This is a genomic window from Microcystis panniformis FACHB-1757 (assembly GCF_001264245.1).
GTDB lineage: Bacteria > Cyanobacteriota > Cyanobacteriia > Cyanobacteriales > Microcystaceae > Microcystis > Microcystis panniformis.
Genome location: NZ_CP011339.1, coordinates 1,728,585 through 1,786,057 on the forward strand (window position 1 = coordinate 1,728,585; position 57,473 = coordinate 1,786,057).

Sequence of the window (57,473 nt, forward strand, 5' to 3'; positions counted from 1 at the left end):
GTAAGTTCAAATGCCTTGTGGCTATGAACTAAAGGTCTTGCCGTTTAGACCTTGGATGTCCTTATTCTTTGAGCGGAAGTAAACCACTCATTTAACAAGTCCTTCCAAAACTTCAGTTGTCTATAACTCTGGAGAACGGTACTATATCAGGGAGAATTATCTAATATCAAGTGTTTTAGGAGAACCCGATCATGTCCATTGTCTTTCAATTCTTTCTCATTGCCCTAGTTTTATTTTCCTTGCTGATGGTGATTGGGGTTCCCGTTGCCTATGCTTCCCCCCAAAACTGGGATCAATCGAAACCCCTCCTCTATGTGGGTTCGGCAATTTGGGCGATTTTAGTCGTTGCCGTCGCTATTTTAAACTTTTTAGTTATTTAGTCTTGATCAGGAGAACGGGAGTCAGGAGGAGATAGGGTGATAGGGTTTTGGGGTGATAGGGTGATGAGACAGCTTCCCCCACTCCCCACTTCCCCACTTCCCCACTTCCCCACTCCCCACTCCCCACTCCCCACTCCCCACTCCCCACTCCCCACTCCCTATCCCCTTTTGCCTATGACTGTTTTTGAGGGAAATTTTACCGAGGATATATCGTCCTTGCGCTTTGCGATCGTGATTGGTCGTTTTAATGATCTCGTCACTGATAAACTGTTATCAGGCTGTCAAGACTGTCTCAAGCGTCACGGGGTTGATGTCAATCCCGATGGCACACAAGTGGATTATATCTGGGTACCCGGTAGCTTTGAAGTGCCAATGGTAGCCCGTCAAGTCGCCCTTTCCCACCGTTACGATGCCGTCATTTGTCTAGGGGCAATTATTCGCGGCCAAACGCCCCATTTTGACTACGTTGCCGCCGAGGCTGCTAAAGGCATCGCCGCGGCCTCTTTTCAGACCGGTGTTCCCGTTGTCTTCGGTATTCTCACCACTGATACTCTACAACAGGCCCTCGAACGGGCCGGTATTAAAAGTAATTTGGGCTGGAATTATGGCCTATCTGCCCTAGAAATGGCTAGTCTCATGCGTCAATTGCGCCCCCGGGATGAAGATAAACCCCTAGAATTATTGCAAAATAATCCCCAACAGGCACTGATGGAAGGCTAAGAAAATTCCCCCAGCATTTAGGATTTTAGTTGTCCCCACTCCCGGAGTTCCAATGATGAGCGAAGCTGAACAGAACAAATATATTAACCAACTCAGACGGCAATTAGTCAACGCTGTCGAGAGAATCAAGACTCTGGAATTAGATTTAGAACCAGAGGGGCGGATTACGGCAGCTTTTGACGCTATGGAACGGCATATAGATGAAAAATTCGCCGCAGTGGATGAAAAATTCGCCGCCATTGACAAGCGCTTTGATCGTTTGGAACATCAGTTCAACCGACTACAGGCTAAGATAGAAGTGGTTCTCGAAGCTATTACCGGTTTGGGGGATTTGCCAGAATTTGACATCCTCGCCGCCCTAAAAGTGCGGCGATTCCTAAACCTCACGATTTAAGTTTCTGCTTCCACCACCGTCGCATACCACAGTTAAAAAACCATGTACTGTCTTACACAGAGTCCACAGACTTTCGCCCCATTTCAGAAGCCCGATTCCCTGTGTCCCACGGTACGTTGACCGCCTATAGCTTCTTGTACTTGTTGCGCGCGACTTTTTACCCGGCCAAGCTTTTCTGGTCGGAACCCCCTAAGCCGAGTTTTCAAGGTGCTGCGCCGTCCACTTGGTTTTCGAGACTGGCCTTTTAATTCTAACGTAAAGCCAACCTAGAACGGCGGGGTTTCAGACCCAAAATTTCCGATGAATCATTGTAAAAAAATGCTCCAAACTACTTGACAAATGCTCTGAGATTTGGCATACTTGGGGAAGTGTAAAAAAACGGCTTGCGGGCATAGCTCAGTGGTAGAGCGTCACCTTGCCAAGGTGAATGTCGCGCGTTCGAATCGCGTTGCCCGCTTGAACGAATCCGCGTCAGTCCCCACCCTCAACAACGCGGGGTGGGGAAGGAAAGTGCGGCAATTTGAGGACTCGATGTCCGAAAAATTGCCCACTAACTTTTAGGTGTATCCTGATTTTTGATATACTCCTTAAGCTTTTCAATTGGCGCTCCACCGGATGGGCTCTTCTGGTTTCTGTGTGGAAACGAGGTCTATACTGATGGTTTATTTAACCAAATAGTCCTAAAAGTCTTTCCCAGTAAACATTTCACGATTTCATAAGCAAAAATTATCACACAAAGTCGAGAAGAGCCCCGGATGACGCAACATAACAAGAATTAGACCAAAAAGACACTTCACTCTTGTAGAATTTATTGACCGGCTCGGGCAAATCTTTTTTCATTGTTCTTGCAATGGAACTCTTTAAGCATCCTGCTACAGCAGAAATGGAATTTTGGGGATGGAAATCTAACAAAATGTGTACATGATCGCTCTCCCCAGAAAACTCAATTAGTTCACATTCAAGCTTTCGACAAACTTGCCATATCATTTCCCCTAACCGTTCCATCATTTGAGCGGTTATAACTTTTCTACGATAATGAGTGAGAAAAACAAAGTGTAACCGCACGCTAAAAACACTATGAGAACCTTTTCTGGGTTTCATATTGACAACCTATATCTGTAGGCTATACTAAAAGTATAACTTTCCTAGGTCGATCAGTTATGGCTATCAAGAGAATTACTTTTCGTCTTGATCCAAACCAAACACAAAATAACAAGCTTCATTACAGTCAAAAGCTACACTGCTCTCTTTATAATGCTTGTGTTTATCATCGCAAAACCGAGTCGAAAAAGTTTGGTAAAAACCTTAACTATTTTGACCAACAAAATTGCTTACCAGAGTTGAAGAAATGTTGGCCAGAATATAAAGAACTTGGTAGCCATGCACTGCAAGCCACTGTTAAACGAGTAGATTTTGCTTTTCAGAGATTCTTTAAACTTAAATCAGGTTATCCTAAGTTTAAGGCATCTAGAAATTATCGAGGTTGGACTTATCCTGATGGTGCTGGTTGGTCAATTGATTCTTCTGGTCATCATGGTTTTTTGGTAATGATTCGGTAGTAGGTAATGATTCGGTAGTAGTGCCGTAGCCCTCTTGCTTACCTGGTATGAATTGTGTAAAATATTTATTAATAAAAATAATTGGAACCCGCTCAGTCTTTAAACCTCTAGCTTGCTCATGACTTTTCTGATAAATATCTTTTTCTGGCTCCTGTCTGGCTTACTCAAATATCAGTCTAGCACCGAACAAAGTACCCCCCCTAGTTCACCTCTATTCCCCTGTCAAGCGTTGTGGTTCTCACCATAGGATCAAGAATGGTTCTATTCATAATGGAAAACCCAAACGTCAAGGTAAAGAATGTGGTCAACCGTTTGTGATCAATCCCACTAATAAAACCGTCTCTGACGAAACCAAACAATTAATTGATCAACTCTTGCTCGAACGAATTTCCTGACGAGGAATTGCTAGAGTAACAGGGGTAAGTTGGTCATGTTTACAAAATTATGTCAACAATAAACTGGCGGCTGTCCCCGGTCAAATCAAGGGTTCGGACAAACCAAAAGGTAAATTGGTTATAGAATGTGATGAGATGTGGTCTTTGGTTTTTTCTAAGACGATAAAGGTTTATATTTGGCAGTTAATTGATAGAAATACAAGGGAAATTATTGGTGGCTATGCGCGGAGATAGGAGTCGTCAATCAGCCAAAAAACTTTGGGGCTAGTTTACCCGGTGTTTACCGACAATGCGCGGTTGCTTACACAGACTTTTGGGAGTCCTATAAGACAGTAATTCCTCGTAAACGTCATCGACCGGTCGGAAAAGAAACTGGTCAAACCAATCCTATTGAAAGATTAAATAATACCTTTCGACAAAGGATTTCTCGGTTGGTGAGAGAGAGTCTATCTTTCTCTAAAAAAATGGAGAATCACGTTGGGGAACCCTTTGGTATTTTATCCATGACTACAATGCACAGCAAAGCAAAGGATTAAGCCGCCATCACTACTACCGAATCACCACCCTTTTTCTGGGGTGAAAAGATACCGTGCAGTTTCCGATATTTATAGGAATCGTGTAGCTAATTTTGATGATCAATTAATCTTAACGGCTTGTGGATTATGGAATTTTTATTTAGCGGCAGCATAAGCATTAATTAAAAGGAGAGGCAAGCTGAACTTCTCACAAAACAATTCATTCGGCTTTTTCTTATTTTGCAACAAGTTTATTATGGCGCAAGAGGAGTGATTACTACGTTTCGGGAAATCTAACCATCTACTACAACGCGGAACAACTAAAAAAACGTGATTTCTGTGGTTCCGATTTTTTTGTGGTTTTAGATACCGAAAAACGTCCCCGCAAAAGTTGGGTAGTCTGGGGAGAACAGGGGAAATATCCGGATGTAATTGTCGAGATTCTCTCCGATTCTACGGCCAATATTGACCGCAATAACAAGAAAATTCTCTATCAGAATACCTTTCGCACTCCTAATTATTTTGGGTTTGATCCTAATACTTTAGAATTACAAGGATTTAGACTAATTGAGGGACAATATCAAGCCATTTCTCCCAATGAACAGGGTTATCTCTGGAGTGAACAGTTAGGATTATATTTAGGGATATTTGACCGTAAACTGCGTTATTTTACCGCCGATGGTGAATTAGTCCCCACTCCTCAAGAAGCGGAATTACAGCAACGACAGGCAAAAGAACAGGCTCTTTTAGAAAAAGAAAGGGAACGACAAGCTAAGGAAAAATTAGCCCAAAAATTGCGAGAATTAGGCATCGATCCCGATGCAATTTAGGGGAAATCTGATCAGTAGGGTTTGAAGACAAAATAACAAACCCTGCTATAAGATTAAAAAGCAAAATTATTTTCTAGCAGTTATGGTGACAGCAGCGCCCCTAGTGGGTGTAATTATGGGCAGTGATTCCGACTTACCCACCATGAAAGAAGCGATCGCAGTTTTAGAGGTTTTTCAGATTAGCCACGAAGTCACCATTGTCTCGGCCCATCGTACCCCCGAAAAAATGTTTGAATACGGCAAAAACGCTCATTTAAGGGGAATAAAAGTGATTATCGCTGGAGCCGGCGGGGCTGCCCATTTACCCGGGATGGTGGCATCTTTAACCCCCTTACCCGTGATTGGAGTTCCCGTAGTCACGCGCACTTTACAAGGGTTAGACTCTCTCTATTCAATTGTACAGATGCCCGCAGGCATTCCCGTGGCCACGGTGGCGATCGGTAATGCCAAAAATGCCGGACTTTTAGCGGTTCAAATTCTCGCCATCGGTAATGCTGATCTTTTAGAGCAAGTTATCGCCTATCGTCAATCCCTCAGCGATTCCGTCCTCGAAAAACAAAGCAATCTTCAACGACTAGGCTATCAAGACTATCTAGGGCAGAGTTCACCTAAGTAGGGTAGATTGAGAAAAGATTAAGTAACAAATTATGAAGTAATTATGCGTTGGATCACCGCTTGTGTATTGAGTCTATTGCTCTTTTTTGCCCTACCCATAGCGGCTTATGCCGATAGCCCGACTATTAGCGAAGAACAGATTAGAGAAGGGGAAGTTATCGCCGAAAAAGCCCTAGAAGCCACAGAAAAAGGGGATTACGCCCAGGCCGAAAGCTATTGGACCCAATTAGTCACCAAATTCCCCACTAATCCCGCCGTTTGGAGTAATCGCGGCAATGCCAGAGTCAGTCTCAATAAATTAGAGGATGCGATCGCTGATTTTAACCAAGCGATCGCCATTGCCCCCGATGCCCCCGATCCCTACCTCAATCGCGGCACCGCTTTAGAGGGAGAAGGCAAATATCAAGAAGCGATCGCCGATTATAATAAAGTTTTAGAACTGGATCCCAATGATGCCTTTGCCTATAACAATCGCGGCAACGCCGAAGGCGGTTTAGGGGACTGGGAAGCCGCCGTCAAAGACTATCGCCAAGCCACTCAACTAGCCCCGAATTTTGCCTGGGCGCAAGCTAATCTGGCTCTGGCCCTGTACGAATTGGGCAGATATCCAGAAGCAGTCCAAAAAATGCGGAATATTGCCCGCAAATACCCCATGTTTCCCGATGTCAGAGCGGCCTTAAGCGCCGTTTTATGGACACAAGGACAACAGGGAGAGGCGGAAAGCAATTGGGTAGCCGCCGTCGGCATGGATACCCGCTATCAAGACCTCGATTGGGTAAAAAGCGTGCGCCGTTGGCCGCCGAATATGGTTCTAGCCTTAGATAAGTTTCTTAACTTAAAGTAAAGAAGGACTAAATATTAACTTTTCTGGCAGTAGCGGGACTGAGGAGCAAATTATCTGGAAATCCGCGACTAAGATACAGTTGAGATGTGCTGGATTGTACTGCATTTAAACTGCGTCGGGGGAGTTTTAGTACAAATGCTCAAACTTCCTCGACCCAGTTCTGGCTCTCCCAACTACGGTGGGGGTAAATTATCATTTCTGGACGACCAGCCACTGTTCCCCGTTCCCCAAAAAGAAAACTTTGTACCTTACCATTAAGATAACTGCTGTATCTGCAATTGCCTTTTTTACCTATAATGTCGGCTTGAAGGAACCCTCGGTTTCACCTCGGAGATGAAAAGTTCCGCCAGCATAGAACAGCGAAGCACGACTAAGAATAACTCTAATCTATAGTTGCCAATTTAACTTTAGTATGCTAGAGTAGTTTGCGTGGTAGGTCGATAACGCAAAATGTTTGTTTTAGAGTACAAGCTTAGAGGAAAACCATCTCAATATCAAGCCATTGATGAGGCTATTCGGACAGTACAGTTTGTTCGGAATAAATGTCTTAGATATTGGGAAGACAATAAAGGTGTAGGACAAAAGGATGTATATAAATATGTCACTCAATTAAGAAGTCAATACCCTTTTGTTCAAGACCTTAACTCTACAGCTTGTCAACAGGCTTGCGAACGGACTTGGACTGCTATTCTTAGGTTCTATAATAACTGTAAGAACAAAATTGCTGGTAAGAAAGGATATCCTAAATACTCTAAACGTACTCATTCTGTTGAGTTTAAAAAGTCAGGTTGGAAACTTAATCGAAATTCCAAGAGAATAACTTTCACTGATGGAAAAAACATTGGGGAGTTAAAACTAATTGGTAGTCGAGACTTGTTGGATTTTCAAGAATGGCAAATTCAACGGATAAGAATAGTTAAAAGGGCTGATGGATATTATTGCCAGTTAATGCTAAAACTCGATGCTAGAGATATAACCCCACAATTAGAATCGACGGGTCATTGCCTAGGATTAGATCTGGGGTTAAAATATCTTTATGCTGACAGCAACGGGAATACAGTAGAGCCTCCTAAGTATTATCGAAAAGCCGAGAAGCGTCTTAATAAACTGAATAGAAGAAAGTCGAAAAAGTTTAAGAGAGGACAAAAGCAGTCTAATAACTACAAAAAAGCTAGTCAAAAGTACGCTAAGGGACATTTAAAAGTAAGTAGGCAACGAGAAGAGTTTACTAAAAAATTGGCACTCCGTTTAATTCAGTCAAACGACTTGATAGCCTACGAGGATTTAAAAGTCAAAAACCTTGTGCGTAATCGAAAACTAGCTAAGAGTATCAATGATGCTGGTTGGTCACAATTGAGAAAATGGATAGAGTATTTTGGCATTAAATACGGCCGATTAACTATTGCAGTTAATCCAGCCTATACTAGCCAAGAATGCTTTAATTGTGGTCGGTTAATCCAAAAGTCTCTATCAGTTAGAACTCATGTTTGTTTGTGTGGGTATATAGAAGATAGGGACAAGATGGCGGCCTTGAATATACTCAAAAAAGCTACGATAGGGCATATCGGAAGCTGGTCGTCAGACCTAAACGCTTGGGGAGATTTAAGCTCTATTTTGGTTGGTAGAAATACCTGCTAAGACAACTTGAGTCAGTGAACCAAGAATCCCTCGCATAAGCGCGACGGGAGTGTCAATCGTACTCACATTAACCATGACCGAGCCAACCCAATTAAACTATCACGATACCTATTCTTGTCCCGTCTGTCGCCATGGTAAAATTGCCGCTTTACCACTCATGGAAGCATATGCTTGTAACTTTTGTCAACACATTTTTACTGCTAATTTAGAACAACAAGTTTTAAAAATGGCCGATAGTCAATTACCCTTAACTTGGTATTGGAATGGTAAGTATTGGCAGGGTTTACCGAGAGAAGGAGTGGAGATGGCAGGTTTTTACTTAATTATCGGTTTAGGATTTGTGATTTTTCCCACAGCAATTGTGGCTACGGGAGCCTATCTTTTTCCTCCAATCGAGGGGAGTCCTTTGTCATGGGTGCCTCTATTTTGGTCGATTTTAACCTTTATTTGCCATGCTATTTGTTTACTCTGGTTAATTATCGAATATTATCAGTTTCCCGTTAATATGTATCTACGCGCCTTGGCTCGTCGTTGGCAAAATTCTTTCGTTACTAGGTTATTATCCTAGGGGTTATTTAACTGCTCCAAAGTCTGACTACAAAAATTTGCTCCCTCTAAATTTTCCTTTTTAAGAGGTACTTAGATTCAATCTGTAATTTGCCTTGATAGAATTAGTATAAAAGAGTGATTAAAGACAGCAAAAACTTAATCAGACCAGAGAAAATTATTGCTGACCTCAACGATAAATTTTACTCGACATTGACTAACCTTAAAAAGGTTGAAAATAATTGACAGATTTTTTATTGTTAGGCGTGATTAAATAATCGTACAAATATGCTTTCTCAAAAGAATCTAGAGTTGAATTAGTCAGGGGTTTAAAGGAGAATTTCTTAGTCCCGACAACAATTGGAGTAGTTGTGCGTACAAGTTTACCATCTTTTTCCTGTAACAAAATAATTTGCGAAGTTTTAACTTGACGAGCCGATTCCCAAGGATAATAATAGTACAGCAATCCATTCTCGTTATTTAAAGCCATTTCTCCATTGGCGGCGATTTTTTGCTGCCAATCAGGATTGAGCTTATATAGTTTAGGAACGTTTTTCCATTGCCAAGGAAATTGATAAAGTTGACCGACTACACTGGGCATAGACCAAGCAAAAGGAGTCAACTGATTTCCCCAAGGTAAACTAGGAGCGTCGACTAAAATAACTTGTCCATCGCTCAGATCCGGGGCTAATTGTATAACATCAGCCCAAAAAGCTTGCTGATATTTCCAACTTAGTTTATTTTGCTGTTGCACGATAATCCCAAATCCAACCAACAAAGAAAAATAAGTCGCTAAGAGGAGAGCCGCAAGATTTTTTTGCCGATAACTATTGGCTAAATAAACAATCAAATAGCCAAGAATTCCCCCAAGAATAGAAGCTCCAACCACGGCAGCCGCATGAACACGGGAATCACGTCCACTAATGAGGGTAGCAGGAACGGTAAAAGTGAAGGGATAGGCCAAGAATAATAAACTTATCCCCAGAAGGCTCAACTGTTTAATTATCGGCCAATTTTCCCCACTATCTAGTCCCGAAAAACGAGAATTTTGTAAGAATAGCCATAGCAACATAAGTAATGAAAGAGGCACAAAAATTAACAATTCTCCCCCGAGATTGTGCAAAGTTTGCCAAGGACGATAGAAAAATGTTCCTAAACAGACAAATGGTCCAGTAATTATTTGACGAATCGGAGTAGATATAGCGGTTGCTATATCTAAGTCTCCAACTCGGCTATCACCAGTCAACTTTCTGAGAATTAAAACAACTAGGAAAATCGTACCTAAGATGAATAGATGTTTAATTAATTCTTTAAATATCTCCGACTGAGGCTTTTTGGTTAGAAAAGGTGCGGTGATAAACAGCAAAAAACAGGTCTCATAACTAAGAAAAGAAGCAGTAATCAATAGGTAAGACCAAATTTTTTTATCGTTCAGATAACTTAAAAAAGCGAGTAAAAGAAAGGTTATGGCGGGCAAAATGTGAATATGAGTGAGAAAAGCCCTAGTGTTGTCGGCAGGAAATAAAGTAAATGCAAGGGTACCCGTCAAAACAAAAATAGGTTGATTCCAGAGACGTTGGAGAAATAGATAAAAGAGGATATTATTGGTTAATGCCAATAGATAGGCACTTATATAAATAAGCGGCAATCCTCCCAATTTTCCAGCAAAGTATGCAGAGAAGAAGAGGATGTTAAAGCCGACAACTCTACCTTGAAAAAATGCCAAATTCATGTTCTTAACAAAGTCAACAAATCTGGAAAAGTCCATGGTCAGTATGTTACCGATGAAAGCGTAATCATCTTCGTATAAACCCAAGTGATTAAAATACCAAAAGTGGGCGATCCAAGTAATCAATGCAATGGTTAAAAATGTCGTAATTTTGAAGGATTTATTATTCAGTAACATCATTGATTTTCCTATAGCTTGTGTAGTCATAAATCAAGATTTTATGTGAAATTTACAGCTTCAACAGGCTGATCAATTGAATTACCTAGTTAAGCTTGCTTGCTCTTGTTGGACGGATTATGGATTCTTTCTGATAATATATCAGTGTTTAAACTCTGTCAAGGCGAGATTATACTAAATCCTGTTTAAAAGGTATAAGGGAGATAGGAGACGGGAGATTCAGTTATCAGTAAACAGTAAACAGTAATCAGTGGTTAGTGGGAATTATGAATTATGAATTATGAATTGGGAATTGGGGAGTGGGGAGAAAAAATATAGCGGTTTTCAGTCTAATAAGATATAGTAAATCCCTTGATAGATAGGCGTTTTAGCGTTTCAATCGGGACTCACTTCTGTGAAAACCGCTATATGATATAACAATGCCTGCTCACTGATAACTGATAACTGATAACTGTTGCTTAAATTATCCCCAAAGGACAAAATTGACCCGATAATTCTAGTTTATTGTTTTGCAGCAGATATAAACCGTATTCAATTCCTTCTACTACTGCTTGATAGGAAGCTTCCAAAATATTACTAGACACTCCCACGGTTGTCCATCTTTGTTGACCGTTACTGGACTCGATTAAAACCCTAGTTTTCGCTGCCGTCCCCGAACCACTATCGAGGATTCTCACTTTATAATCGGTCAGGTGAAAGTTAGCAATTTCGGGATAGAATTTGACTAAAGCTTTTCTTAAAGCCCGATCTAAAGCAGCCACTGGTCCGTTACCCTCGGCCACTTCTAATAAATCTTCCTCTTTTACCTGTACTTTAATTGTCGCAATCGCATTACCACTATCCCGGAGCATATCACAATAAACTTGGAATCCTTTTAATTCAAAAAGGTGGCTTCTCTGTCCCAAAGCTTCCCGCATTAATAACTCAAAACTAGCTTCGGCTGCTTCAAATTGATAACCCTCACTTTCCAAGATTTTTAAACGTTCCAGAATTTGCCGACAGGTGGGATCATCTTTATTTAAATCGATGCCAAAACTGCGCGCTTTCGCTAAGACATTACTTAATCCCGATTGGTCAGAAATGACGATGCGGCGCTGATTCCCGATCGCTTCTGGATTAATATGTTCATAGGTCAGGGGATTTTTCGCCACCGCAGAAACGTGAATACCACCCTTATGGGCAAAAGCGGAACGTCCGACGAAGGGAGCGTGATCATCCGGGGCTAAATTGACCATTTCGCTGATTTTTCGGCTAGTTCCCGTCAATCGGCCTAATTGATTTTCTTCTAGGCAGGAAAAGCCCATTTTTAACTGAAGATTGGGAATTAAAGTACATAAATTGGCATTGCCGCAGCGTTCCCCATAACCGTTAATTGTGCCTTGAATCATGCGTGCGCCCTCGTTAACTGCCGCTAAGGAGTTAGCCACGGCGGTTCCTGCGTCATTATGAGCATGAATGCCTAATTGAGGCGCATTTTCCTCATCGGGATCGATGCCCAATTGCTGCCGCACTTTCTCCACAATGGGGGCGATTTCTTGGGGTAAAGTGCCACCGTTGGTATCACAGAAAACTAACCATTCGGCCCCAGCAGCCCTGGCGGTTTTGAGGGTTAAAAGGGCGTATTCGGGGTTATTTTTGTAACCATCAAACCAATGTTCGGCATCATAAATGACTCGTTTTCCCTGACAGCGTAGATACTCGATCGTATCTCCTATCATGGCTAAATTCTCCTCCAGACTGGTTTTTAAGCCCTCTGTGACGTGCAGATCCCAAGATTTGCCGAAAATTGTCACCCAACGGGTTCTAGCGGCGAGAATGGCGGTTAACATCCGATCTTCCCGGGCCTCGATCTGGGGGCGACGAGTGGAACAAAAAGCGACTAATTCCGCTTGTTTTAGGGGTTCTTCGTGCAGTTTCCAGAAAAATTGACCGTCTCTTGGGTTTGCGCCTGGCCAACCGCCTTCGATAAAAGGAATACCCATCCGATCTAATTCCCTGGCGATTTTAATTTTATCTTCGAGGGAGAGGGAAATACCTTCTCGCTGGGCCCCGTCCCGGAGAGTAGTGTCATAGACCCAAATGCGCTTACCATTGTTCATATAAATAGTCAATAGGTGTTAATATTAATTAATAACTGTAGCGACTTAAAATCACGCCCCTAATGCCTAGAATAACAGTTTACGGTCAAACAATCACCTGCGATCGAGGTGAAAATCTCCGTTCAGTTATCAGTTATCAGTTATCAGTTATCAGTTTTGAGTTTTGAGTGAACAGTATTAAGTGTTAAAGTGTTAGAGTATTAAGTGGCAAGTTCGGAGCCTTCTTTTCACTGTTTACTGTTTACTGATTAAGGTTATCAAATGAACGAGACAACAACTTTTCGGATATCACCAATAATTCGGGTAACTTTATTAAGTTTATATGTGGCGTTAACCATCCCTTTACCCTTTTTAGCAAAAGTCACTAATTCCCCTGTTAATCCCAATTTTCTCTGGGTAGGAATTAGCTTAGGATTAATCGCTTTATACGGAGCTTTAAGTGAAAGAGTCATTTTATCAGAAACAGGGATACAAGTTACCTATCCCCAATGGTTTCCTGCTTTTCTTCGCTCTGGTTGGTGGTTAAATTGGACAGATATAAAAGAACTTAAATGTCGCAGTACAGGACAGGGTGGTTTAGTTTATTATTTCCTTGATCGCTCCTCGGAAAAAGCCTATTTATTGCCGATGCGAGTAGTGGGATTTAATCGCATGGTCAAAATAATCGCAGAAAAAACTAACTTGGATATGACTGATATTCGCCCCCTTTCTCAGCCTTGGATGTATGGAATTCTTTTTATTCTCACCCTATTTTTATTATTAGTCGATGCTTGGACTATTGCTACGGCGAGAACTATTATTCCCTAATAAATTCGGCTCAAAACGTAATCTACTAGCTCGATTAACACATCTTTTGAGGGAGAAGAAGCTAAACAGTCAAGGTGTTTTAAGGCACTTTGACCATACTGATTGGCTAACTCTTTTGAGCGAGGAATACCTTGGCTAGAGTGAATAAAATCAAGAGCTTTTTCGATGTCTCCTTCCTGACTAAATTCCCGTTCGATCAACACTTCTATATAGGGATTTTCCTCCATGGCAAAGAGAGCGGGAGCAGTGATATTACCACTGATCAAATCGGAGCCAGAGGGTTTTCCTAATACTTCCGTGGGGGAGGTAAAATCGAGAATATCATCGACGATTTGAAAAGCTAATCCTAAATTGCGACCATAATTATATAAATGATGATTAACTTCAGCCGATTGCTCGCTTAATACTCCAGCTGCTTTGGCACTATTGGCAATTAAAGAAGCCGTTTTGTAGTAACTTTTTTCTAGATAAGCTTCCAGGGAGATACTGGTATCAAAGCGATTAATTCCCTGTTGAATTTCCCCTTCAGCAAAATCACGAATCACTTCCGAGAGCAATTTTACCACTTCTAAATTATCTAAATTAGCTAGATACCAAGAAGATTGAGCGAAAAGAAAATCCCCCGCTAAAACCGCCACGCGATTGTCAAATAAACTGTTAACGGTGGGAACACCCCGGCGCAATTCTGCCTCATCTACCACATCATCATGGACAAGACTGGCAGTGTGGATCATCTCCGTGATTTCCGCTAATCGACGATGACGGGGAGTGATATCCCGGTCTAACATAGTAGCGCGAGATACCAGCAACACGATCGCCGGTCGAACGCGTTTACCGCCGGCCTCGAACAAATGTTCTGCTGCCGCCGCTAAAATGGGATGACGAGCGCCGACGAGGTTTTTTAAGTTATCGGTCAAAAGACGGAGATCATCGTCAACGGGTGCGAATAAAGAAGTTGTTGGGATCATTGGTTAGCCAATTGGCGAGATAGTTACGAAAGTTTACATATCCTTACATTTATTTTAAGCTAACCGTCCAGACTAGGGAAGGGGAAGCATCAGTGATCAGTGATCAGTAATCAGTGAGGGGTTGGGGTTTTAGGGTTTTAGGGGTTGGGGTTTTAGGGTTTTAGGGTTTTAGGGTTTTAGTTGAAATTTCCCCACTTCCCCACCTCCCCACACCCCACACCCCACTTCCCCACTTCCTCACCTCCCCATTTCCCCATTTCCCCACACCCCACACCCCACTTCCCTAATCTTTTTCCCGACAAAACTCTTGTCATTGTCAAGACTCTAGGGTAACTTGTATATAAAAATTAATAAAGCGAGAAGTATTAGAGCGATGTTGAGACTAATTAGCGACTTTGACGGGCCGATAATGGACGTATCGGAGCGATATTACCAAGTTTATCAAGACTGTTTACAGAAAACCGCCTATAAAGGTCAAATTATCGGGGAATTATCGAAAGCGGAATTCTGGCAGTTAAAACGGGATCAGGTTTCTGAGAAGCGTATCGGGGAAATGTCAGGATTAGATGAAGATCAAGCGCGTAAATTTGCCCATCTTCGTCGTCAAACTGTCCATACTTTACCCTATCTTGTCCACGATCGCCCGGTGGTTGGTTCTTTGGAAACTCTCCAGAAAATCCAAGAGTTAAAGATCGATTTAGTCGTGATGACGATGCGGCGGGTATCCGAGCTAGATCATGCCTTTAATCGCCACGATATCGGTCGTTTTTTCGCCGCTAATCGTCGTTATTGTCTAAATAATAATTACACCAAAACCAACGACGTGCGCGACAAAACCCTGCTTATGGCTAAGGCCGCTAAGGAACTGCCGGCGGCTGCCGATACTTGGATGGTGGGGGATACGGAAGCGGATATTGCCGCCGCTAAAAGCCAAAATATTAAGGTTATTGGCGTATTATCGGGGATTCGCAGCCGTTCCCGTTTAGAGAGCTACGAGCCTGATTATATCGTCAATAACCTTGGGGAAGCAGTGGACGTGATCTTAGGCTCCCTACGAGCGATTGGTTAACGGAAAAAACTACTAATCACCCAAAAGATCAGAAAAGTGACGAGCGCATAAATTTGGCGATCGCCGAATATATGCAAATCAGCCTTGGCCGCTAAACTGGCTAATCCCGCTCCCAGAGCGACTCCTAGCAATAAACCAGCGAGAGTGAATAGTAAGGCGCGGCCAAAACGTTTTTCCTTGCGGTTGAAAAAATAGATATTAACGAAAACGCCAAAAGCTAAGAGCAGCGGTAAAAGGGAGCCACTGGGATCGGGAACTAACAGCGTTATTGCTCCTAAACAAGCGTAAATCACTGCTGGTACACCGATATCCCGTGCAGAAGGTGTATCGATTGAGCTTCGCCACCAGTTAGGAGATTTGCTGCTAGTAACTGGTTTACTTTCCACCGGAATCGTCAGACGTTCAGGAAAACGAATGCGATCGGGAACTTTAATTCTACCCTCCTGTCGCATCCGCAGTCGATCCATGAGGACGGAATCGTAGGCCGACTCGATCAATTCGACAATTTTGCTATCATTTTGATACTGTTGCACCAGTCTTTGTTTGGCCTCTTGAATTTCTTCAAAAGAGGATTCTTCAGTAACCCCAAGTTGTTCGTAGGGATTCTGTTCACTCATGAACATACCTCCTTAATTATGCTCCCGATAGTCATGATCTTAACCCGATGTTCTGTAGTTTAACTTGAGATGCAAGCTTATTTAAATTAATTAAGTTTAGCGAAAATCTGAGCAGAATCGATCGCTTCGTAGGGATAACCACTGGCATCTAAAAGGCTTTTTTCGGCGATTTCTCCTTCCTTAACGATAATTAAGCGGTTTTTACCCCCGTAGGCCTTAATTGTGACAATTTCTAAAGCAAATAATCCTGGGGAGAAACGGGGATTTAAGGCCCCATCGTACTCGAATTTACTCTGCATTAACTGCAAAGCATAGACGCTACTGCTATCAAAGGGTGCTGCCTCCCGCAGGGTTTTGGCCCGCAGCACTGGGATTAAATCGCCAAAAGGAATAGAAATCGTTTGCCAAGTGCGATCAAGTGTATCAAAAGAATAACAGTAACCGATACCATCCCAACGTCCTTCACAGCGCAGAATTAATTTATAGCGTTTTCCGTCCCCTTGTACCTGTAATTCTATTCCCTCGTAGTTAGATAAATTTAGGGGAGGATTCAGGTTTCTGGTACGAACTGAGGCAAAACCGCCGTTATTTTCAGTTCTAACGATACCGGAAAAGAGCGCTCGTCCTCCGGTTAGGGTTATCTGACTCTCACTCACTCCTCCCATTACCACATCATCCACCGCACCCCAGATTTCTTTTATATCACTGCTGGGATTGCTAAAGTCAAAGAGGGTTTTTTCGGCGGTTATCCCAGCATTTTTCAATAAATCGAGTAAATTAGCTAAACTATGGCGGTTATTCTCCCCTTGACAGTAGATAATTCTCTCAATCCCTGTGAATAATTGCGGGGTTTGCAGAGCAAATAAATCGACATTTTCAGCCAATAATTGACGTGCAGACTCGATATTATCGACTAAAGCGCGGATTTGATAGTTTTGCTGCTGTAGTTGGGTGATTACTTTTCTACCGATCGCATTTTCCCCACCAATGACTAAAATGGTCTTCATCCCTTGCTCATTTGTTAGCTGATTTTTTTTATCTTCCCCGAAACCGAGCAGCTTTTGCAGACAACTCCACAGGGGAATACTATCAAAATAGTCTAGAGTTTGCCAAAATCTCTGAAAATCCCAGCTTTTTGACTCAGCCATAACTTTTCTCTCCTCAAAAGGTACTGTTGACATCCTCACCGCCGGGGCCGGACGGTGATTCCCGGCAGATCAAACAAACTTAATTGAACGACCGACCGCTGGGTTGACGCTTCACGGGATGCTGCTTCTTTAACAGAAGTCTTATGCTGTCCTCCACGCCCGTTTAAAGTCTCCGATTGCCCACCGGCGACCTTGATATTAATTGCAGCGTTTACATCCCTATCATGGAAAGTCCCACAAAAAAGACATTCCCACTCACGGATATTCAACGCTTTCTTACCGCCGATATTCCCACAACAGGAACATCTCTGAGACGTTGGCTCCCATCGGGAAATTATCCGAAAATCACGCCCATATTTATCAGATTTTGCCGATAGCATATCTCGGAAAGAACGCCATCCTAAGTCTGATATGGCACGGGATAACTTACGATTTTTAACCATTCCCGATGTGTTTAAATCCTCTAAAATTATCGTTTGATTTTCACGAACAACTCTAGTGGATAGTTTCTGCAAAAAATCAGTGCGAGTGTCTTTAATCTTTGCGTGGATTTTAGCTACTCGTTTCCTAGCTTTTTCCCGTCGGTTACTTCCTTTTTGCTTTCTAGAAAGGTTTTTCTGTGCCTTTCTTAGTCGTTTTAATCGTTTTTTTAACGGTTTAGGAGCGTCTATCTTTTCCCCTGTTGAGAGAGTCGCAAAAGTAGCAATCCCTAGATCAATTCCCACTGACTCCCCATTATTGGGAAGTATTTCGGGCTGAATCTCGACAACAAAACTAAGAAAGTATCGATCTGCTGCATCTTTAATCACGGTGACGCTAGAAGGTTTAGAAGGTAATGGACGACTCCAAACTATTCTTAAATCACCGATTTTTGCTAAAGTAACGTGATATTGATTGATGGTAAAACCATTGTCAGTAAATCTCGCTGATTGTTTAGATTTACGCTTCTTAAATTTAGGAGGTTTGACTTTTCTTCCTTTTCTCTCTCCCTTGCAAGATGCAAAAAAGTTAGAATAGGCTGTCTCTAAGTCTCTCAAAGACTGTTGTAAAGGGATAGAAGAAACCTCGGTCAACCACTGCTTTTCTTCTGTTTTTTTGACTTGAGTTAGTCTTTTAGATAACTCGGTATATTTTGGCTTTTTCTCTCCTTGTCGATAGAGTTCTTGACAGTGAGCTAAGGTATCGTTCCAGACAACGCGCACACACCCGAACAACTGAGACAAAAGCCTCTTTTGTTGGTCTGTTGGGTAAATACGGTATTGATACCTCGCTTTCATTGGGTTAATATGTGTGTGTCTGTATTTATTTTAACTAGGTCTGTTAATAATGTCAAGTCGGTTAGTAATCAGTGATCAGTAATCAGTAAAAAGACAGTAGGAAACTTCTAAGTACCTAAGCAAAATTAATTACACATATCTAACCACCTCTTGCCTCTTGCCTCTTGTCTCTTGCCTATCTTCACTAGGAAATTAATTTTGCACGACTACTTATTTAATACTGCACACTTAAAAACTCACATCTGATAACTGATAACTTACCCACTGATAACTGATAACTGATAACTGATAACTGAGAGGTGCGCCACTGGAAGTTCTTAAGTGCTACATCAAAAATCAGGAAAAGCCGTCGTAAAACGACGGGGTTTTAACCCAAATTTTCGATAAAGTTAGTCTAACCAAACCAGCTTTAATCCTTGCGGCAAAGCTTTCCTTTTCGTCTCTATTTCTTTCGCTCGTTAATTTCTCTGAAAACCCCTATATATATTTAGGCACGGATTCCCATTATATAAAAAGTATAAGTCAAGTCTTGGCTTTTGTCAAGCATTTTGGTTGAGATTCTTTTGGGTGTAAGCTGTACTGAATTTAAATTACTTGTTGAGATAAGGCACTCTTGCAATAGGTAAGAGGAAGGTATAGGGGAAGCGCGGAGATGGGTTTTAAAGTTCGATTGGGAGTTCACGAGAACAAATGTATTGAACTTAAGTCCCCCTTAAAAAGGGGGACTTAGGGGGATCAAATTTTTGTCAGTCCTTTGGGATGCTTTTGGGTGCGTTACGCTTCGCTAACACACCCTACATTTATATTTATTTGATTTCTCCCTCTATTATCCTGATTTCCTCCTCGCTTAATCCATACAATTCATACACTATTTTGTCAATCTCTTTTTCTAACTCGCTGGTGTCAGCTTTGGGATTAGATTTTTTAGCCGTGAGAATTTGATCTACAAGTGCAATTATAGGTTGCTGTTGTTCTTGACTAATTTCTCTTACTGGAATACTTTTTACCGAGACAAGCTTTATTTCTAGATCAGTATCAAAATTTTTATACCAAATATTTATTAAATGAGAATTTAAAATTCCCAATAAATACTTTAAATCTAAATTTACCGTATTTAAATTGTTCTTATAAATAACAGAACAAGTATATAATCCATGAATTCCATCCCTATCATAACAAGCAACTATTCTAGGAAATAATGATATTTTTCGCATTCTCTGAAAATAAATTTTTTCAGTATCTACTATTTCTTTTGGCAAACAACTATGTAATTCTTTGCTTCTCTTAACGTATAAGTTTTCAAATACTATACTATAGGAAGCAATATTTCTTCCATTAATTGCTGGTTCCCAGCTTTGATCTATTTGATTATTAGATAATAGGTCAGTATTTTTATTTTCCTTATCTCCATAGGGTTTTGTACCTTGTTTCAGTTGAAAAAGCTCGCCTAATTTTCTAAATTTGTTCATATTGTTTATAATTTCATCTAATATAAGTTTTCTTCTGAGATTAATTTTCTTCTCTCTATCATTTATAAAAATTGAGTATGGTATTTCTTGAATAATTTCCCATTCATCATCATATAGATTATTATATTTATAATCTGGATAGGCAACCATCGCAGAAGTAGTTGAGTCTTTTTTCGGTTTAATATATTGGGAAATATTTATTACAGTGACTACATCAGGAGCATCTTCAAAAATATTCTTTCTCAACTCAATAGCTTTAATAATATGTGTATTTTGAATAAGAAAACTTCTTAGAGATTCAGATTGAGTGTTATAAAGAAATGTATTAGGAGCAATATAGCATTGATAGTATTGAGATTTTAAAAGTTGATAAGCTCTTTCATAAAATAATTTAAAAGAATCGATTTTCCCTTGACTCGAAATAGGATATTTTGTTTTATAAAAACTCTTTTCCATTTCCTTGAATTTCACTCCATAAGGAGGATTACCAATTACCACATCAAAACCGATAAAATTCCCCTTATCATCTAGAACTTCGGGGAACTCGAAGCGCCATTCAAAAGCATTATGATAAATCTTACCGCTTTCAATCTCCTCCAGTTGCGGACGTAACTTATCAATCTCATTCCTTAACTGAATAATCTTCCTTTCCCGCGCTTTCTTTTCCTTGGGTGACTCCTCAAATAACAAAATTTGATTCTCTAGACTATATAAATCCGTTTCCAAACCGCGCAAGCGCTTTTTCAGAGGATTATCTCCCTGTAAAGTCTGACGAAAACTACTCTTAATCTCACTTATCAATCTCTCCATCTCGCGCTTTTGCGATTTATCCTCCGCGTTGCGATAGACTCTCACCGCATCCTTATAACTCTCGATACTTAAACGATTTTTGCGGGAAAAGACTTGTAAATCATTGGATAACCCAAAGCGACTAATCAGAGAATTGCCAACCTTGATATTAATATCGATATTCGGTAACGTCTCTAACTCGTTATCTGCTTTGTAGTAAGCATTCTTGAGTAACTCAATCCATAAACGCAACCGACAGATTTTCACCGAGTTGGGATTGATATCAACTCCAAAGAGACACCCCTCAATCAGACGCTGTTTTTCCTGAAATAAAGTCTCCTGTACGCGCTGACTTTCTCGGTTGCGGGGATTATACTCAAACAGATTACCGTCATCATCGGTGACGATTAACTCATCGTTCACCACCTCAACCCGATAATCCCTGAGAGTTTTCCCCTCTTTATCCACTAAAATCTGTAACTCACTCTTAATTGCGATTATCTCGTTCAAAGCAGAAACAAGAAAATGTCCCGAACCCACCGCAGGATCACAAATTTTGAGACTATTGATAATAGCATTGGCTGCCGTTTTATCTTTGATGCGGTTATATACATCCTCGATAGTCTGACAATCCCATCCCTGACTCTGGTTAAATTTCTCTATCACTGCGCGTCGAATCGTTTCCCGACACATATACATAGTGATGAAACCGGGGGTGAAAAAGGAACCATCCTTATATCCGTTGATTTTCTCGAAGATTAATCCCAACACCGACGCATTGATAAGAGTCTTGTTATCCTCCTGTATCGCTTCCCCACCTTCGCTGCTAAAATCGTAGGCATTGAGAAACTCGAATAGGTATGCTAAAGCGTTGATTTCTCCTGTTCGCTTTTTCCCCTGACTATCCTTTAAGACTGTTCCCGCAAAAATCTCTAAATTCTCCGAACGCAGGTTACTGATAACTATGGTTGATTGTTCTAATTCCGTCGGTTCAAATAGGGAACTGTTGAGATAGGGAACCTGAGTATAGATATTCTGGATGTCTTTGCTTCTTTCTGACTGTTTTTTGGCTAAAACGCTGAAAAATAAGCGATTTAAGTCGTCATAGTCGGCAATTTTGCTTAAATTGAGAAACCCTAGGGATTTATCCCCCCGATGATACCTAATTATCTGCGCTTCTAATAGTTTGAGGAAGAGGATTCTATTTATCCAGGTTATCCCCAACTCTAAACCGATATTCAATAGTCTCTCCTCTTCCGTCTCCCCAAATTCTTCGGGATTGGGTAAACGAGAGATTTTATCTAAACTCTCCACTTGACTGATAGCGTTCTCTAGCAGCGAACCGGGTTGACGCGCTGCCGGTTGCAGACGTTGGATGAGTTTTTTTCCTCCCTCTTTTATCTCTGTCAATCCGATGATATGCAGCAGTTCACTATAAAAGTTTTTGTCGAGACTGTTGCTATCGTTCGCAAAGGGGAGTTTTAAGAGGTGTTCGGGAGAAAAGATTTTATAGAGACTGATGAGGTTATGTTCGTCCTCCCGGATGGTTTGGGAGTATTCCCGCAAGTCAAAATGGGTGTATGTCAGGGAATCGAGTCTGGAGTTAAGGAAAGGTTCCCCTATCTGTTTGTAGAAGAAGTCGGTGGTTTTTCCCGTTAGTCTCCCCGTCTCAAAGTCATTAAACTGTCTGACAAGTTCCTGATTTTGTGCGCATAGTCTCTCGAAGATATTCCCATCGAAGATAAACCACTCATATATATTGGTAGCAATCAGGTGTTTTATCTCTAGGTTTTTCTCGGTTATTCTTTCCCGTAGGAAGTAGAGGAGTAATTCCTGTAATGCTTTACAGTTGAGTTTGTCTCTCCGCAGCATCTCGCTTTTATTGCTGGGTTTCTTGACTTCCAGTATCACCCCCACGGAATCCCGCGACTCTTTCCCATTATGGATGACTAAATCATTCCTTCCCTTGGTGTTGATGAAATGTTGGGGACTATAGTAGCTGTGTTTGAGAAAGTCTGCAAGCAGGTTTTTGTGGAACTCCTCCGATTCTGTCTCGTTTATACTCCCCAAGAGTTGTTCTAGGTGGGTTTGAAACTTCTCCACCTGACTACGATTCGGTTTGACTCTCAGAAATGCTTTGTTTAATGCTTGTCGGGGAGAGAAAATTTCAGTCTTCATACCTTATATCCTTATTCCTACCCATCCCGATTTTTGAGTCTATTTTTTTCTCTCTTATCTTCCCTCAAAAACCCTATATATATGGGCGCACGGATTCCGATTATACATAAAGTCTAAAGCAAGTCTCGCCATTTGTCAAGGGTTTTGAGAAAAAAATCGAGCCGATTTTATAATCACCGTAACAACAATTCAGATCGTAGGGATAATTCCGTAGGGATAATTCCGTGGGGATAATTCCGTAGGGATAATTCCGTAGGGATAATTCCGTAGGGATAATTCCGTAGGGATAATTCATGAATTATCCCTACGATATTATGTGAAATTTTCCGTCTTCATACCTTTATCCCTATTCCTACCCAACCCAGTTTTGGAGGCTATTTTTTTCTCTCTTATCTTGGCTCAAAAACCCTATATATATGGGCGCACGGATTCCCATTATATAAAAATTCTAAAGCAAGTCTCGCCATTTGTCAAGGGTTTTCAGAAAAAAAATCGGGCCGATTTTATAATCACCGTAACAACAATTCAGAGCGTAGGGATAATTCCGTGGGGATAATTCCGTAGGGATAATTCCGTAGGGATAATTCCGTGGGGATAATTCCGTAGGGATAATTTACAGTAGGGATAATTCATGAATTATCCCTACGATATTATGTGAAATTTTCCGTCTTCATACCTTTATCCCTATTCCTACCCAACCCGATTTTTGAGTCTATTTTTTTCTCTCTTATCTTCCCTCAAAAACCCTATATATATGGGCGCACGGATTCCCATTATACATAAAGTCTAAAGCAAGTCTCGCCATTTGTCAAGGGTTTTTCGGAAAATTTCCCCAGTTCCCAAGATGTGAGGGAAATTGCCAGTAAGTTTGCAGGGGTAGAGTTAAAGGAAGCGGTCGCAACGCGCTCGCTACGCGAGACCGAGCAGTTACAATTATTGTTATCTTCAGCTTGATCTTATTTTACTAAATAGCCAAAAACTAAAATAAGATTCCTATTTATTGTCCTGACAAGGAGATGAATAAATGAATAACTTTTCTGAGAAACACCATCGTCGTTCCTTAAGATTATCTCGCTATGATTATTCTCAATCGGCTGCATATTTTGTGACAATCTGTATTAAAAATAGTGAAAATTTATTAGGGGACATACAAGATAATGTCATGAATCTTAATCAATTTGGTCAAGTTGTTAAGGATATTTGGCATAGTTTAGATACTCGTTATAAAGAAGTTATTTTAGATGAATTTGTGATTATGCCTAATCATATTCACGGAATAATATTTATTGATAACCCAGTAGAGATAATTCATGAATTATCTCTACCAGAGGAAAGGCGAAAAATGTTGTTACCTAAAGTGGTTGGTTATTTTAAAATGAATAGTGCTAAACTGATTAATCAATTGCAGAGTACTCAAGGTCAATCGGTTTGGCAAAAGAATTATTATGAACATATTATCCGTGATGAGGTTTCCTTAACGAAAATTAGAGAATATATTGTTAATAATCCTTTAAAATGGCATCAAGATATCGAAAATCAGCAAGTCAAACCTAGTCAGGAGGAACTTCAGTTTTGGCAAAGCTTCGGTAGAAAGGATTTATAATCACTGTAACAACAATTCCTATCGTAGGGATAATTCCGTAGGGATAATTTACAGTAGGGATAATTCATGAATTATCCCTACGATATTATGTGAAATTTTCCGTCTTCATACCTTTATCCCTATTCCTACTCAACCCAGTTTTGGAGGCTATTTTTTTCTCTCTTATCTTGGCTCAAAAACCCTATATATATGGGCGCAGGGATTCCCATTATATAAAAATTCTCAAGCAAGTCTCGCCATTTGTCAAGGGTTTTCAGAAAAAAAATCGGGCCGATTTTATAATCACCGTAACAACAATTCAGAGCGTAGGGATAATTCCGTGGGGATAATTCCGTAGGGATAATTCCGTAGGGATAATTCCGTGGGGATAATTCCGTAGGGATAATTTACAGTAGGGATAATTCATGAATTATCCCTACGATATTATGTGAAATTTTCCGTCTTCATACCTTTATCCCTATTCCTACCCAACCCGATTTTTGAGTCTATTTTTTTCTCTCTTATCTTCCCTCAAAAACCCTATATATATGGGCGCACGGATTCCCATTATACATAAAGTCTAAAGCAAGTCTCGCCATTTGTCAAGGGTTTTGAGAAAAAAAATCGAGCCGATTTGAGAAGAGGGAACAGGTATTGGGCTGGAATTGGCGAGGATAGCCCCAAACCAGTGGTAAATAGCCATGATCAGTCAATCTCAATTTTTCTTAAGGAAAAGAGATTAATTTAGCCACAGTGTCCACGGTTTGCTGGCGACAGGTGCGACCATCGGCCAGGGTTCTTTCACCGTCCATATAACCCATAACCCCGTTATGATGGGTAGGTCCCAGGGAGATAATCTTGATAATGCCGAGACGACGAGCTTGATTCCAGTAGGAAAGCCAAGCGATCGGCCAGCGTTCGGGAAAAATCGTCCGACCGATCGGTTCTACCGTATCCCGTTCACCGACTAAATGATAGAACCGATCCAACTGCAAAAAACCGACATTGCCGCTAAAAACCCCCCTAGAGAAATCATTTCGATGGGTACTTTCAAGAATTTTTTGAGATAGATAATTGCACCCAAGGAAACCTGAGCGCCGCCACTATAACCGATAAAAGTAATTGGTATCTTACTGCCCAAGGGATAATCATTGTGTAGTAATGCCTCAAGAATCACTCCCGCCGAACCCTGATTAAAAATTGGTCCGTAGCGATCATCGGCCGAAACCACGATCTTAAATATAGTCATTTCAAATAAGTGTGAGACGAGGGAAAAATAAGGTAAAATAAAGGGAAACGAGCAACCCATACAGAAAAATGTCTTATAGCCTAGACTTGAGAAAAAAAGTAATCGATTATGTAGAGAATGGGGGAAGCATAACCAAAGCCGCCGCTCTATTTAATATAGGAAGAGCCACGATATATAGATGGCTAGGTAGGGAAAAACTGGAAGCAACAAAGGTAAAACACCGTCAGAGAAAGCTGGACTGGAAAGCACTGTCAAAAGATGTCCAAGAAAATCCCGAGGCAAGATTAAGAGACAGAGCCGAGAAATTTGGAGTGAGACCAAGTGCCATTTGCTATGCCTTAAAAAAAATGAAAATTACCAGAAAAAAGAAGGAACTTCGTTATAGAGAAAGAAACCGAGAAGAAAGAATGAAATACTACAGAGTGCTGAGAGAATTGATTAAAATATATGGAAGTGAAAGCCTTGTATTTATTGATGAGTCAGGGTTTGAAGAATTTCAAGCCTGTTTTTATGCTTGGTCAAAAAAAAGGGAAGAAAGTCTTTGGAGATAGACAAGGAAAACGAGGAAAAAGAGAGAACCTTGTCGCTGGGAGAAGAAAGGGAAAAAAAGACTTTATTGCACCGATGGTATTTACGAGAAGCCTGAATGCCGAAGGTTTTGAAGGGTGGTTATCTTTATATTTGTTGCCCTCTCGCGCCCATAACATCAGTATTAATTATGGATAATGCACCAATTCATCGGAAGACAGTCATTAAACAACTGGTAGAGGAAGCAGGTCATCAGGTCGTGTTTTTGCCAAAATACTCTCCTGATTTAAATGATATCGAACATGATTTTAGTGCATTAAAGAGGGCAAGAATGTATGCTCCTGTGGGGACACCCCTTGATGAAATTATTCGTACTTATTGTGTCGCCTAGTGTCTCGTTCTTATTTGAAATAACTATAAATTCCGCAGATTGATTAAAGCCATTACGCCGTTATGCCCTTTCTGACCGTTTGTTTCCACCCATTGCCAGAAACCCGGCTAGAGGGCGCTCGGAATCGGTTAAGGCGCGATTAGTGGTGGAATAGGGCATAATATTGCCGACGATCCGCACTTGCGCCGGTAAAATCCCGTATAATTCGGCCAGAAAATTTTGGGCGTAGGGTTTCAAGCGAGTGGACTCCTGACAGATGCCGTCGAGATAGACGATATAACGCTGCACTTGGTGTTGGGGTGGTGCTAGTTGCTGCCAGGGTTCCTCGGCATAGACGCGACTGGGACTGTACCAACCGGCCCACCAACCCAAGGCTTCTAGAGGCGAGGTCAGTGCTTCTAGAAATAAACCCAGGAACAGTAATAATAGACTAAATCCGATCAGATCGAAGGTCAGTCGCACGGCATCATCAAGGGCAAAAAATCCTTCCTGTAGCCAAGTTTTGGCGGGAGAAAATAGGAGAATTAAACATAAACCTAAAAAACCTAGCCCAACATATTCTAGAACTGTTTTGAGATTTTGAGTTTTTACTACTTCTAAATGATGACCGATTCTGAGAAAATTTTTACTAATTGGTGAGATAAAAAGAGACATTTCCGTGAGATAATTGTGCCAAAGGGCTTCGTTTTTCGTCTTTTCTTCCTCTGTTTCCTCGCTGGTATCTTTTTCTAGGTCTTCTGGGTTGATTCCCGAATCAACAATTTTTTGCAAGTGTTTTTTATCGATCACTAATTCGACCCCTAATAATTTTTCTGTCAGCCAATGGACAGCAAAAATAAAGGGATAACCGATAGTTCTCTGGAAAACTAAAAGGACAAGAAAACCTAATAAAGAGGCGATGAAAGCGTGAAGTAAAGAAATATTGAGGAGAACCGTTAAACCCACGGCCAAGGCCGCCACACTCCAGAGGATTAATAAGATATAGATCGCCCGGCCAGCGTAGGGAAGAGCGATCGCTAATCCGAAGATAAAGGGTGCGTAACTAAATCCTAGGGTACTGGCCACCTCAAATAGGCGGGTATCACCCCGAAATAAGAGGATAGTAACTAGCCAAAGTCCAGCGGCCCAAATGCCAAAATTAAAAGCGTAGAGAATAGAGGTAATTAATAAACTAAAAATAAAGCGGCTGGGGGGAATCCGGTTAACAAATAAGACAAAACTTTGTCCGATCGCCTCGGAAACACTGGCGATAAAGACAACGATAATCGCTTCTTCCAAACCAAAGCGCAGGGATTTAATAGTGATGAAGGCCCGGGGATCGAGAACCAGTACACCGAAAAGGGTCGGCCAGGAAGGGGCAAGAAATAAAAGCAGCAATCCAGCGATTCCTAGTAATCCCAAAAGAGCCAAGGCTTGAATCAGTTGTTTCACGGGCGTTGTTAAAGTTAGATCGGTTAATGATGAGAAGGTCAGAGCGGGCGATCGAGGTTTACCGGCGGCTAGTTTGTCCGCCGATACTTAGAATCATTGAAGATGGAAAAAAATCAAATATCATACTTATACTTTGCACGGCTACAACTTGCATTTTTTACTCAAGGACAATAATAGACCTCCTGCAAAAATAGGAACTGATTATGTAAAATAAAGTAAAACACTCAGAAAAACAATGACTTACGAAAAAGTAAAAAATTTGAATCCAGAAGAGTTTAAACGCTTTTGTGGAGTATATCCTGAAACATTTAAGGATATGGTGAAAGTTCTGGCCGCCGAAAAAGTTCTGCAAAAAAAATCGGGAAGACCAAGTAAATTAAGTTTAGAAGACCAAATCTTGATGACCTTAGAGTATTTGCGGGAATATAGGACTTATTTCCATCTCGCAATTAACTGGGAGATTAATGAGACAACAGCCCTACGAATCACTAGAAGGGTAGAAGGTATTCTCATGAAATCAGGATTATTTAATCTGCCAGGTAAAAAGACAGTTCAACAAGCCAATAGTGACCTAGAGGTAGTGGTAGTAGATGTAGCAGAGCATGAGATAGAAAGACCTCAAAAGAAGCAGAAAGATTACTATAGCGGGAAACAGGGCTATCATACAATAAAATCTCAAGTTCTTGCGGCTCAAAAAACAGGAATGATAATCTGTACCGCTCATGGAAAGGGAAGAATACATGACTTTAACCTTTGGAAAAATAGTCAAATTGGGATAGATAAAAGTATTGAATGTTTAGCAGATAAGGGCTATCAAGGAATCCAAAAACAGCATGAAAATATTAGGATTCCTGACAAAAAGAAGAAAAATCAAGAATTAAGTTCAGAAGAGAAAGAATTTAATCGCCAGTTATCAAGAGAAAGAATTATTATCGAACATATTCACAGAAGTCTGAAGATATTTAGAATTTTATCATCAAGATATAGGAATCGGAGACGGCGTTTTGGTCTGAGATTTAATTTAATCGCTGGCATTTACAACTATGAACTTGCTTTAGGCTATCATCAAGTAGCTGAATAAGACTTTTGCAGGAGGTCTAATATAGTTTAAGAGTCATAATTAGAAGCAAAGCACTCATTAAAAACATGATTAACCTAGAATTCACGGAAGAAGAAAAGAACTCACTGTATTATGAAAGATTTCATCATCCCCATCCCCGGGTTCAACTGAAGATGGAAGTTCTCTGGTTAAAAAGCCAAAAGATACCGCACCAAAAAATTTGTCAGTTAGCAGGAATCTCGCCAAATACCTTATTAACCTATCTTCGCGATTATCAAGAAGGCGGAATAGAAAAATTAAAAGAAATCAACTTCTATCGCCCTAAAAGTGAATTAGAGTTTCAAAAAGAAACCCTCAAAAAATACTTCGAGAAAAATCCAGCAGCCACAATAAATGAAGCTGTATATAGGATAGAAGAATTGACGGGAATAAAACGAAGTCCTACCCAAGTGAGAAAATTTTTAAAATCAATGGGAATGAAATGTTTAAAAGTAGGTTCTCTTCCTTCTAAAGCTGACCCAGATGAACAAGAGGACTACAAAGAAAAAAAGCTAGAACCCAGACTAAATGAGGCTAAAGAAGGAAAAAGGGCTGTTTTTTTTGTTGATGCCGCTCACTTCGTCATGGGAGCATTTCTCGGTTTTGTTTGGTGTTTTGAGAGACTTTTTGTTAAGTCACCGAGCGGGCGTAAACGCTTCAATGTTTTAGGAGCATTAAATGCAATAACTCATGAAGTTATTCTGGTAACATATGACAATTATATTACGGCAACTCAAGTCTGTGAACTCCGGTCAAAAATAGCTGCTTTAGGACTAATGATTCCCATCACTCTAGTCTTAGATAATGCCCGCTATCAAAAATGTAAAATTGTTGAAGAATTGGCTCTTTCTTTGTCAATAGAGCTGCTCTATCTGCCGTCTTATTCACCTAATCTAAATTTAATTGAAAGGCTGTGGAAATTGGTCAAAAAGAAATGTTTATATGGTAAATATTATGAGAACTTTTCTGACTTTTCTTCAGCTATTTATGAATGTCTGAATGATGCCCATCTGAAACATAAAAAAGAACTGGATTCCTTGCTGACTCTACGATTTCAGAAGTTTAATAAATCTCAGATTATGAACGTCTAAAGTATAGGTGAACCGATAATTTTCTCCGGCTCCGCTCAAAATCCTTGATTCTGTCCTATCCATAATAAACTCATTCTCCGATGACAAAACCTATCCGCGCCCAATCACCGCTAAAATTTCTCGCCCCCCATTTTAACCCCTTGGTCTTGGCGGCAATTTATCGGCTGTTGCCCTTCTATTTGCGATCGCAATGTCAGATTGAGCGGGTGGAAGGGGAAAATAGCGAAATTCTCGTCGATTGTTACCGCCGTTTCCAAGCTGGACAGTTGCGGTTTCTGCTTGCCTATCGTCATTCCAGCACTAACGACCCCCCCTCCTTGATCCATTATCTTCATACCAACCTGCCTAAAATAGCTGCCAATGAGGGAATAAGTTTAAATAAGCCAGTTTTTGGCTATTTTCTCTACGATCGAGGGATTCCCCTCTGGGCAGGTCCAGTGGCTAATTGGCTCTTACCGGCGATCGGTGGCGTTCCCGTGATCCGCGGTCGTCCCGATTTCGGCTGTTTGCGTACCCTGCGCCATCTCTACGTTCGCGGGCAATTTCCCTTGGCCATTGCGCCGGAAGGCTATACCAACGGTCACGGCGAACTGGTCAGTCGTTTAGAATTGGGCTGCGCTCAAACCAGTTTTTGGTGTGTCGAGGATCTGGTGGCAGCGGGGGAGAATCAGCAGGTGTCTATTGTCCCCATCGGTGTGAGGTATCAGTATTTAGAAAATCCCTGGCCGAAGATTTGGCAACTCTGTCGGGCGATCGAGCGCGAATGTGGTTTTCCTCCGGGGGATGGGGCCAATCGGCAATTAGAAAACTCTCTCTCATCGAGGGAATGGAATCCAGAGCAGCAATTGACCCCAGAGGAAGAGGCCCTACTCTACCCGAAACTATTGCGTATTGCTGAATATTTATTAGAACAAATGGAAAGTTTTGATCGGCGTTTCCATACCGCCATTCAGTTAGAGGAACAAGCGGCAAAGTTAGCCAATTTGAGTCCGATCGAGGGATTAACCCTGCGTTTACAGGGATTGATGGACGCAGTATTAAAAATGTTGGAGGGATATCTGCAAATGCAGCCCCATAGCGATCGCAATTTGCTCGAACGCGCCCAGGATATCGAGGATACGGTCTGGGATTGGATCTATCGTCGGGACGTGGACATCCAAACCCTCTCGGACGTGGAAAGGGGTTTGGCGGCTCTAGTCGCGTCGGAAGCGCATCAACATCTCTGGCACATGAGATGGGTGGAGAATTTTGTCGTCGTCACCGGTCATTATCTAGGGTTTGCTGAAAAAGTTTTTCCTGGGGGTAGGAGTCAGGAGTCAGGAGTCAGTAGCCGGTCGTCGGTCGTTTCAGGCTTTGTTGCCCTCTTTTTTTGTACCAGTTTTGTACTACGAGGAGAATAATGCAAGGTTTTTGAATGTCCCAATCCTATTTTCTTGCACTAACATCAGATTTTAACAGGTCAAAAGCCTTATTTTCAAAGGGTTTTACCATTATTCAGCAAGTCCTATCTACAAAATAAACCCACCGCTAGAAGGTTTGCAGAGACTTTATTGATGATTAATGCCCTGATTCACGAAATTACGGGCAAAGGCCAAGCTCGGCCGGCAATTGCACCACAAAAGGCGATAATTACCGTAGCAGAACCCCTCGATGTGACGGCACGCTGGCACAGCACCTATCAACGGGACGGGGCAGCCAAAAAACAAGCGGTGCGAGAATTAACTAGCACCTTAAAAAAATCTTTAGAATCGATGACAAACCCTTGACATTAGAAACTAAATATGATAAGAAGACTAGGAACTTTACCCACGATCGCCGTTATCAGCGTCATCGCGATCATTGTGTTGCTGAATGTCTTGGTGGCTTGGTTTCATTATAACGCTCTGGTAGTTCTCCCCCCCGAACATCGCCGGTTTCCACCAGTATGGATGTGGTTGATGATCATCCCGATTGTTCACACGGTTTTTATCTGGATTATCTCAGCTTTCAAGCTACCAGCATCCTAATCGCTCGGCTCTAGGAGAAAATGCACACCGGTTTGGTAGTTGTAATCAGCGTCTGGGATTAGCTTGGGCGATCGTGGCCACTACCCTATTTTTACCCGTAGTTGATATCCTCAGTTTTGTGGCCTATGTGGTTTTAATGATTATTTATTGGCAGAAACTCAACAAAATGCAGAAATATCTCCTACAGAAATAATCTTTCAGTCACTGGCCCGTAATTGCTAATTTTTGCTTTTACTCTCATCCCTTACTTTCCCGAATGAGCATTGCCAAATTAATTATCTCGATCGTCGCTCGACTTTTTCCGGGGGCAATTTTCTATCAACCGACAGGAGAGAAAATTATCGCTCTTACCATCGATGATGCACCCACCCCCAACGATCCCGAAGGAAAATCCACCGATCGCATTTTAGCAGCGATCGCGGCTCATAATCGAGAAAAGGCCAGTCCAGCAACCCCCGTCAAGGCGACTTTTTTTCTGATTACAGGACACCTGCAACCGAACTCCACCTTGATTGAGTGCCTAATCGCCCAAGGTCACGAAATCGCTAATCACGGCACCCAAGATTTCCGCACCAGTCAACTGGCTGCCGGTGCTTTTGCTAGTCAGTTTCGGGAAGCTAACGATATTTTAAGTCGTCTTACCGGTCAAGCACCGCGCTGGTATCGTCCCGGTCAAGCCTTCTATAATCAATCTATGCGCTCGTTTTTGCGGAAATTCCCCGGCTACGAGTCCCGATTTGCTCTCGCTTCCATGATTCCTTTAGATACCAGAAAAGGAACGAATCATCCTCAATTTACCACTTGGTATATCTCGCAATTTATTTTCCCCGGGGCGATTTTAGTGCTTCACGGTGGTTCCCCCGAAAGAGATGAGAATACGGCGATCGTGCTGAAGAATTTATTAGCGAAATTACACGATCGAGGTTATCAGGTGGTGACTCTCAGCCAATTAGTTGATCACAAACGTTAAGTAGGGTTTGCGGCAAAAAGTTTTTCCTGGGGGCAGGGTGTAGGGTGTAGGGTGTGGGGTGTAGGGTGTGGGGTGTGGGGTGTGGGGTGTGGGGAGTTTTCTCAGTGAACTGATAACTGATAACTGATAACTGATAACTGATAACTGACTTCTAACCCCACCAACAAACTTTTTCAGCAGACCCTAAATACACTAATATTGACATTCTCTAATCCGTACTACGAAAAGTATTGCCTAAAAAATACGGATGTTTATTGCCAGAGTGATTGCCCTTGTCTATAAATTGACATACTACTACTATGCTACTTAGTGAAGTGCGGAATGTGGGTCTTAACTAAGAAAAGGTGCGATATCGATGGGGAACCAATCTCCGTCTAATACTTGTTCGAGAGTTAATATAGACTCTAGGGGAATTGTATTTTTATCGACAATTCTCCCATCAATTAGGGTTTGTCTTGCGTCTGAATAGGCTTCCCCAAAGGAATTAAGGGCATGATTTTTCAGTGTTGGGGTTTTCATCTTTTTTTTCAGTTGCACTCGAAAAGCGGCTATCTCTCCTAGCCAATGACGCGCGTTTCGTTCTCTTTCCGTTGTCCAATAACTCAGTTTTAAAAGATGAATTAATAGTTGAGTTAATAAACTTTCTACGGCGTGGCGCTCGCTTCTCCCCATGCACTCTACTTCCTCGATCAGATTTTCCCAGTCCACTCTGTTAAACTCTTTTCGCTTTAAAAGTTCGGCGGTTTTTTCTGTCCAGAGAACAAAATCTTCCTCGTAGAGAACGGAGAGCGATAGCGGGGTTTGTGCGGTCATAATAGATTTCTGGCGTTGCTGATTTGTGATAGGAATCTTGTTGTGTGGGGTTTTTAAAACCTGGAGCCAAACTAACTTTTGGATAGGATGCACAGTTAGCATTCATAGCGTGAGTCAGCAACACCGCAGAAAAATTAATTCTGACTCAAAAATAAACTGGGCAATCCGATAAGATTATCTTGCTTAAAAAAGATCGAATTTTGTTGTCGCAATTTACCGATTAATCTTGTTACTGTTACTCTGGTAGTGCCGATGGCGCTGGCAATTTGAGCGTGAGTTAGGGGATAGGGGAGATAATAACCTTCCACACAGGGTTGACCGTATTCTTCCAATAATAGAACCAAGAACCCCATTAATCGATCGAGGGAGCGTTTTTGACCGAGAATACTCAACCAAAATAACTTACGCTGGTATTGATGGCGAAAAGTTTCCATAACAGCCGATCGCAATTGCGGCCATTTTTCTAGGTCTTCCCAGTATAACCAGACTAATTCGGTCTCGTCTAGATGAGCTTGGGCTTGTAATTGAAAGGGAAATTGAGAAACAATCTCAAAAGGTTGACCTGCACCCACAAAACCGAGAAATACTTCCTCACTATCGGCAATAGGTAGTTGACGGGGAAATTTTTGGTCGATAACGTTAACTTGTGCCTTACCAACAATACGAATCGCCCCAGATTCGACAAAGTATAACAGTCCGGGGCGCGTGGCTACTTTTTCATCTTTGGCAAAGGTATGGTTACGATAATGGGATTTTGCCCAGTTAAAGATTTCTGTTTCTTGACCGATTAAGGGTATAAAATCCGACGAAGGAACCGAAGAAGACATTAAAATTAATAACCCATTGGGGCGTTGAGGGAACTGTAAACTAATGTAACAAAAAATTTCTGCGATTGGGGGGGGGTCTTGTGGCCGCTAGATGCTTATTGGCAATAATCCCTAAAAGTTGCGGGGATTGAGCAGATAGGAGAATTATTAAGTATTCTTAACAGAATACCCGCCCCAATGTTACAAAAGCGAGATAATCACCCTATCTATTCTTAACTTTTTCTCGCTTTTCTGGGGACGATGGCATAAGATAGGATGCGTGACTATTAGTTTTCTATCTATGATATAGCGTTTCTCATAAAGATGAAGTATAAAGAAATTTGGCATTATCTCTTGGCGACCAGCTACTGTTAACCGTTCCCTGTTCCCTAAAACCAGATACTTCGTACCTCACTATTAAGATAACTGCTATAGATGATAGTTGATAGATAATTTAAATTTATACTTTTCCTTAAAAACTTCGGTCAAACTTGTATGAATAGCATTAGACAAAAAGTGGAATCCCTCTTGAATCAATTACCGGATGATTGTTCAATTGAAGATATTCAGTATCATTTATACGTTCTGGAGAAGGTGCGTCAAAGTTTGAGCGCGGCTTCTCTAGAGAATACAATCCCCCAAGAAGAAGTTGAGGGTCTTTTAAACAAATGGCTGATCGAGTGAATTATCGCCTTGTCTGGTCGCCCAAAGCAATTGAAGACGTGGATGCGATCGCATCTTATATTAGTCGAGATTCCCCGTCCTACGCGGCGGCCGTCGTGCGTCGAATTCTTGATATAAGCTATTCTTTAGAAAATTGTCCCCTAGAAGCGAAAAAATGCGCCGAATTTAGCGATGATACCATCCGAGAAAAGTCTGCCTATGCCTACCGTCTGATCTATCAAATTCAAGGGGCGGTAGTTATTATAGCGGCGATCGTCCATAGTAAGCATTTCTTGGATTGATCGAGTCAGTGGTCAGTTATCAGTGATCAGTGATCAGTTATCAGTTATCAGTTATCAGTGATCAGTGATCAGTTATCAGTGGTCAGATTTGAGTTTTCAGTTCACAAGGGCCGAATCTAAAACCCAATTTGTGGCTCTTCTGGTTTATGTGTGGAAACGAAGCCTATACTGATAGTTTCTTCGGCAAAATAGTCGTAAAAGTCCTTCTCAGTCAACATTTCACGATTCCATAAGCAAAAATTATCACACAAAGTCGAGAAGAGCCAATTTGTTAAGCTAAAAACTTTAATCTACTCAGTTTCTAACCTTCTTTTTAGGTAGGAGAATTGCCAGATTCTTTCTGGGAGCCTATTGCCTGTTGCCTCTTGCCTCTTGCCTTCAGTTCACTGATTACTGATTACTGTTTACTGGACGGCTACGCCGTGCCTTTGGCAACACTGAAAAGTCCCCCACCCCCAATTTTGAGCCTAATTCCCGCTTAATCCGGTTGAGAATCGAGGTTTCATCGAGGGAATCGAGAATACTGGCTACCACTGCCTTCGGGCCATCGGGTCCCCAGGTGGCCCCATTAGCGAGATAGGTTTTCGTCACTTGGCCGATCGCGTAACAGGATACACCGGCAACCCCCGCTTGAGTCAGGGCGATCGAAGTATAGGGAAGGATAGAAATGCCGCCAGTGGCAGGAATCGAGAGGCCGAGTAGTCCTTTTAGGGAACTTAAGCCCAAAACCGCTAAAAATTCGCTGGCACTAATACCCCCCATATTGAGGGCAATTTTTTGTAAAAGAGCGATCGCCCCCTGACGAGTTAAATCGATGCCGTATAAGCGAGAAAGAGCGAGAATCATGGCTAGATCGATAACTGCCCCCGTAAACAGATCCAACACCGTCACCGGATTCAGAGCGATCGCCGATGCTTTGATCATCACTGCTTTTTGAATCAATTGATTAGCGCCGCGATCACGGATAGCCATTTTGCGGGCGACAATTTGCTCGTTTACCTCGTCCGCATACAGCATAGAATTGAGTGCTACCAGCGATTTACCCTCTCGCTCTAGAATTTCCAAAATTTTGAGTTTCAGAGCTTCTATCTGGGGTTTTCCCCGAAATCGTTGCGTTTTTAGCCGTCCATCCTGCCCTTTAACCGTCTCCGCTAGGAGGGGAGAGGCCGCCACCATAACAATCTCATCGGGGGAGAGTAGTTCTTTCACCCGTTCTGAGGCGATTTTCTCATAGATAGCGAGGCGATCAACTTCCGGATACTGATCGATTTTATTAAAGACCAAAATCATCGGTTTTCCCGCTTCCCGCAACTTGGCCAGGGCGGAAAATTCCACTTTGGTCATATCACCAGAGATGATAAAAAGGATTAAATCCACCTGCTGCGCCACCTGACAGGCGAGAATTTCCCTCGTTTGCCCATCTACCTCATCAATACCGGGAGTATCAAGCAATTGCACCTGAGCATTACCCTGGCCGTTCAGGGTCAGACGCGCTAGATTAGGGAAAGTATCATCGCTGCTTAACTGCCAATTTACCCCTTTAATGGTGCGGGTAACTCCGTGTAGAGGACCGGTCGTAAAGATTTCTTGACCGACCAGAGCATTTAAAATCGAGGATTTTCCCCGGCCCACCAGGCCAAAAGCGGCAATTTGAATCAGGGATCGATCGAGTTTTTCTAGCAGGGCCACTAGGCGATCGATCTCCGCTTCTAGACCAATTTTCTCGATCGAGGTAAGATCCAGACGCTCAACAAGTTTGCTCAGAGAATTGCGTGCCTGATTATAGTTGAGTTCTTCTTGAATAGTGCCGACACCTCGAAGCGCTTGTTCTAGGTCTTCGGTATTCCAAGCTCGATCGAGGAACGGGTCAGAGGTCATTTCAGTTATCAGTTATCAGTTATCAGTTATCAGTGATTAAGTGGGTGGGTGTTAAAAATTGTCAGACACCCCCCTTATCAAGGGGGATTAAGGGGCGATTTATCTTCAATTATAACCAGCTACTTTATTAAGGATAATCAGGATGAGTGTCATCTACGACTTGGAACACATCACCACCTATCATTATCGTAAACCGGTAACTTTTGGGGAACATCGGGCGATTTTTTTGCCTAGTGCCGGTCACGGTGAAAGAATTATCAGTTATTCTGTAGAAGCGAATATTGCCGCCAAAACGCGCTGGACTATGGATACTCTATCTAACAATGTGGTAGAGCTTGAATTTGCTGAACCAGCGTCAGAATTAATCGTTACCTGTCGATTACGGGCGGAACATTTTGGCTTAAAAGCGATCGCTGATTTTCCCCTCGCTCAACGGGCGATCGAAATTCCTGTCCAATATACCCCGATGAATGGTTAGATCTAGTGGTGTTTATGCGTCCCCACGCTGAGGATGCCGACGGCAGCCTGGCAGCTTGGGCCAAAAGTTTTGTAGCGGGGGACCAAGATAATACCCTCGATGCCATGGCAAGAATGATGGCGGCTATCAAAGATAATTTTACTTACCAATCCCGGGAGAGTGAAGGAACTCAATCCCCCGGAGAAACCCTGCGGCTAAAGTCGGGAACTTGTCGCGATTATGCTTGGTTGATGATCGAAGCTTTGCGAAGATTGGGTTTAGCCTGTCGTTTTGTCAGTGGCTATCTCTACGATGCTGCCCTCGACGGTGGTGAAGTGGGAATGACCGGCTCTGGTGCTACCCATGCTTGGTTACAGGTTTATCTACCGGGGGCCGGTTGGCGTAATTATGATCCGACTAATCAAATTACCGCCGGCTTTGATTTAATTCGAGTGGCGATCGCTCGTCATCCCGGTCAAATCATACCTCTTTCCGGTTCTTGGTTTGGTGATGCTGATGACTATTTGTCTATGGATGTTAAAGTGACCATTCGCAAGCTGGGGACGCTGCCAGATTTTGATCCGAGGGAATAGGTTGAATTATCGGGTTTTTCCTTGACTGGTGATCGCAAAAAACGGGTTTCTCGAAGAAACCCGTTTTCTACTCATGCAATAAAGCGAAGATTGCCATTAGGTTCTAGCATTTTTATCGATTTTTGTCAAGATATATTTGACACAATTTATTAGAAAAATGGTTTCTAAAAGAAACCCTTTTTCTGTTTTTCAACTAATACTATTTGACCTAATAGGTAAGGAATAAGAGTAGGGCTAATTCATGAATTAGCCCTACTTTTTTAGGTTCCAACTAATCCTATTTGACTTAATAGGTAAGGTCGAAAGGAACCGAAGCGTCACGCCAAGGCGATTCAAGGGTTTCCAACTAATCCTATTTGACCTAATAGGTAAGGAAAGAACGGTTATATGTCAAAATATACCGTTTCTAAACTGTTTCCAACTAATCCTATTTGACCTAATAGGTAAGGTGGGGTTTCCGGTCATTACGAACCCCGAGGCGATTGCGTTTCCAACTAATCCTATTTGACCTAATAGGTAAGGGATAAGGGTAGGGCTAATTCATGAATTAGCCCTACTTTTTTAGGTTCCAACTAATCCTAATGTGTAATTAATTTTGCTTAGGTAATTAACTGTAAACGGGATTATTTCGGCCAAAGTTTTTGAAATTTTCCCTCTTGACCATTATTCTCGTCTAGAAAACCTAGAAAATAAGCACAATCATCAGAGTCATCAGGAAAAATTGTTAATAATTCTAGGTATTGATGATTATTTTTGGGATACATTCGATGCCAAAGACAACCAATTTGAGCGATACTTCCTGTCACCGAGGTTTTATAGATACTTAAATTATCCAGTTTTTGATAGGCTTTATGAAGCCATTTTATGGCTAGGGAATCATCTTTATCTTCGGCAATTCTTCCCCAAGCCTCGACATTTTTAGGATGCCAACTTTCTCGCCAGTTAGCACTATTATCGGGAGTTCTGAGGATATTTTCTTGTAAGGACATCCATTGTTTAGCAATAGTGCGAACATCTTTGATAAAGGGATGAACATGAGTTAAATCTCTGACTTTATTATCGTTGATTAAAGAACTTTTATCCCCCCATTGCCAATGACAGCCAATTAAGGGTTTATTGGGATAATAATCCTCATAAAAAATACTATGATCTGCTCGTCGCCATGATTTACCAAATCCTCCTAATAACATGGCAAAACGAGTGAGAAAACAAATTAATTTTTTTAAGCATTTTTGCTGGTTTTCGGGGAGAGATTGGGATTGGGTGAGAATCCAGCGTAATTCTCCTGTTACTGTGTAGGTGGGTTCGTTGTAACCCTTGGCAAAGGTTCCTAACTCTAGAGATTTGACACAAAAATCGACCGCTAGTAAACCTTGGCTTGCTTCTCCGTCAATTCCTCCAAATAGCTGATTAACTAACTTTTCGGCATTTTTAGCATCAGTTAAACCGCCAAAAATACGCAAGGCATGACCGCGAATTGCTCCTCGAAAAATATTGGGTCGAAATTCCCTTGCACCATCGAGGCTTTTAGGAGCCATTCCTTGCCCTTTCAGAAAACATTTATATAAAGGTTCTTTTGAAGATTTAATGTCTTTTGGTAAGCCATAACCGCTACTAACACGGCATCCTAGACCAGATTCTAAAGCTCTTTCCCAGATAGTCCAAATCTCCTCCCAATCGGGTTGTTCTATTGAGGTAGAAATGCCAAATTTTAGGGTAGGTTGATAGAGAGAAATTAAAGCAAAACCACTTTCTCCACTGGGTTTTTGTCGAGTGTTTGGGGTTTTTACTTGCCATCCCTGTTGCGGGTGAACAATATCTAAAAGATTTTCCGTCCAATCATTAACGGGATAACCGCCATGGAAGCGCAAAAGACTAGGGTTATCGCTATCTTTTTCGAGGTGATAACGTTGTTTTTGTTCGGGGGTGCAAGCTTGACAAAAGGCTCCTTTCATGCTGGAACCGGGATAAAATGGTATGCCATAAGCACCCATTACAGGCCGAATTATTCCTTCATCTTGTCCCCCATTAGTGACGAATCGCCACGATATTTGATATTCTTTGGTCTTGACTTCCTCACCAAATTGGGGAGGATTTTCATCGACTCGTTCTATCCATTCCTTTACCCATTTTTGGCTATCATTTTCATCTTTTTTAGAGTCAATATATTGTAACTGCGATCGCCCTTTGGTTTGTGCGCGAAACATCAGGGGGATTTTGTCACCAATATCGGGAATATTAACCATATAATTTATCGTTCCTTTGTTCCTTTATATCTTTGAGTCCACCAAACTAAACAATCGCATAGTTGCGTTAAAACAGCGAGGGTAATTCTCTGGTCTTCTAGCTTTAATTCCCAGAGTTTTTCTGCCATTGCTTGAACAGATTCGGTATCATTTACCTGTACGGTATCGTTAGGGATAGGAATCCCCGCTTCTGCCATGGTTTCGACTAATTTATCCCAAGTTTCTTTCCAGTATTTTGCCTTATTGGTTTCCTTGCAGCAATTCCAAATTCAAACGGTAGTGTAGGATACAGAATTGATTTCGCTTCTGTCCCTCAAAATAGAGTGAACGAGTTGCCCATTGGGTTTTGCAGGAATGGAAGTCCAAGATTTGAGTTTTATAGGGATGCTGAGCTACTTCCACAGGGCTATCGCTGGCATGGTTGACCCGCGCAGTGCTAGCAATGCTACTCGCTACAGTCTAAAAGACGCGGTCTTGGGGGCATTTGCTAGCTTCTTTATGCAAAATGAATCCTTTCTAGAATATCAGCGTCAATTGAATAGTCGTTGTGGACGAGATAATGCTCAAAGTCTGTTTGGTCTGGTTAATATCCCGACCATAGAACAGATAAAGAATATTCTCGATAGAATAGCCGCAAAGCCTCTTTTTTCACCGTTCAAATGGATTTATCAAGGTCTGAGAGAACAAGGCTATTTGAGGCTGTTTACAGCCTTGGATGGCAACTTACTCGTCGCCCTAGATGGGACTCAGTACTATGATTCAGAGAAAATTAGTTGTCCTTGTTGCTCAACCCGCACCTCGAAACAGGGGAAGGTAACTTATCACCATCAAGCTATTTTGCCTGTAATTGTCTCTCCTGACCAAAAATCGGTCATTTCCTTGCCACCAGAATTTATCACTCCTCAAGATGGCAGTGAGAAACAAGACTGTGAGCAAAACGCGGCAAAACGCTGGATAGCGAGCCATGCGTCCTGGTTTGAAGGCCAGCCCATCACCCTCTTAGGCGACGACCTCTATAGTCGCCAACCGATGGCTGAATATTGTTTGGAACACCATTTCAACTTTATCTTTGTCTGTTTACCGTCCTCCCATCCGACTCTCTATGAGTGGGTTTCTTTCCTGGAGGCTAATCAAGAAGTCAAAACCACTCAACAGCGACGTTGGAATGGGCGATACTTTGAAATTTGGGACTATCGTTATCTCAATCAAGTCCCCCTGCGCGAACAACAACCCGCCTTACTGGTCAATTGGTGTGAGGTGACCGTTAAGCGCGAGTCGGATGGTCAACTTCTCTATCGCAATAGCTGGATTACTAACCACGACCTGACTCCCCAACGGGTCATTCTGGTCTGCGCTGCTGGACGGAGCCGTTGGCGAACCGAAAATGAGAATCACAATGTGCTCAAAACTCGGGGCTATCATTTGGAGCATAATTTTGGACATGGTCAGCAACATTTGTCCTCTTTTCTGTTGACCCTCAATCTCCTGGCTTTCTTATTTCATACTGTTCTGCATCTAGTCGATGAACGCTATCAACGGGCTCGGATGCAAAGGGGGACTCGCAGAGGCTTTTTTAACGATGTTCTTTGCTTAACCAAGTATCTGCTGTTTGAAGGCTGGCACCACCTTTTAGACTTTATGCTCGATGAGGCCATCCCTGTTACTCGCGTTAATTCTTCTTGATTTTGGATGGGGAGCTACAGGGCAAAAGCGTTTTGTATTCTGTATTCCTTGCTACATTCTGAATTTGGAATTGCTGGTTTCCTTGGATTGTAAGCGCAGATGTTCACCCCAGAATCTTTCTAGTCCATAGGAAACGGATTCACGCATTTTAAAAGATTGATTGAGAGAATCTCGGTCTCGTAGTTTGGCAGCGAGAACTAATTTCTGAGCAATGCGATCGAGATTGTATTCTTTCCAAGCCATAATATTAGATAAAATGTAATTATTGATTAGCGTAGTTTAAAATAGTAACTTGGCAACGACCAAAACCGATGGATTCTAATCCTCCGAAATATAATTCTTTTTGGTTTACCGATTCTCCAAAAGGTTGCCATCCTGTTTCTTTGCAAGCAATGGGAAAAACTAAAATACTACCCACGGGTAAAGCTTCCACATTGAAAAAAGCTCCCTTTTCTGTATCCACTTTTTTCTGATCTTCTAGTAGTTTAACCCGGCTTTGTCGGTAGAGTGCCATATCGTGCAGCATGGATATATCGTTATCATCAACGACGACTAATTGAGAAGCTTTTAAATCCGCTTGCGGGGGAATCCAGGGGGAAAGCTCCTCTAAGTGTTCAATTTCGAGAAATCCTAAGTTAAAAAATAAAACTTTGCTATTGCGGTTAACTCCCTGCACTACTCGCGCTTGTAAACTAGGGGAAGCAGTATAGGGATTGGGTACTTTTGCAGAGATTCCCGTGATTTGTTTATAGCGTTTTAATAATAGGGGAGAAGTGACCCAAACTATCGGCTGCCCCGGACAAAATACCGGCAACCAAACGAGGGAAGCATATTCAAATTTAACTTTTGCTTCGGTGGTTCCTCCGTCTTCTTGTCCTGGGATTGTTTCGTGTCCGTACCATGTACGTTTTTCATCTATATTGTTCATATCGGCACGAAAACGGCCGCGAATAGAACTCCCAGGGATAATTGCTGTTTGGGTGAATTGGTCACGAAAAATGAGGTTAAGATTACCCGTTTCTTCTCCTGCGGTTGCTCCCACATGAAGGGGTGCTAAGGTTTCAAGTATGCCATAACTTTTGTGATACATTTTTTGGGGGAAGTGAGTATTTTAGATGCTTAGGGATTATTCTAAACTAGGTTAATATTAATGTCAGAATTTTCTAAGATTTTGTTAATATTTGATCGTGGTATTTAGGCTATTAGGGCAGCACAAAGCTATAGGTTTATTCCTAATCAATTGCAACACCCTTTAATAATTGATCGATTTCTTTAGCCATTTCCTCTGTGTAAGGAGTGAGAGAAGAAGGGTTTTTAAAAGCTTCTTCTACCAAAAAATCTAAAAACATACGCAGCATTTTATTTTCGCTAATTTTTGAGCTTTGATTATTACCACTTTTTTGATAACCTAATAAAGCTTTTCGAGGAAATCTAGTTTTTACTTTTGCCATAGATATCACTTATGATCGTCTCATTTACCCTACTCAATAATTAGCTGGTTATAATTAAATTAAAAATGGATTTTAGGTTCGATCCCCCCTGTCCCCTTGATAAGGTAGGGTTGATTCATGAATCAACCCTACCCTTGATAACGGGGGTGTCTGATAATTTTTAACGCCTACCTACTTAATTATAGGCTTTATTTGGCAATATTTTCTAAGGGTAAGGCTAATCCGCATCCCCAACGTTTGAGGGAAACCCCTTCGGTAGGGAACCAAGATTCCTGCCAATTTTGCCAAGATGGTAAGGGTTTTTTTAAACGATAAACTGTTCCTGCGGGAACTGCATAACGTCCCCTAGATAAGCGCTTAACTTTATCTTTTCCTCCGAATCGATAACGATAGGTTATTGGTCTTTCGGTGTTGAGGGTTTCTAATTGCCAATCACTGGGATTGCGAGTTGATAGGCGATTTGTTCCCCAGATTGCGGCAGTAATGAGGGCAAAATATTGACCGACATCTTGATTAAATAAAGTTTGGAGATGGCTGCTTAGTTCAAGTGATTTAACTTCCACTAGATGGGATTCTCCACCAAAGCGATACCAGCCATTTTCTAGGAGTTGATTAGCTAAATAAACTAGACAAGCATCTGGATGTAACTGGACGGCATTTTCGAGGAATAATTCTCCAGTTTTTACCTTTCTTTGCTCCTCTAACAAACGCGGATGGAGATGGGGATGATATTGCCACGGAGAACCATAGGCTTTTTGAGGATTATACCATTGGTTGATAGGAATCCAACTATCTCGATCGAATTTTCCCTCAATTTGTTTACCGTCTTTCTCTTGCCATTTTTCTTGCCATGTTAAGGTGTGTTGAATTTTTCCATTGTCGTTATTTTCTTGGTCTTGAAAATAATTGGCGAGGGGTTTTTTAGCCAAATAAATAAAGGGAGTGGGGACAAAAAAGTTATCTGGTTGTTCACTGTTTGCCCAAAAAGGGCCGGCAATTTGTAAATCGCGAATATTGGTGGGATTGCTGTGAGCAAATAGTCCCGAAACTGTGGCAGCAGTGGGGGGAAAACGATTTCCTGAACGTCCAACTAGATTTTCTGGAGACAGAAACAGACCAGCACTACCGTAGAGAAATCCCAAAGGTTTAATTATGATCAGATATTGCAGCATTTTTGTATGTTTAGGTGAGATGATTGGCCACTTTTGAGAGGTTAATTACCCAGTTATTTCTATCTTGGTGAGAGGTGGTATCGATGGGTATATTTTGATTAAAATAAAGGTTAAAAACTGCATTGGCAATATCGTGATTATCATCGGTAAAAGCGCGGCGATTTTCTAAAGTTGCTATATCATTATAGAAATGTGTCCAGTTTTTTCCTTCACTGCGATCACAATAACTATCGAGGATATCTTTCAAGTTTTCCCAGGGACAAACCCACTCTAAATAGTTACCACTGTTAAAAAGGATTCGCACCGCTAGACGATTTTTACCTTGATTTTTAGCGGATTTTTCTGCTTCTCGACATTGTTGCAATATGTCACGCTGAGGAACTCCTGAAGCTGCCCAAACGAAACCGAGGCTAACAGTTATATCCTGAGAATAACCGTGTTTTGGCCAGATTTCCCGATGAAATTGATCAAACCAATATAGACAATCTTGTAGGGTTAATTTTGGTTCTGATTTTTGTGGAAACAAAACCCCTAGAAAGTCATCTCCTCCCGCATAAATAATGCGACCAAAGTTAAGATAATTTTCTAGTTCTTCTCCCCATTGTCGCATTCTTTGACTAAATTCTTTTCGTGAGGATATGGACAGATTTTTTAGGTAATTTCCCATCCCGTCACCGTCCCCTTGAAACCATCCTGTATAGGATTTTTCCTCGTAGCGATTTAGTTCCACAAATTTTTTAGGAAGTTCTAGGTTTAAAGGCTTGCCAATATCATATAATGTAATCATTCTTTTGACTAATTCGGGAATGCTAAGACGTTCGGTTTCATCGAGGATAGCATTAGAAAGTTTTTGACTTAATTGTTGATAAAATTCAGTGATTTGCTGATTTTGTTGGGAAATACTAGAATATAAAGGATGGGTTTGATCCGTCATTCCATACCAAACAATGGCATCGGAACCCGATAAGCTAGAACTTTCTCCTTGCCAATTAATTCCCGTCCAATCTCGTTGATATTTTTTCTGTTGCAGACTTTTAAACGCACAATCGATCGAGTCCTCTTGCGCCCAGAAGAATTCCCAAGTATGATTAATCCATAGGTTCCATTCTCGTCGCCAAGTATAATTGTATTGTGGTAAATTTTGTTCAATCCAAACCCGACACTTATTAACCACTTTTTGCCATGCGTCATTGAAGACTTGTTCGGCCTCTTTTTTGGGAAAATTACCCGCGATTAAGATTTGGTTGGGAGTTCCTCTTTTAACGTCAATTAAAGCCGGAGAAATAAGGCTACATTCAGGATATTTATCCGCTGCCTGACAGATAGCATCGGCAAGATAGGATAATAAAAAAGAACCACCGTACAAGTCCCTTAGTTTACGCGATTTTTCGATGAATCCTTGCACAGGAGCAAAGGTAATTACAGTATAGTTCATTTTATCTTTATTGTCCTCGATAAAGTTTAAATTCCTGAAGATTAATAAGATTTCTGTAGGTAGAATTTTCGTATTGAGTTAGGAGAATTGGCCAGTATTGTTGAACGGCCATTCCGACAAGTATTCCCAAAGTTATAGGCATGGAATAAACTAGCTTAATCTCTTGATAGTTTTTTTGTTGAGCGATGTTGATAGTTTTAAAGATTTCTCTAGAATATTGTAGCCAATCTTCATTTTTTTCAATTGTACCACTGCCTTTACTTTTCAGATAAATTAAATCGCCGTAGTTTTCGATACTCTGATCATTAAGATTAATTTTATGGGAAGAAACATCGATGGCTATAGTTACTCTATCTTGACCTTTTTCGGTGACAACACGCTCAAATTTTTCGTATTCCTTAATATCTTCTTTGAGTTTGCGATCGCTAATTTCCACCACAGGATAATAACTATCAGAAGATTTATTATATTGAAAGATTTTTACTCCTTCGGTAGCGAGAATAGTGCCGACCATAATAGCGACGCTAATCGGACCGATATAGGCAAGATAAATAATAGTATTTTGGGGAGTTTTTTTCTTAAGTTTCTCTAGATTATAGCGTAGTATTTGCAGAAAAGTTTTCAGCATTTCTTGATCATAAATATCACAGGAGTAGTTAAAAATTAAATCTGTTTCGCTAATATTGAGATACTGGTCAAGATTATTTTGATGATCTTTGTATTTATTTTCTGTTTCGATGATATTAAAAAGCGATTGCAGAGCCTTATTACTATTAGCAAAATTAGCAATATTAATCACTATCGGTAGAGGAATCGCCTGATGTTTATAGAGGTCGTATTTCTGAGATTCTAGCCAGATACCGATGATAACTAGAGCCAAAGTAATCAGAAAAATTAGATAATATCCCTGGCCAAATTGATCGGCAATTAGTGCCAAAATAGCGGCGATGGCTAATGCTGCATTGGTGAGGGGATTAAAGATAATATTATAGGGATATTGACGCAGATTACTCAGGACATTTTTAAGAGATTTCAGCATAATTTTACTAGAGATTTAGGGCATAATATCGAGAAGACACAGAGACAATTCGGGAAAAACTGCCGAACTAATGCGCTCATAAAGACGATATAATTTTTGTTGATATTCATCACCTTCTAGCTGACAAATAGTCAAAGTAGGCTGTTTGGGTTTACCGATAAAAGAGATGCCACCCAATCCACGAAAATCGACAATCCAATATTCAGCAATACCTAAAGATGAGTATTCTTCAACTTTGCGTGCATAATCATCTTGCCAATTACTACTAACCACTTCTACCACTAATTTAATTGCTTGGGAGCTAGTTAAAATTGCTTGTTTTTCCCAGAGAGGTTCGGTGCTAAAGTCCACTTCATCCAAAATGATGACATCGGGACGTAAAGCAGTAGCTTGACCGGATTCTGGACGGAGCAAACAGTTTTTAGGAATTGTCCAGGGTAGATGTAATCGCAAGATTTCTCCCCACAGTCTTCCTGCGATTTTTCCCGCTACGGATTCCTGAGGTCCAGTGGGTTCCATGTCTCGCAACTCCCCGTCAATTAATTGATAGCGTGGGTCATCTCCATACTGGTTTAAAAAGTCTTCAAAAGTGAATAATTTAGGAGATAGGTAGGTCATGATTTTTATCGGATTAGACCTAAAGCTTGTTGTTGTTATCCATGATACTGATTGCTCGCCAGAATCGGGGGATTTTGGGGGTTAAAAAATCCTTAAAAAAAACTCCCCCCCCCGCTACCCTCCCTAATCAGTAGCTAGACAATTAAGTAGGTAGGCGTTAAAAATTGTCAGATCCCCCCGCCTATCGGCACCCCCCTTATCAAGGGGGGCAGGGGGGATCGAACCTAAAATCCATTTTTAATTTAATTATAACCAGCTACTTAATTACAGATAATTACTTAAGCAAAATTAATTACACATCCAGAGGCGGAAACTGTACGCTAAAGTAGTAGAAAGGGTCAATCCTCAAGAGGATGATGTGCGCTTCTATGGGATTCCCGAAGAAGCTGTCTCTAGATTGTTGGTGATGGGAGGTTCTCCTCCTCAACCACCCCCAAATCTCTACATCATCTAGCTTGTCCCCCAACTCTTGACTGAAAATCGATGCACCCTCTCCCCGACCTAAAACCCCGATTCTCTGGTTAGATGTGTCGATTGCTCTCCCAGTCAGGGTTCTACCCTTTGGTATCGGGACTTTTATCCCCCCCAGGACCACCTTTTTGGAGATGCGTCGATTTGGGGGTCTGTCTTCCCCTCTCGATGAGACTTTCCAAGGGGTACTCCTTACCTATTAGGTCAAATAGGATTAGTTGGAAACTTCTGTTTCTGATTCCGCTGCGATAAGAAGACTAAATGATGTGACCTTACCTATTAGGTCAAATAGGATTAGTTGGAAACCCAGTTACTTAAATCTCGCTGCCGGTCATTGCCTTTACCACCCTTACCTATTAGGTCAAATAGGATTAGTTGGAAACTAAAAAAGTAGGGCTAATTCATGAATTAGCCCTACTCTTACTCCTTACCTATTAGGTTAAATAGGATTAGTTGGAAACTTGTCAGGAGCAGTGCCACCAGGTAACTCCTCGTAACCTTACCTATTAGGTCAAATAGGATTAGTTGGAAACCCAGTTACTTAAATCTCGCTGCCGGTCATTGCCTTTACCACCCTTACCTATTAGGTCAAATAGGATTAGTTGGAAACTAAAAAAGTAGGGCTAATTCATGAATTAGCCCTACTCTTACTCCTTACCTATTAGGTTAAATAGGATTAGTTGGAAACTTGTCAGGAGCAGTGCCACCAGGTAACTCCTCGTAACCTTACCTATTAGGTCAAATAGGATTAGTTGGAAACATAAACTGGAGAATATCTTTTCCCCATTTACCTTTTTTCCTTACCTATTAGGTCAAATAGGATTAGTTGGAAACTAAAAAAGTAGGGCTAATTCATGAATTAGCCCTACTCTTACTCCTTACCTATTAGGTCAAATAGGATTAGTTGGAAACATTTCGTTGTTTGTGGAGCCAGTCCCAACCATTTGACCTTACCTATTAGGTCAAATAGGATTAGTTGGAAACTCTGGATAATTTTGTTGGCAAAAATCTAGGATTTTTTCCTTACCTATTATGTCAAAGAGGATTAGTTGGAAACTAAAAAAGTAGGGCTAATTCATGAATTAGCCCTACTCTTACTCCTTACCTATTAGGTCAAATAGGATTAGTTGGAAACTAGAAAAAGGGTTTCTTTATAAACCCTTTTTCTGCCTTTCAATTTTGTCGAAATATCTATAAGTAGGTGGGTGGAATTAAATATAAAATGAACGTAGGTTGGGTTGAAGCATGAAACCCAACGCCCGCATGGGTTACGCTACCGCTAACCCATCCTACAAATAATTGTGCCTACCTACTTAGGACATTCTGGGCGCACGCGATGCGCCCCTACCATTGGCACAATAATAATAATATTATTGTAGGGGCGAATTGCATTCGCCCTCTTTAATTAGAAACCCTTTTTCTCATAAATTCTATCAAATATATCTTGACAAAAATCGATAAAAATGCTACAATTGGGCGTGAGTGTTCGCTAAAACTGAAAACATAGTTAAGACAGTAATATGTTCAGCAATCCGTTAGGATTCCTAACAATAAAAAGTCATGGCAGTCTTAGAAATGCTCACCGTTCCCTTTTGCTCTCCCCTTGCCGGCAGCCTTGGCGAATAGATAATTAAAATAACTCAAATAGGACTGCCCTAGCAGTTCTTTCTAGGTAAAGCGGCAATTTTTAATCAATTGTTAAAATATTAAAAGGATGCTAAAGATAGCGGCTAGAGTTTCCAGAGTGAGCTATCCTAGAGATAGTACTTACTCCATCCTCCCCCATGCTCGATCGAGTTCTCCATAGTCGTTATCAAGTCCAACAGTTACTAGGAAAAAAAACTATCTTAGCGAGGGACAGACACACCACCCAGTTAGTTATCATTAAACTTATTTCTGTTCCTAGGGGGCAAGGGAGTCAGTTTATCGGAGAAATAACTGGTAAAATTGCCCTGTTGCGACAACTCTCCCACCCATCTCTCCCCAAATACCTCGATAGCTTTGAGATAGATTCATCCCAAGAACAAATCATCGCTATTGTCCGACCTTATTTATCAGCGCAGCCTGTAGAAAACTATCTAAACTCCAGTTATTTGTTAGCAGAACAAGATCTCAAACAAATTGCCAAATATCTTTTGGAGATTCTCTCCTATCTCCATCAGCAGGATGTCCCCATTAACCACGGCAATATTAAACTTAGTAATATCCTCTTTGATACCCAGTCCCATCGTTTTTATCTAGTTGATTTTGCCTTTGATTCCGATTCTCCCACCACGGACTTACAGGATATAGGTAAAAGTTTGATTAGTTTAGCCACGGGGATTAAGCATCGTTACATACCCGAAAACTTTGAACAAAAAACTAATCTAAGCGCTTTTTTCATCTATTGGTTAAAAAGATTATCAAACTCCCCCCCAGACTCTCATTTTCGTTCGGTGACAGAAGCTTTAGCCAGCTTATATAGTTGTCAATTGATCCTAGTATCTATTGGCAATCTGACCAAACCCTACGGCAGCGAAGTTACTGTTTATAAAAAAGATAATCTCCTGCAAATAAAAATCGCTAGTAAAACCAAACAAAAGTTTTTCAACAATCTCAAAACCCAGTTAAGACAGTTTTTACCATCCCTATTCTTTACGATCATTCTCTTAACCATAGTCGGTATTTATGATCTCAAACTGGTCGCTTTTTTAATCCCGATTATCCTAATTTTTCTGCTCAATTTAATCTCCTCTAGTTTATCTTGGCAGTTATGGAAATCTTTTTGGCAGGGGGAACTAGAGTTAAAAATTACCCCCAAAAAAGTTTCTCTCTACCAAAAACTCTGGGGGCTGAAATTTAAACTAACTGCCGATGCTGCTAGTTGCGAAATTTATAGTCTCCTCCGTCGCAATGTCACCGTCACTATGCAGGGAGAAAATGTTAATATTATTCCTCCTTCTCTGGTTCTCGTTGCCAACCATCGAGAATATGTTATCACTGCCAGTGAAGATGTTAGCGAAGCGGAATTAGATTGGTTGGCACAACAGTTAAGTGATTGGCTACGTTTACCGATTACGAGAATTTAAGGTGTATTAAGCTAAGTTAATACACCCCAAATTTATCTGATAACATCTTCCGATTTAATCAGATGCGCTTCTAGGAACCAGAGACGTTTATCGATGTCCCGGGAGATTTCCGTATAGAGATCTGCTGTGTCGGCATCCCCTTGATTGCCAGTGGTATCAATAGCAGAACGAAGATGGGCGGCGTATAAGGCATAACGTTCGGCTAAAGCAACGATATGTTCACTACCATCGACGATATCAGCCGGATATTCCGGCAGAATCGAGTTAGCGGCAGCGATGCGCGCTGTTCCCAAAGCGGTTCCACCTAAAGCGGTAATCCGTTCTGCTACCATGTCCCCATAGTCTTCTAATTCCGTGGCCATTTCGTCGAAGAGGCTGTGCAATTGGTAGAAATTTAAACCTTTGACATTCCAGTGGGCCTGTTTAACCTGAGTTTTTAGGTCTAAACTAGCGGCAAGGGTTTGGCTTAGGATTTCAACCATAGCTTTGCGGATATCTAATGCTAAATCGATGCGGGTGGCGTAGTATTGTCCCGTGGTTTTGGTTTTGACTGGAGTGGCTACCATAATCTTTCTCCTTGATCAGTTAACAGAATACTTGATAATTTTCTCACTTGTGTCCGTGTAGAGGGGACTGATTTTGATCCTAAAATTAAGCTCAAGCTATACACATCCCCTTTCAGAATTGATTAACATCGCCCTCAGCCGTCAGCTAGATAATAGTGTTGATAACTAGAAAAATGGCTAATTAATTGAAAAATCAGAAGCTGACAGCTGATAGCTTAATTAATTATGCTCCTAAATAAGCCGCTAATTCTTCCGAACCACCAATTAACTTGCCGTTAATGAAGACTTGCGGGGTGGTGGTATTACCACTCATGGCCCGCAGAGAACGACTGGTGGCATCGCGTCCGAGGATAATTTCTTCGTATTGTAGGCCTTTTTCTTCTAACATTTTCTTAGCCCGGAGGCAGTAGGGACAGCCCACTTTCGAGAAAAGAGAGACTAAAGGCGGTTTTTTGGCTTCTGGGTTGATGTAGTGTAACATCGTTTCTGCATCGGAGACTTTGAAAGGATCTCCCGGTTCTTCCGGTTCAATGAACATTTTCTCGATAACACCATCTTTGACTAGCATCGAATAGCGCCAAGAACGTTGACCGAAACCTAAGTCAGCTTTATCGACTAACATCCCCATTCCTGCGCTAAATTCGCCGTTACCGTCGGGAATCAAGACGACATTATCACATTCTTGATCTTTTGCCCACTCGTTCATGACAAAGGTATCATTCACCGACAAGCAAACAATACTATCTACGCCATTTTCCCGAAAAACCGGGGCTAATTCGTTATATCCGGGTAAATGGGAGGTGGAACAGGTGGGAGTGAATGCCCCGGGTAAGGCAAAAAGAACAACGGTTTTTCCTTTGAATAATTCCTCGCTGGTGATGTTCACCCATTGATTATTTTGACGCACGGGAAAGGTGACATCGGGAACTCTCTGTCCTTCTCGGTTTGGTAGCATAATCTTCAACTCCTAATTGCTAAGTCGTACTCATTTCGAGTTTGTCTAAATTAAGTGTACTCATAACGACTATGAGTTGTCAACAAGTATTTATACTTAAATTAGGAGACAGGAGATAGGAGACAGGAGACAGGAGATAGGAGACAGGAGACAGGAGACAGGAGACAGGAGACAGGAGACAGGAGAATGGGAAATAGACAAAAGGCAGTAATATTGATTAGTTAATTTCCCTAACCCCCCACACCCCACACCTATCCCCTTTTTTTACTGAAAAATGATGTTTTCCTTCCTGAAAAAAAGCTATAAATGGCTAGGACTAGCGATAATAACGGTGATTTTGGCGATTACACCCGCCGCCATTGCCCAATCAACCACTAGCGCCATACCTCTGGCAAAAATTAACTGGTTACAGGCGATTTTTTTGGGATTTGTGCAGGGAGTGACGGAATTTTTGCCGATTAGCAGTACCGCTCATCTAAAAGTGATTCCCGTCTTTTTGGGTTGGGGAGATCCCGGTGTCACCTATACGGCAGTGATTCAATTGGGCAGTATTGCGGCGGTATTGTCCTATTTTTGGCAGGATTTAAGGCAAATATCCACAGGAATGGTGAAAGCGGTGGCTAGTTCCGATTATCGTTCCCAGGATTTTCGTTTGGCCGTGGGGATTATCCTAGGCACAATTCCGATTGTTTTCTTCGGTTTGTTAATGAAACTTTTCATTCCCGATTTAGATAATTCCCCCCTGAGAAGCATGACAGCGATCGCCTGTGCCTCTATAGTCATGTCTTTACTCTTAGCTACGGCCGAAAAAATCGGGAAACATAAACGCAGTTTTGAGACTTTGCGACAAAAAGACGGGGTTTTAATGGGATTAGCCCAAGCTTTAGCCCTAATACCGGGGGTATCTCGTTCTGGGTCCACCTTAACTGCCGGGTTATTCATGGGTTTAGAAAGGGCAGTAGCAGCGCGATTTTCCTTTCTGCTGGGGATTCCGGCGATAACTTTAGCCGGTTTAGTGGAATTTAAAGGCGTTCTCGACCAGATTAACACCAGTGAATTAATTCCCCTCGTTATTGGGGTAATTTCCTCGGCGATATTTTCCTATCTTTCGATCGCTTGGTTATTAGATTATCTCAAAAAACAGAGTACCTGGGTTTTCGTCTGGTATCGTCTCTTTTTCGGGGTTGCTATCCTGATTGGTGTGGCCTGGGGGCGTTTTTCCTGACCTTTTGGCATTCTAATTAATTTCCAAAAAATCTCGCAATTTTTTTAGATAAGTAGGGGCATCTTCTAACATGGGAAAGTGAGCAGTATTAGCCATCTCCACATACTGGATATTATTATTCAAATCCGCCGCCATTTTGCCCATTTTGGCGGGGATAATAATGTCTTTTTCCCCTGATACTAAAAGAGTTGGTACCTTAATCTCGGCAAATTTACCCGGCATAATTTCCACTGCCTTTTTACTCACAGATGTATAAATTGTGCCTAGGGCGGCCTCGTAATCTGCCGCTAAAAAATCTTCTAAAAAAGCAATTCTTTCTGATTTTGGGATCGATCGATGCAAAAATCTCGCCATAAATAATCGATCGGCAAAAGGTACTTTTAAAAACCAATCATAACGAAACTGTACCACATACTTACCGAATTTATGAAAGGCAGCAAAAGCCGCTTTATTATACTCAAAAATGCCATTACAGGTTAAAATTGCTTTGACCACTCTTTCCGGGTACATAGTAATAAAAAAAGTCGCCACCGATGCCCCCATAGAGTGACTATTGAGATAGATTTTTTCGATTTCCAAACTATCTAAAAACAAGGCCAAATCAAGGGCATATTCTTCTAAATCGTAGGAAAGATCGGGGGATTTTTCTGGCAATTTAGACCGACCAAAACCCCGCATATCGTACAATAAACAATCAAAGCGATCGCAAATTGCCGCAGCGGTTGATCGCCAATAGCGTCCCGATCCTCCCCAACCATGAATAAACACCATAACCGGCTTTTTCTGGGCAGATTCTGACCCCCGAATCCACTCGTAATAGTGGGGAACACCGCGGACAGTGACTGTTTGATCGATTATTTGAGTTTTCATGATAGTTAAGTAGGGAGGCACAATTATTTGTAGGATGGGTTAGCGGTAGCGTAACCCATGCGGGCGTTGGGTTTCATGCTTCAACCCAACCTACGTTCATCTTATATTTAATTCCACCCACCTACTTAAGTAGGGAGGTACAATTATTTGTAGGATGGGTTAGCGGTAGCGTAACCCATGCGGGCGTTGGGTTTCATGCTTCAACCCAACCTACGTTCATCTTATATTTAATTCCACCCACCTACTTAGATACCTAGCCATCCTCGTCAAGAGTTTTGCCAACGCCGCGCATCTGTGTCCGATAGTCGTCCGATTGTCTTAAGGATAACGAACGAGAACGATTTCAAGCTTCGAGTAATCGTTCATAGATGTCGTCTTCCAGATTATCCCAAATCTTAGCGAGAGCAGTTTCGCTGACTTTTTGCCAGAAATCCGAGTTTGTCTCCTCCGGGATGAGGGTGACTAAAACCCTAGTACCCTCTGGAATCGGCACGGATTCGAGGAGTTCGATCCGGCCTTCTTTGACAATTGCGGGAACGGTGTTCAGCATGGTTAACCTCGATTTTTCCCCTTAAGCGGATTCTTGACTGGGTAGAGAGGAAGGATGAACCAATAGATCTGCCGTGGAACGTTTTTCCACCATTTCGCGGGTGATTAAACATCGTTTCACGTCCTTGCGCGAGGGCAATTCGTACATGACATCGAGCATTAATTCCTCGACAATACCCCGTAGGGCCCGGGCCCCGGTTTTGCGACGATAGGCCTCTTGGGCGATCGCTAGGACGGCATCAGATTTAAACTCTAACTGTACATTGTCCATCTTCAACAGTTTTTGATACTGTTTCACCAAAGCGTTGCGGGGTTGGGTCAGGATAGCGATTAAAGCTTCCTCATCCAGGGGTGAAAGCGCCGCTAGGACGGGAATCCGACCGACAAACTCTGGAATCATGCCAAATTTGACTAAATCATCGGGAGTCATTTGTTTTAATAACCCTGCCGCTACCTTATCCTTACTAGCTTGGCTATCTCCCGGTTGAATAAAGCCCATGGATTTTTTACCGAGACGCTGATCGATCACCTTATCTAAACCGACAAACGCCCCACCGCAGATAAACAGGATATTGCTGGTGTCAATCTGAATACAATCCTGATAGGGGTGTTTGCGGCCGCCTTGGGGGGGAACATTGGCGATCGTTCCCTCTAACATTTTCAGTAAAGCTTGCTGTACCCCTTCTCCGGACACATCCCGGGTAATCGAGGTATTTTCGCTCTTACGGGCAATTTTATCGATTTCATCGATGTAGATAATGCCCCGCTGCGCTTCTTCCACGTCTAAATCTGCCACTTGTAACAGACGCAAGAGAATATTTTCCACATCTTCCCCCACATAACCGGCCTCGGTTAAAGTGGTGGCATCAGCGACAGCAAAAGGTACATCGAGGATTTTAGCCAGAGTTTGAGCTAGAAGGGTTTTTCCCGATCCCGTCGGACCAATTAACAGAATATTAGATTTTTGCAGTTCGATGCTATCTTCTGGACTACCGCCACCGGCTTTTTGGGTTTGGATATCTTTGAGGCGTTTGTAATGGTTATAAACGGCCACAGACAGCACTTTTTTCGCCTCATTTTGACCAATAACGTAGTCATCGAGGTGTTTTTTAATCTCTCTTGGTTTGGGAATTTGTTCCCAAGTGGTTTTGTTTTGGCCCGATCGCCGTTTGTTGGGGCGTTCCTCCACTGGGGCGACCGGACTGGGCGGTTCCATCAATTCCTCATCGAGAATTTCGTTACACAGTTCCACACACTCGTCACAAATATAGACCCCCGGCCCGGCGATTAATTTTCGCACTTGTTCCTGGGATTTGCCGCAAAATGAACACTTGAGGTGGGAGTCGTATTTAGACATAGTTTATTATTTACAGGGAAGTAACGGGAACGGTAGGATCGGGCAGTTCGGGACGGGAAATCACCAGATCGATTAACCCATATTCTTTGGCTTCGACGGCCGACATGAAAAAGTCCCGTTCGGTGTCGTTGGCGATGCGATCGTAG

General features: G+C 41.6%; 53 protein-coding genes, 1 tRNA gene, 6 pseudogenes and 2 CRISPR repeat arrays (1 of these 62 only partly in view). Of the genes and pseudogenes, 28 read left to right on the forward strand and 32 right to left on the reverse strand.

Features of this window, described 5'->3' with window-relative positions:
- Positions 1–191 precede the first annotated feature (191 nt).
- A complete protein-coding gene (gene psbZ / locus VL20_RS08345; protein ID WP_002732865.1) occupies positions 192–380 on the forward strand; it encodes a photosystem II reaction center protein PsbZ in 189 nt (62 codons plus the stop codon).
- Here the strand turns inward: psbZ and VL20_RS31080 are convergent.
- A complete protein-coding gene (locus VL20_RS31080; RefSeq protein WP_158499332.1) occupies positions 377–535 on the reverse strand; it encodes a hypothetical protein in 159 nt (52 codons plus the stop codon). The two genes, psbZ and VL20_RS31080, sit on opposite strands and share 4 nt — an antisense overlap.
- A 19-nt stretch (positions 536–554) precedes the next feature.
- Between VL20_RS31080 and ribH the strand changes: the two genes are divergently transcribed.
- The 3 genes from ribH (at position 555) to VL20_RS08360 (ending at position 1,951) form a co-directional block, all read left to right on the forward strand.
- Positions 555–1,100 (forward strand): 6,7-dimethyl-8-ribityllumazine synthase, encoded by a 546-nt coding sequence (gene ribH / locus VL20_RS08350; protein WP_052276215.1) that lies wholly within the window; start codon positions 555–557, stop codon positions 1,098–1,100.
- Positions 1,101–1,155: 55 nt separating this feature from the next.
- Positions 1,156–1,494 carry a hypothetical protein gene (locus tag VL20_RS08355; RefSeq protein ID WP_081417801.1) on the forward strand — a complete coding sequence of 113 codons (339 nt, stop codon included), beginning with the start codon at positions 1,156–1,158 and terminating at the stop codon, positions 1,492–1,494.
- 385 nt (positions 1,495–1,879) lie between these two features.
- Positions 1,880–1,951, forward strand: a tRNA-Gly gene (locus tag VL20_RS08360).
- A gap of 272 nt (positions 1,952–2,223) precedes the next feature.
- On the opposite strand, the gene tnpA is transcribed toward VL20_RS08360, so the two are convergent.
- Positions 2,224–2,595, reverse strand: a complete 372-nt coding sequence (tnpA, locus tag VL20_RS08365) for an IS200/IS605 family transposase (protein ID WP_043996128.1) — start codon at positions 2,593–2,595, stop codon at positions 2,224–2,226.
- Between the two features lie 59 nt (positions 2,596–2,654).
- Between tnpA and VL20_RS08370 the strand changes: the two genes are divergently transcribed.
- From VL20_RS08370 to VL20_RS08395, 7 genes and pseudogenes are all read left to right on the forward strand, one after another.
- Entirely contained in the window at positions 2,655–3,053 is a 399-nt protein-coding gene (locus tag VL20_RS08370; RefSeq protein ID WP_002762420.1) for an RNA-guided endonuclease InsQ/TnpB family protein, read from the forward strand.
- 170 nt (positions 3,054–3,223) lie between these two features.
- Positions 3,224–4,028 (forward strand): annotated as a pseudogene (locus tag VL20_RS27805) (IS1 family transposase).
- Between the two features lie 153 nt (positions 4,029–4,181).
- On the forward strand, positions 4,182–4,793 hold the full coding sequence (locus tag VL20_RS08375; RefSeq protein WP_052276216.1) for a Uma2 family endonuclease: 612 nt from the start codon (positions 4,182–4,184) through the stop codon (positions 4,791–4,793).
- Positions 4,794–4,875: 82 nt separating this feature from the next.
- Positions 4,876–5,409 (forward strand): 5-(carboxyamino)imidazole ribonucleotide mutase, encoded by a 534-nt coding sequence (gene purE, locus VL20_RS08380; protein WP_002761719.1) that lies wholly within the window; start codon positions 4,876–4,878, stop codon positions 5,407–5,409.
- Between the two features lie 42 nt (positions 5,410–5,451).
- Positions 5,452–6,252 (forward strand): tetratricopeptide repeat protein, encoded by an 801-nt coding sequence (locus VL20_RS08385; RefSeq protein WP_052276217.1) that lies wholly within the window; start codon positions 5,452–5,454, stop codon positions 6,250–6,252.
- Positions 6,253–6,702: 450 nt separating this feature from the next.
- Positions 6,703–7,890 (forward strand): RNA-guided endonuclease InsQ/TnpB family protein, encoded by a 1,188-nt coding sequence (locus VL20_RS08390; protein ID WP_052276218.1) that lies wholly within the window; start codon positions 6,703–6,705, stop codon positions 7,888–7,890.
- A 73-nt stretch (positions 7,891–7,963) separates the two neighbouring features.
- Entirely contained in the window at positions 7,964–8,458 is a 495-nt protein-coding gene (locus tag VL20_RS08395) for a hypothetical protein (RefSeq protein WP_002790376.1), read from the forward strand.
- Between the two features lie 201 nt (positions 8,459–8,659).
- Here the strand turns inward: VL20_RS08395 and VL20_RS08400 are convergent, their stop codons facing one another.
- The gene (locus VL20_RS08400; protein WP_052276219.1) at positions 8,660–10,345 is read right to left on the reverse strand and encodes a hypothetical protein; all 1,686 of its coding nucleotides are present in this window, start codon (positions 10,343–10,345) and stop codon (positions 8,660–8,662) included.
- A gap of 455 nt (positions 10,346–10,800) precedes the next feature.
- Positions 10,801–12,441 (reverse strand): citramalate synthase, encoded by a 1,641-nt coding sequence (gene cimA, locus VL20_RS08405; protein WP_052276220.1) that lies wholly within the window; start codon positions 12,439–12,441, stop codon positions 10,801–10,803.
- Positions 12,442–12,503: 62 nt separating this feature from the next.
- On the opposite strand from cimA, the pseudogene VL20_RS33675 reads away from it, so the two are divergent.
- Together VL20_RS33675 and VL20_RS08410 are read left to right on the forward strand one after the other, a co-directional pair.
- A pseudogene (locus VL20_RS33675) lies at positions 12,504–12,572 on the forward strand (2Fe-2S iron-sulfur cluster-binding protein); the annotation flags it as partial.
- A gap of 130 nt (positions 12,573–12,702) precedes the next feature.
- Positions 12,703–13,248, forward strand: a complete 546-nt coding sequence (locus VL20_RS08410) for a hypothetical protein (RefSeq protein ID WP_052276221.1) — start codon at positions 12,703–12,705, stop codon at positions 13,246–13,248.
- Here the strand turns inward: VL20_RS08410 and sds are convergent.
- Both sds and VL20_RS31085 read right to left on the reverse strand, forming a co-directional pair.
- On the reverse strand, positions 13,245–14,216 hold the full coding sequence (gene sds, locus VL20_RS08415) for a solanesyl diphosphate synthase (protein WP_052276222.1): 972 nt from the start codon (positions 14,214–14,216) through the stop codon (positions 13,245–13,247). The genes VL20_RS08410 and sds overlap by 4 nt on opposite strands.
- A 176-nt stretch (positions 14,217–14,392) precedes the next feature.
- Positions 14,393–14,530: a hypothetical protein gene (locus VL20_RS31085; RefSeq protein WP_158499333.1), complete on the reverse strand. Its 138-nt coding sequence runs from the start codon at positions 14,528–14,530 to the stop codon at positions 14,393–14,395.
- A 59-nt stretch (positions 14,531–14,589) separates the two neighbouring features.
- On the opposite strand from VL20_RS31085, the gene VL20_RS08420 reads away from it, so the two are divergent.
- Entirely contained in the window at positions 14,590–15,285 is a 696-nt protein-coding gene (locus tag VL20_RS08420) for an HAD family hydrolase (RefSeq protein WP_002801790.1), read from the forward strand.
- Here the strand turns inward: VL20_RS08420 and VL20_RS08425 are convergent.
- The 5 genes from VL20_RS08425 to VL20_RS08445 form a co-directional block, all read right to left on the reverse strand.
- Positions 15,282–15,902 carry a CPP1-like family protein gene (locus tag VL20_RS08425; protein ID WP_052276223.1) on the reverse strand — a complete coding sequence of 207 codons (621 nt, stop codon included), beginning with the start codon at positions 15,900–15,902 and terminating at the stop codon, positions 15,282–15,284. The genes VL20_RS08420 and VL20_RS08425 overlap by 4 nt on opposite strands.
- 86 nt (positions 15,903–15,988) lie before the next feature.
- Positions 15,989–17,050 (reverse strand): CIA30 family protein, encoded by a 1,062-nt coding sequence (locus tag VL20_RS08430; RefSeq protein WP_052276224.1) that lies wholly within the window; start codon positions 17,048–17,050, stop codon positions 15,989–15,991.
- A gap of 35 nt (positions 17,051–17,085) precedes the next feature.
- The gene (locus VL20_RS08435) at positions 17,086–18,327 is read right to left on the reverse strand and encodes an RNA-guided endonuclease InsQ/TnpB family protein (protein ID WP_052276225.1); all 1,242 of its coding nucleotides are present in this window, start codon (positions 18,325–18,327) and stop codon (positions 17,086–17,088) included.
- A gap of 806 nt (positions 18,328–19,133) precedes the next feature.
- Entirely contained in the window at positions 19,134–22,763 is a 3,630-nt protein-coding gene (locus VL20_RS08440) for a DUF7149 domain-containing protein (protein ID WP_052276226.1), read from the reverse strand.
- Between the two features lie 100 nt (positions 22,764–22,863).
- Positions 22,864–23,058, reverse strand: a complete 195-nt coding sequence (locus VL20_RS08445) for a hypothetical protein (protein ID WP_052276227.1) — start codon at positions 23,056–23,058, stop codon at positions 22,864–22,866.
- 729 nt (positions 23,059–23,787) lie between these two features.
- On the opposite strand from VL20_RS08445, the gene VL20_RS08450 reads away from it, so the two are divergent.
- Complete coding sequence (locus VL20_RS08450; RefSeq protein ID WP_052276228.1) at positions 23,788–24,366, forward strand: transposase; 579 nt, start codon at positions 23,788–23,790, stop codon at positions 24,364–24,366.
- A 704-nt stretch (positions 24,367–25,070) separates the two neighbouring features.
- Here VL20_RS08450 and VL20_RS32415 read toward each other — a convergent pair.
- Both VL20_RS32415 and VL20_RS32420 read right to left on the reverse strand, forming a co-directional pair.
- Positions 25,071–25,334: a hypothetical protein gene (locus tag VL20_RS32415; RefSeq protein ID WP_052276229.1), complete on the reverse strand. Its 264-nt coding sequence runs from the start codon at positions 25,332–25,334 to the stop codon at positions 25,071–25,073.
- Positions 25,313–25,594, reverse strand: a complete 282-nt coding sequence (locus VL20_RS32420) for a hypothetical protein (protein WP_284526050.1) — start codon at positions 25,592–25,594, stop codon at positions 25,313–25,315. Before VL20_RS32420 ends, VL20_RS32415 begins: the two co-directional genes overlap by 22 nt.
- A gap of 68 nt (positions 25,595–25,662) precedes the next feature.
- On the opposite strand from VL20_RS32420, the pseudogene VL20_RS27825 reads away from it, so the two are divergent.
- A pseudogene (locus VL20_RS27825) lies at positions 25,663–26,513 on the forward strand (IS630-like element ISMae21 family transposase).
- Positions 26,514–26,573: 60 nt separating this feature from the next.
- On the opposite strand, the gene VL20_RS08475 reads toward VL20_RS27825, so the two are convergent.
- Positions 26,574–27,944 (reverse strand): hypothetical protein, encoded by a 1,371-nt coding sequence (locus VL20_RS08475; RefSeq protein WP_260441287.1) that lies wholly within the window; start codon positions 27,942–27,944, stop codon positions 26,574–26,576.
- 235 nt (positions 27,945–28,179) lie between these two features.
- Between VL20_RS08475 and VL20_RS08480 the strand changes: the two genes are divergently transcribed.
- The 6 genes from VL20_RS08480 (at position 28,180) to VL20_RS08505 (ending at position 33,110) form a co-directional block, all read left to right on the forward strand.
- Complete coding sequence (locus tag VL20_RS08480) at positions 28,180–29,025, forward strand: IS5 family transposase (RefSeq protein WP_002790370.1); 846 nt, start codon at positions 28,180–28,182, stop codon at positions 29,023–29,025.
- 65 nt (positions 29,026–29,090) lie between these two features.
- The gene (locus VL20_RS08485; protein WP_052276231.1) at positions 29,091–30,134 is read left to right on the forward strand and encodes an IS630 family transposase; all 1,044 of its coding nucleotides are present in this window, start codon (positions 29,091–29,093) and stop codon (positions 30,132–30,134) included.
- Between the two features lie 80 nt (positions 30,135–30,214).
- On the forward strand, positions 30,215–31,534 hold the full coding sequence (locus tag VL20_RS08490; protein ID WP_284526052.1) for a lysophospholipid acyltransferase family protein: 1,320 nt from the start codon (positions 30,215–30,217) through the stop codon (positions 31,532–31,534).
- A 153-nt stretch (positions 31,535–31,687) separates the two neighbouring features.
- The gene (locus VL20_RS08495; RefSeq protein WP_052276232.1) at positions 31,688–31,900 is read left to right on the forward strand and encodes a hypothetical protein; all 213 of its coding nucleotides are present in this window, start codon (positions 31,688–31,690) and stop codon (positions 31,898–31,900) included.
- Positions 31,901–31,915: 15 nt separating this feature from the next.
- The gene (locus VL20_RS32425; RefSeq protein ID WP_284526053.1) at positions 31,916–32,140 is read left to right on the forward strand and encodes a hypothetical protein; all 225 of its coding nucleotides are present in this window, start codon (positions 31,916–31,918) and stop codon (positions 32,138–32,140) included.
- Positions 32,141–32,396: 256 nt separating this feature from the next.
- On the forward strand, positions 32,397–33,110 hold the full coding sequence (locus VL20_RS08505) for a polysaccharide deacetylase family protein (protein WP_052276233.1): 714 nt from the start codon (positions 32,397–32,399) through the stop codon (positions 33,108–33,110).
- A gap of 330 nt (positions 33,111–33,440) precedes the next feature.
- Here the strand turns inward: VL20_RS08505 and VL20_RS08510 are convergent, their stop codons facing one another.
- On the reverse strand, positions 33,441–33,923 hold the full coding sequence (locus tag VL20_RS08510; RefSeq protein WP_052278413.1) for a DUF29 domain-containing protein: 483 nt from the start codon (positions 33,921–33,923) through the stop codon (positions 33,441–33,443).
- A gap of 134 nt (positions 33,924–34,057) precedes the next feature.
- Positions 34,058–34,750, reverse strand: coding sequence for a Crp/Fnr family transcriptional regulator (locus tag VL20_RS08515; protein WP_052276234.1), 693 nt, complete (start codon positions 34,748–34,750; stop codon positions 34,058–34,060).
- Positions 34,751–35,224: 474 nt separating this feature from the next.
- Between VL20_RS08515 and VL20_RS08520 the strand changes: the two genes are divergently transcribed.
- Together VL20_RS08520 and VL20_RS08525 are read left to right on the forward strand one after the other, a co-directional pair.
- Complete coding sequence (locus VL20_RS08520) at positions 35,225–35,413, forward strand: hypothetical protein (protein WP_002752772.1); 189 nt, start codon at positions 35,225–35,227, stop codon at positions 35,411–35,413.
- Positions 35,398–35,694 carry a type II toxin-antitoxin system RelE/ParE family toxin gene (locus tag VL20_RS08525; RefSeq protein WP_002737690.1) on the forward strand — a complete coding sequence of 99 codons (297 nt, stop codon included), beginning with the start codon at positions 35,398–35,400 and terminating at the stop codon, positions 35,692–35,694. The genes VL20_RS08520 and VL20_RS08525 overlap by 16 nt, the downstream gene beginning before the upstream one ends.
- Positions 35,695–36,084: 390 nt before the next feature.
- Here the strand turns inward: VL20_RS08525 and VL20_RS08530 are convergent, their stop codons facing one another.
- Positions 36,085–37,572 (reverse strand): GTP-binding protein, encoded by a 1,488-nt coding sequence (locus VL20_RS08530; RefSeq protein WP_052276235.1) that lies wholly within the window; start codon positions 37,570–37,572, stop codon positions 36,085–36,087.
- Between the two features lie 142 nt (positions 37,573–37,714).
- On the opposite strand from VL20_RS08530, the pseudogene VL20_RS08535 reads away from it, so the two are divergent.
- Positions 37,715–38,622, forward strand: a pseudogene (locus tag VL20_RS08535) (transglutaminase family protein).
- Positions 38,623–38,807: 185 nt separating this feature from the next.
- Positions 38,808–39,144: a CRISPR direct-repeat array (repeat unit 36 nt; unit sequence GTTTCCAACTAATCCTATTTGACCTAATAGGTAAGG).
- Positions 39,145–39,245: 101 nt separating this feature from the next.
- On the opposite strand, the gene VL20_RS08540 reads toward VL20_RS08535, so the two are convergent.
- Entirely contained in the window at positions 39,246–40,868 is a 1,623-nt protein-coding gene (locus tag VL20_RS08540) for an RAMP superfamily protein (protein WP_052276236.1), read from the reverse strand.
- A 5-nt stretch (positions 40,869–40,873) separates the two neighbouring features.
- Positions 40,874–41,122, reverse strand: a pseudogene (locus VL20_RS08545) (hypothetical protein); the annotation flags it as partial.
- 100 nt (positions 41,123–41,222) lie between these two features.
- On the opposite strand from VL20_RS08545, the gene VL20_RS08550 reads away from it, so the two are divergent.
- Entirely contained in the window at positions 41,223–42,551 is a 1,329-nt protein-coding gene (locus tag VL20_RS08550; protein WP_052275264.1) for a hypothetical protein, read from the forward strand.
- Between the two features lie 60 nt (positions 42,552–42,611).
- On the opposite strand, the pseudogene VL20_RS08555 reads toward VL20_RS08550, so the two are convergent.
- From VL20_RS08555 to VL20_RS08585, 7 genes and pseudogenes are all read right to left on the reverse strand, one after another.
- Positions 42,612–42,794: pseudogene (locus VL20_RS08555) on the reverse strand (hypothetical protein); the annotation flags it as partial.
- A gap of 19 nt (positions 42,795–42,813) precedes the next feature.
- Complete coding sequence (locus VL20_RS08560; RefSeq protein ID WP_052276237.1) at positions 42,814–43,641, reverse strand: RAMP superfamily CRISPR-associated protein; 828 nt, start codon at positions 43,639–43,641, stop codon at positions 42,814–42,816.
- Positions 43,642–43,783: 142 nt separating this feature from the next.
- A complete protein-coding gene (locus VL20_RS08565) occupies positions 43,784–44,002 on the reverse strand; it encodes a hypothetical protein (RefSeq protein WP_002785679.1) in 219 nt (72 codons plus the stop codon).
- 188 nt (positions 44,003–44,190) lie between these two features.
- The gene (locus tag VL20_RS08570) at positions 44,191–45,174 is read right to left on the reverse strand and encodes a type III-B CRISPR module-associated Cmr3 family protein (RefSeq protein WP_052276238.1); all 984 of its coding nucleotides are present in this window, start codon (positions 45,172–45,174) and stop codon (positions 44,191–44,193) included.
- A 10-nt stretch (positions 45,175–45,184) separates the two neighbouring features.
- Positions 45,185–46,609: a Cas10/Cmr2 second palm domain-containing protein gene (locus tag VL20_RS08575; RefSeq protein ID WP_052276239.1), complete on the reverse strand. Its 1,425-nt coding sequence runs from the start codon at positions 46,607–46,609 to the stop codon at positions 45,185–45,187.
- A 7-nt stretch (positions 46,610–46,616) separates the two neighbouring features.
- On the reverse strand, positions 46,617–47,648 hold the full coding sequence (locus VL20_RS08580; RefSeq protein ID WP_052276240.1) for an SAVED domain-containing protein: 1,032 nt from the start codon (positions 47,646–47,648) through the stop codon (positions 46,617–46,619).
- Positions 47,649–47,663: 15 nt separating this feature from the next.
- The gene (locus VL20_RS08585; RefSeq protein WP_052276241.1) at positions 47,664–48,266 is read right to left on the reverse strand and encodes a Uma2 family endonuclease; all 603 of its coding nucleotides are present in this window, start codon (positions 48,264–48,266) and stop codon (positions 47,664–47,666) included.
- A gap of 661 nt (positions 48,267–48,927) precedes the next feature.
- Positions 48,928–49,872: a CRISPR direct-repeat array (repeat unit 36 nt; unit sequence CCTTACCTATTAGGTCAAATAGGATTAGTTGGAAAC).
- A gap of 649 nt (positions 49,873–50,521) precedes the next feature.
- Between VL20_RS08585 and VL20_RS08590 the strand changes: the two genes are divergently transcribed.
- Positions 50,522–51,805, forward strand: coding sequence for a protein kinase domain-containing protein (locus VL20_RS08590; protein WP_052276242.1), 1,284 nt, complete (start codon positions 50,522–50,524; stop codon positions 51,803–51,805).
- Between the two features lie 32 nt (positions 51,806–51,837).
- On the opposite strand, the gene dps is transcribed toward VL20_RS08590, so the two are convergent.
- Positions 51,838–52,371: a DNA starvation/stationary phase protection protein Dps gene (gene dps, locus VL20_RS08595; protein WP_052276243.1), complete on the reverse strand. Its 534-nt coding sequence runs from the start codon at positions 52,369–52,371 to the stop codon at positions 51,838–51,840.
- 223 nt (positions 52,372–52,594) lie between these two features.
- On the reverse strand, positions 52,595–53,326 hold the full coding sequence (locus tag VL20_RS08600) for a glutathione peroxidase (protein ID WP_052276244.1): 732 nt from the start codon (positions 53,324–53,326) through the stop codon (positions 52,595–52,597).
- 274 nt (positions 53,327–53,600) lie between these two features.
- Here VL20_RS08600 and VL20_RS08605 point away from each other — a divergent pair, with 274 nt between their 5' ends.
- Positions 53,601–54,551 (forward strand): undecaprenyl-diphosphate phosphatase, encoded by a 951-nt coding sequence (locus VL20_RS08605; protein ID WP_052276245.1) that lies wholly within the window; start codon positions 53,601–53,603, stop codon positions 54,549–54,551.
- 12 nt (positions 54,552–54,563) lie between these two features.
- Here the strand turns inward: VL20_RS08605 and VL20_RS08610 are convergent, their stop codons facing one another.
- From VL20_RS08610 to clpP, 4 genes are all read right to left on the reverse strand, one after another.
- On the reverse strand, positions 54,564–55,421 hold the full coding sequence (locus tag VL20_RS08610) for an alpha/beta fold hydrolase (RefSeq protein WP_052276246.1): 858 nt from the start codon (positions 55,419–55,421) through the stop codon (positions 54,564–54,566).
- A 343-nt stretch (positions 55,422–55,764) separates the two neighbouring features.
- Entirely contained in the window at positions 55,765–55,971 is a 207-nt protein-coding gene (locus tag VL20_RS08615) for a hypothetical protein (RefSeq protein ID WP_002737934.1), read from the reverse strand.
- A gap of 21 nt (positions 55,972–55,992) precedes the next feature.
- Positions 55,993–57,327, reverse strand: a complete 1,335-nt coding sequence (gene clpX, locus VL20_RS08620; protein ID WP_036401487.1) for an ATP-dependent protease ATP-binding subunit ClpX — start codon at positions 57,325–57,327, stop codon at positions 55,993–55,995.
- A gap of 10 nt (positions 57,328–57,337) precedes the next feature.
- Positions 57,338–57,473, reverse strand: the 3' end of a protein-coding gene (gene clpP / locus VL20_RS08625; RefSeq protein WP_002736918.1) for an ATP-dependent Clp endopeptidase proteolytic subunit ClpP. It continues 566 nt past the right edge of the window; only the last 136 of its 702 coding nucleotides appear in the window; the start codon falls outside the window, past its right edge; its stop codon occupies positions 57,338–57,340.

Bases quoted from the DNA above. Each gene is read 5' to 3' on its own strand.
- ribH (WP_052276215.1), top strand. From the start codon at position 555: ATGACTGTTTTTGAGGGAAATTTTACCGAGGATATATCGTCCTTGCGC.
- VL20_RS08400 (WP_052276219.1), bottom strand. From the start codon at position 10,345: ATGATGTTACTGAATAATAAATCCTTCAAAATTACGACATTTTTAACC.
- VL20_RS08410 (WP_052276221.1), top strand. From the start codon at position 12,703: ATGAACGAGACAACAACTTTTCGGATATCACCAATAATTCGGGTAACT.
- VL20_RS08480 (WP_002790370.1), top strand. From the start codon at position 28,180: ATGACTTACGAAAAAGTAAAAAATTTGAATCCAGAAGAGTTTAAACGC.
- VL20_RS08580 (WP_052276240.1), bottom strand. From the start codon at position 47,648: ATGCTGAAATCTCTTAAAAATGTCCTGAGTAATCTGCGTCAATATCCC.
- VL20_RS08610 (WP_052276246.1), bottom strand. From the start codon at position 55,421: ATGAAAACTCAAATAATCGATCAAACAGTCACTGTCCGCGGTGTTCCC.
- tnpA (WP_043996128.1), bottom strand. From the start codon at position 2,595: ATGAAACCCAGAAAAGGTTCTCATAGTGTTTTTAGCGTGCGGTTACAC.
- VL20_RS08355 (WP_081417801.1), top strand. From the start codon at position 1,156: ATGAGCGAAGCTGAACAGAACAAATATATTAACCAACTCAGACGGCAA.
- VL20_RS08430 (WP_052276224.1), bottom strand. From the start codon at position 17,050: ATGGCTGAGTCAAAAAGCTGGGATTTTCAGAGATTTTGGCAAACTCTA.
- VL20_RS08565 (WP_002785679.1), bottom strand. From the start codon at position 44,002: ATGGCAAAAGTAAAAACTAGATTTCCTCGAAAAGCTTTATTAGGTTAT.
- VL20_RS08495 (WP_052276232.1), top strand. From the start codon at position 31,688: ATGATTAATGCCCTGATTCACGAAATTACGGGCAAAGGCCAAGCTCGG.
- VL20_RS08435 (WP_052276225.1), bottom strand. From the start codon at position 18,327: ATGAAAGCGAGGTATCAATACCGTATTTACCCAACAGACCAACAAAAG.
- VL20_RS08530 (WP_052276235.1), bottom strand. From the start codon at position 37,572: ATGACCTCTGACCCGTTCCTCGATCGAGCTTGGAATACCGAAGACCTA.
- VL20_RS32425 (WP_284526053.1), top strand. From the start codon at position 31,916: ATGATAAGAAGACTAGGAACTTTACCCACGATCGCCGTTATCAGCGTC.
- VL20_RS08570 (WP_052276238.1), bottom strand. From the start codon at position 45,174: ATGCTGCAATATCTGATCATAATTAAACCTTTGGGATTTCTCTACGGT.
- VL20_RS08440 (WP_052276226.1), bottom strand. From the start codon at position 22,763: ATGAAGACTGAAATTTTCTCTCCCCGACAAGCATTAAACAAAGCATTT.
- VL20_RS08550 (WP_052275264.1), top strand. From the start codon at position 41,223: ATGGAAGTCCAAGATTTGAGTTTTATAGGGATGCTGAGCTACTTCCAC.
- VL20_RS08505 (WP_052276233.1), top strand. From the start codon at position 32,397: ATGAGCATTGCCAAATTAATTATCTCGATCGTCGCTCGACTTTTTCCG.
- VL20_RS08485 (WP_052276231.1), top strand. From the start codon at position 29,091: ATGATTAACCTAGAATTCACGGAAGAAGAAAAGAACTCACTGTATTAT.
- VL20_RS08385 (WP_052276217.1), top strand. From the start codon at position 5,452: ATGCGTTGGATCACCGCTTGTGTATTGAGTCTATTGCTCTTTTTTGCC.
- cimA (WP_052276220.1), bottom strand. From the start codon at position 12,441: ATGAACAATGGTAAGCGCATTTGGGTCTATGACACTACTCTCCGGGAC.
- VL20_RS08560 (WP_052276237.1), bottom strand. From the start codon at position 43,641: ATGTATCACAAAAGTTATGGCATACTTGAAACCTTAGCACCCCTTCAT.
- VL20_RS08520 (WP_002752772.1), top strand. From the start codon at position 35,225: ATGAATAGCATTAGACAAAAAGTGGAATCCCTCTTGAATCAATTACCG.
- VL20_RS08605 (WP_052276245.1), top strand. From the start codon at position 53,601: ATGATGTTTTCCTTCCTGAAAAAAAGCTATAAATGGCTAGGACTAGCG.
- VL20_RS08370 (WP_002762420.1), top strand. From the start codon at position 2,655: ATGGCTATCAAGAGAATTACTTTTCGTCTTGATCCAAACCAAACACAA.
- VL20_RS08490 (WP_284526052.1), top strand. From the start codon at position 30,215: ATGACAAAACCTATCCGCGCCCAATCACCGCTAAAATTTCTCGCCCCC.
- VL20_RS08590 (WP_052276242.1), top strand. From the start codon at position 50,522: ATGCTCGATCGAGTTCTCCATAGTCGTTATCAAGTCCAACAGTTACTA.
- VL20_RS08445 (WP_052276227.1), bottom strand. From the start codon at position 23,058: ATGAATTATCCCTACGGAATTATCCCTACGGAATTATCCCTACGGAAT.
- psbZ (WP_002732865.1), top strand. From the start codon at position 192: ATGTCCATTGTCTTTCAATTCTTTCTCATTGCCCTAGTTTTATTTTCC.
- VL20_RS08525 (WP_002737690.1), top strand. From the start codon at position 35,398: ATGGCTGATCGAGTGAATTATCGCCTTGTCTGGTCGCCCAAAGCAATT.
- VL20_RS08600 (WP_052276244.1), bottom strand. From the start codon at position 53,326: ATGCTACCAAACCGAGAAGGACAGAGAGTTCCCGATGTCACCTTTCCC.
- VL20_RS08425 (WP_052276223.1), bottom strand. From the start codon at position 15,902: ATGAGTGAACAGAATCCCTACGAACAACTTGGGGTTACTGAAGAATCC.
- VL20_RS32420 (WP_284526050.1), bottom strand. From the start codon at position 25,594: ATGACTATATTTAAGATCGTGGTTTCGGCCGATGATCGCTACGGACCA.
- VL20_RS08575 (WP_052276239.1), bottom strand. From the start codon at position 46,609: ATGAACTATACTGTAATTACCTTTGCTCCTGTGCAAGGATTCATCGAA.
- dps (WP_052276243.1), bottom strand. From the start codon at position 52,371: ATGGTAGCCACTCCAGTCAAAACCAAAACCACGGGACAATACTACGCC.
- VL20_RS08510 (WP_052278413.1), bottom strand. From the start codon at position 33,923: ATGACCGCACAAACCCCGCTATCGCTCTCCGTTCTCTACGAGGAAGAT.
- VL20_RS08615 (WP_002737934.1), bottom strand. From the start codon at position 55,971: ATGCTGAACACCGTTCCCGCAATTGTCAAAGAAGGCCGGATCGAACTC.
- sds (WP_052276222.1), bottom strand. From the start codon at position 14,216: ATGATCCCAACAACTTCTTTATTCGCACCCGTTGACGATGATCTCCGT.
- clpX (WP_036401487.1), bottom strand. From the start codon at position 57,327: ATGTCTAAATACGACTCCCACCTCAAGTGTTCATTTTGCGGCAAATCC.
- VL20_RS08390 (WP_052276218.1), top strand. From the start codon at position 6,703: ATGTTTGTTTTAGAGTACAAGCTTAGAGGAAAACCATCTCAATATCAA.
- VL20_RS08395 (WP_002790376.1), top strand. From the start codon at position 7,964: ATGACCGAGCCAACCCAATTAAACTATCACGATACCTATTCTTGTCCC.
- VL20_RS08585 (WP_052276241.1), bottom strand. From the start codon at position 48,266: ATGACCTACCTATCTCCTAAATTATTCACTTTTGAAGACTTTTTAAAC.
- VL20_RS08450 (WP_052276228.1), top strand. From the start codon at position 23,788: ATGAATAACTTTTCTGAGAAACACCATCGTCGTTCCTTAAGATTATCT.
- purE (WP_002761719.1), top strand. From the start codon at position 4,876: ATGGTGACAGCAGCGCCCCTAGTGGGTGTAATTATGGGCAGTGATTCC.
- VL20_RS08540 (WP_052276236.1), bottom strand. From the start codon at position 40,868: ATGGTTAATATTCCCGATATTGGTGACAAAATCCCCCTGATGTTTCGC.
- VL20_RS08420 (WP_002801790.1), top strand. From the start codon at position 14,590: ATGTTGAGACTAATTAGCGACTTTGACGGGCCGATAATGGACGTATCG.
- VL20_RS31085 (WP_158499333.1), bottom strand. From the start codon at position 14,530: ATGACAAGAGTTTTGTCGGGAAAAAGATTAGGGAAGTGGGGTGTGGGG.
- VL20_RS08515 (WP_052276234.1), bottom strand. From the start codon at position 34,750: ATGTCTTCTTCGGTTCCTTCGTCGGATTTTATACCCTTAATCGGTCAA.